General features: G+C 56.7%; 41 protein-coding genes and 2 rRNA genes (2 of these 43 running past the window's edge). 28 read left to right on the top strand and 15 right to left on the bottom strand.

The features are described 5' to 3' along the window. The 8 genes from ACR2R1_RS10090 to ACR2R1_RS10055 form a co-directional block, all read left to right on the top strand. A 23S ribosomal RNA gene (locus tag ACR2R1_RS10090) occupies window positions 1-1,301 on the top strand; it begins 1,590 nt to the left of the window's first position. Window positions 1,302-1,395: 94 nt separating this feature from the next. Next, window positions 1,396-1,508, top strand: a 5S ribosomal RNA gene (gene rrf / locus ACR2R1_RS10085). Window positions 1,509-1,675: 167 nt separating this feature from the next. Continuing rightward, complete coding sequence (locus ACR2R1_RS10080; RefSeq protein ID WP_434113977.1) at window positions 1,676-2,314, top strand: ABC transporter ATP-binding protein; 639 nt, start codon at window positions 1,676-1,678, stop codon at window positions 2,312-2,314. Next, complete coding sequence (locus ACR2R1_RS10075; protein WP_434113974.1) at window positions 2,275-2,901, top strand: hypothetical protein; 627 nt, start codon at window positions 2,275-2,277, stop codon at window positions 2,899-2,901. The genes ACR2R1_RS10080 and ACR2R1_RS10075 overlap by 40 nt, the downstream gene beginning before the upstream one ends. Before the next feature lie 79 nt (window positions 2,902-2,980). Beyond that, the gene (gene hrpA, locus ACR2R1_RS10070; RefSeq protein ID WP_434113971.1) at window positions 2,981-6,883 is read left to right on the top strand and encodes an ATP-dependent RNA helicase HrpA; all 3,903 of its coding nucleotides are present in this window, start codon (window positions 2,981-2,983) and stop codon (window positions 6,881-6,883) included. Window positions 6,884-7,055: 172 nt separating this feature from the next. Further along, window positions 7,056-8,252: a formate-dependent phosphoribosylglycinamide formyltransferase gene (gene purT / locus ACR2R1_RS10065; protein ID WP_434113969.1), complete on the top strand. Its 1,197-nt coding sequence runs from the start codon at window positions 7,056-7,058 to the stop codon at window positions 8,250-8,252. 145 nt (window positions 8,253-8,397) lie between these two features. Then, complete coding sequence (locus ACR2R1_RS10060) at window positions 8,398-9,012, top strand: transglycosylase SLT domain-containing protein (RefSeq protein ID WP_434113966.1); 615 nt, start codon at window positions 8,398-8,400, stop codon at window positions 9,010-9,012. Next, window positions 9,012-9,881 carry an HDOD domain-containing protein gene (locus ACR2R1_RS10055; protein ID WP_434113964.1) on the top strand — a complete coding sequence of 290 codons (870 nt, stop codon included), beginning with the start codon at window positions 9,012-9,014 and terminating at the stop codon, window positions 9,879-9,881. Before ACR2R1_RS10060 ends, ACR2R1_RS10055 begins: the two co-directional genes overlap by 1 nt. Before the next feature lies 1 nt (window position 9,882). Here the strand turns inward: ACR2R1_RS10055 and ACR2R1_RS10050 are convergent, their stop codons facing one another. Then, the gene (locus ACR2R1_RS10050) at window positions 9,883-10,461 is read right to left on the bottom strand and encodes a Maf family protein (RefSeq protein ID WP_434113961.1); all 579 of its coding nucleotides are present in this window, start codon (window positions 10,459-10,461) and stop codon (window positions 9,883-9,885) included. Between the two features lie 54 nt (window positions 10,462-10,515). Between ACR2R1_RS10050 and ACR2R1_RS10045 the strand changes: the two genes are divergently transcribed. The 13 genes from ACR2R1_RS10045 (at window position 10,516) to ACR2R1_RS09985 (ending at window position 20,697) form a co-directional block, all read left to right on the top strand. Continuing rightward, window positions 10,516-11,052, top strand: a complete 537-nt coding sequence (locus ACR2R1_RS10045; RefSeq protein ID WP_434113959.1) for a YceD family protein — start codon at window positions 10,516-10,518, stop codon at window positions 11,050-11,052. Window positions 11,053-11,065: 13 nt separating this feature from the next. Then, window positions 11,066-11,257, top strand: a complete 192-nt coding sequence (gene rpmF, locus ACR2R1_RS10040) for a 50S ribosomal protein L32 (RefSeq protein ID WP_434113956.1) — start codon at window positions 11,066-11,068, stop codon at window positions 11,255-11,257. A 95-nt stretch (window positions 11,258-11,352) separates the two neighbouring features. Next, window positions 11,353-12,381: a phosphate acyltransferase PlsX gene (plsX, locus tag ACR2R1_RS10035; RefSeq protein WP_077729279.1), complete on the top strand. Its 1,029-nt coding sequence runs from the start codon at window positions 11,353-11,355 to the stop codon at window positions 12,379-12,381. Further along, entirely contained in the window at window positions 12,378-13,343 is a 966-nt protein-coding gene (locus tag ACR2R1_RS10030; protein WP_434113953.1) for a beta-ketoacyl-ACP synthase III, read from the top strand. The genes plsX and ACR2R1_RS10030 overlap by 4 nt, the downstream gene beginning before the upstream one ends. A gap of 8 nt (window positions 13,344-13,351) precedes the next feature. Next, on the top strand, window positions 13,352-14,308 hold the full coding sequence (gene fabD, locus ACR2R1_RS10025) for an ACP S-malonyltransferase (protein WP_434113950.1): 957 nt from the start codon (window positions 13,352-13,354) through the stop codon (window positions 14,306-14,308). Further along, window positions 14,305-15,042: a 3-oxoacyl-ACP reductase FabG gene (gene fabG, locus ACR2R1_RS10020; protein WP_434113947.1), complete on the top strand. Its 738-nt coding sequence runs from the start codon at window positions 14,305-14,307 to the stop codon at window positions 15,040-15,042. The genes fabD and fabG overlap by 4 nt, the downstream gene beginning before the upstream one ends. Before the next feature lie 147 nt (window positions 15,043-15,189). After that, on the top strand, window positions 15,190-15,420 hold the full coding sequence (gene acpP, locus ACR2R1_RS10015; protein ID WP_026609307.1) for an acyl carrier protein: 231 nt from the start codon (window positions 15,190-15,192) through the stop codon (window positions 15,418-15,420). Window positions 15,421-15,503: 83 nt separating this feature from the next. Next, window positions 15,504-16,745 carry a beta-ketoacyl-ACP synthase II gene (fabF, locus tag ACR2R1_RS10010; RefSeq protein ID WP_434113944.1) on the top strand — a complete coding sequence of 414 codons (1,242 nt, stop codon included), beginning with the start codon at window positions 15,504-15,506 and terminating at the stop codon, window positions 16,743-16,745. A 144-nt stretch (window positions 16,746-16,889) separates the two neighbouring features. Further along, window positions 16,890-17,765, top strand: a complete 876-nt coding sequence (pabC, locus tag ACR2R1_RS10005) for an aminodeoxychorismate lyase (RefSeq protein WP_077729284.1) — start codon at window positions 16,890-16,892, stop codon at window positions 17,763-17,765. Further along, window positions 17,681-18,718 carry an endolytic transglycosylase MltG gene (gene mltG / locus ACR2R1_RS10000; RefSeq protein ID WP_143735100.1) on the top strand — a complete coding sequence of 346 codons (1,038 nt, stop codon included), beginning with the start codon at window positions 17,681-17,683 and terminating at the stop codon, window positions 18,716-18,718. Before pabC ends, mltG begins: the two co-directional genes overlap by 85 nt. Further along, window positions 18,711-19,331, top strand: coding sequence for a dTMP kinase (gene tmk / locus ACR2R1_RS09995; RefSeq protein WP_347257791.1), 621 nt, complete (start codon window positions 18,711-18,713; stop codon window positions 19,329-19,331). The genes mltG and tmk overlap by 8 nt, the downstream gene beginning before the upstream one ends. Beyond that, window positions 19,331-20,344: a DNA polymerase III subunit delta' gene (locus tag ACR2R1_RS09990; protein ID WP_434113939.1), complete on the top strand. Its 1,014-nt coding sequence runs from the start codon at window positions 19,331-19,333 to the stop codon at window positions 20,342-20,344. The genes tmk and ACR2R1_RS09990 overlap by 1 nt, the downstream gene beginning before the upstream one ends. Further along, window positions 20,341-20,697: a PilZ domain-containing protein gene (locus ACR2R1_RS09985; RefSeq protein WP_077729288.1), complete on the top strand. Its 357-nt coding sequence runs from the start codon at window positions 20,341-20,343 to the stop codon at window positions 20,695-20,697. Before ACR2R1_RS09990 ends, ACR2R1_RS09985 begins: the two co-directional genes overlap by 4 nt. A 62-nt stretch (window positions 20,698-20,759) precedes the next feature. Here the strand turns inward: ACR2R1_RS09985 and ACR2R1_RS09980 are convergent, their stop codons facing one another. From ACR2R1_RS09980 to ACR2R1_RS09970, 3 genes are all read right to left on the bottom strand, one after another. After that, a complete protein-coding gene (locus ACR2R1_RS09980; protein WP_086133098.1) occupies window positions 20,760-21,524 on the bottom strand; it encodes an OmpA family protein in 765 nt (254 codons plus the stop codon). 13 nt (window positions 21,525-21,537) lie between these two features. Next, window positions 21,538-22,056 (bottom strand): DUF4398 domain-containing protein, encoded by a 519-nt coding sequence (locus ACR2R1_RS09975; protein ID WP_139840988.1) that lies wholly within the window; start codon window positions 22,054-22,056, stop codon window positions 21,538-21,540. 102 nt (window positions 22,057-22,158) lie between these two features. Continuing rightward, entirely contained in the window at window positions 22,159-22,425 is a 267-nt protein-coding gene (locus ACR2R1_RS09970; RefSeq protein ID WP_077729291.1) for a PGPGW domain-containing protein, read from the bottom strand. Window positions 22,426-23,707: 1,282 nt separating this feature from the next. On the opposite strand from ACR2R1_RS09970, the gene ACR2R1_RS09965 reads away from it, so the two are divergent. Then, window positions 23,708-25,057: an ATP-binding protein gene (locus ACR2R1_RS09965; protein ID WP_434113935.1), complete on the top strand. Its 1,350-nt coding sequence runs from the start codon at window positions 23,708-23,710 to the stop codon at window positions 25,055-25,057. A gap of 31 nt (window positions 25,058-25,088) precedes the next feature. Here ACR2R1_RS09965 and ACR2R1_RS09960 read toward each other — a convergent pair whose 3' ends face one another. The 3 genes from ACR2R1_RS09960 to ACR2R1_RS09950 all read right to left on the bottom strand — a co-directional run bounded on the left by ACR2R1_RS09960 (window position 25,089) and on the right by ACR2R1_RS09950 (window position 26,782). Beyond that, on the bottom strand, window positions 25,089-25,766 hold the full coding sequence (locus tag ACR2R1_RS09960) for a DUF1294 domain-containing protein (RefSeq protein ID WP_347257456.1): 678 nt from the start codon (window positions 25,764-25,766) through the stop codon (window positions 25,089-25,091). A 163-nt stretch (window positions 25,767-25,929) separates the two neighbouring features. Continuing rightward, window positions 25,930-26,322 carry an Hsp20/alpha crystallin family protein gene (locus tag ACR2R1_RS09955; RefSeq protein ID WP_077729294.1) on the bottom strand — a complete coding sequence of 131 codons (393 nt, stop codon included), beginning with the start codon at window positions 26,320-26,322 and terminating at the stop codon, window positions 25,930-25,932. Between the two features lie 16 nt (window positions 26,323-26,338). Beyond that, window positions 26,339-26,782, bottom strand: coding sequence for an Hsp20/alpha crystallin family protein (locus ACR2R1_RS09950; RefSeq protein WP_347257457.1), 444 nt, complete (start codon window positions 26,780-26,782; stop codon window positions 26,339-26,341). Between the two features lie 218 nt (window positions 26,783-27,000). On the opposite strand from ACR2R1_RS09950, the gene ACR2R1_RS09945 reads away from it, so the two are divergent. Further along, a complete protein-coding gene (locus tag ACR2R1_RS09945; RefSeq protein WP_434113930.1) occupies window positions 27,001-28,101 on the top strand; it encodes a DUF1207 domain-containing protein in 1,101 nt (366 codons plus the stop codon). A gap of 20 nt (window positions 28,102-28,121) precedes the next feature. Here ACR2R1_RS09945 and ACR2R1_RS09940 read toward each other — a convergent pair whose 3' ends face one another. The 6 genes from ACR2R1_RS09940 to ACR2R1_RS09915 form a co-directional block, all read right to left on the bottom strand. Next, window positions 28,122-28,811 carry an alpha/beta hydrolase gene (locus ACR2R1_RS09940; protein ID WP_086133103.1) on the bottom strand — a complete coding sequence of 230 codons (690 nt, stop codon included), beginning with the start codon at window positions 28,809-28,811 and terminating at the stop codon, window positions 28,122-28,124. A gap of 271 nt (window positions 28,812-29,082) precedes the next feature. Then, entirely contained in the window at window positions 29,083-29,988 is a 906-nt protein-coding gene (locus tag ACR2R1_RS09935) for a VOC family protein (RefSeq protein WP_077729298.1), read from the bottom strand. An 85-nt stretch (window positions 29,989-30,073) separates the two neighbouring features. Then, entirely contained in the window at window positions 30,074-35,233 is a 5,160-nt protein-coding gene (gene treY, locus ACR2R1_RS09930) for a malto-oligosyltrehalose synthase (RefSeq protein ID WP_347257459.1), read from the bottom strand. 115 nt (window positions 35,234-35,348) lie between these two features. Beyond that, the gene (gene treZ, locus ACR2R1_RS09925; RefSeq protein ID WP_434113925.1) at window positions 35,349-37,445 is read right to left on the bottom strand and encodes a malto-oligosyltrehalose trehalohydrolase; all 2,097 of its coding nucleotides are present in this window, start codon (window positions 37,443-37,445) and stop codon (window positions 35,349-35,351) included. An 828-nt stretch (window positions 37,446-38,273) separates the two neighbouring features. Further along, on the bottom strand, window positions 38,274-39,539 hold the full coding sequence (locus ACR2R1_RS09920; protein WP_434113923.1) for a glycosyltransferase: 1,266 nt from the start codon (window positions 39,537-39,539) through the stop codon (window positions 38,274-38,276). After that, on the bottom strand, window positions 39,532-40,233 hold the full coding sequence (locus tag ACR2R1_RS09915; protein ID WP_240502441.1) for a DUF5752 family protein: 702 nt from the start codon (window positions 40,231-40,233) through the stop codon (window positions 39,532-39,534). Before ACR2R1_RS09915 ends, ACR2R1_RS09920 begins: the two co-directional genes overlap by 8 nt. Before the next feature lie 245 nt (window positions 40,234-40,478). Between ACR2R1_RS09915 and ACR2R1_RS09910 the strand changes: the two genes are divergently transcribed. Beyond that, a complete protein-coding gene (locus ACR2R1_RS09910) occupies window positions 40,479-42,305 on the top strand; it encodes a hybrid sensor histidine kinase/response regulator (protein ID WP_347257462.1) in 1,827 nt (608 codons plus the stop codon). A 471-nt stretch (window positions 42,306-42,776) separates the two neighbouring features. Here the strand turns inward: ACR2R1_RS09910 and ACR2R1_RS09905 are convergent, their stop codons facing one another. Next, complete coding sequence (locus ACR2R1_RS09905) at window positions 42,777-43,502, bottom strand: ABC transporter ATP-binding protein (RefSeq protein ID WP_077729303.1); 726 nt, start codon at window positions 43,500-43,502, stop codon at window positions 42,777-42,779. Between ACR2R1_RS09905 and ACR2R1_RS09900 the strand changes: the two genes are divergently transcribed. The 3 genes from ACR2R1_RS09900 to ACR2R1_RS09890 all read left to right on the top strand — a co-directional run bounded on the left by ACR2R1_RS09900 (window position 43,450) and on the right by ACR2R1_RS09890 (window position 45,336). Then, the gene (locus ACR2R1_RS09900; protein WP_434113918.1) at window positions 43,450-44,103 is read left to right on the top strand and encodes an arylesterase; all 654 of its coding nucleotides are present in this window, start codon (window positions 43,450-43,452) and stop codon (window positions 44,101-44,103) included. The two genes, ACR2R1_RS09905 and ACR2R1_RS09900, sit on opposite strands and share 53 nt — an antisense overlap. An 84-nt stretch (window positions 44,104-44,187) precedes the next feature. After that, window positions 44,188-44,562, top strand: coding sequence for a HopJ type III effector protein (locus ACR2R1_RS09895; RefSeq protein WP_077729305.1), 375 nt, complete (start codon window positions 44,188-44,190; stop codon window positions 44,560-44,562). A 522-nt stretch (window positions 44,563-45,084) separates the two neighbouring features. Continuing rightward, complete coding sequence (locus ACR2R1_RS09890) at window positions 45,085-45,336, top strand: hypothetical protein (protein ID WP_077729306.1); 252 nt, start codon at window positions 45,085-45,087, stop codon at window positions 45,334-45,336. 326 nt (window positions 45,337-45,662) lie between these two features. On the opposite strand, the gene ppsR is transcribed toward ACR2R1_RS09890, so the two are convergent. Continuing rightward, on the bottom strand, window positions 45,663-46,481 hold the full coding sequence (gene ppsR, locus ACR2R1_RS09885) for a posphoenolpyruvate synthetase regulatory kinase/phosphorylase PpsR (RefSeq protein WP_077729308.1): 819 nt from the start codon (window positions 46,479-46,481) through the stop codon (window positions 45,663-45,665). A gap of 113 nt (window positions 46,482-46,594) precedes the next feature. Between ppsR and ppsA the strand changes: the two genes are divergently transcribed. After that, a protein-coding gene (ppsA, locus tag ACR2R1_RS09880; protein WP_086133109.1) for a phosphoenolpyruvate synthase crosses the window boundary here: on the top strand, window positions 46,595-47,638 show its 5' end (the start). The gene runs 1,317 nt beyond the window's last position; 1,044 of the gene's 2,361 nt are visible here — the first part of the coding sequence; the start codon lies at window positions 46,595-46,597; the stop codon falls past the right edge of the window.

Raw genomic sequence — 47,638 nt, 5'->3', positions numbered from 1 at the left:
TACCAAAACCGACACAGGTGGGCAGGATGAAAATTCTAAGGCGCTTGAGAGAACTCGGGTGAAGGAACTAGGCAAAATGGTACCGTAACTTCGGGAGAAGGTACGCCCCTGGTACGTGAAGTGACTTGCTCATGGAGCGGAAGGGGGTTGCAGTGAAACGGTGGCTGCGACTGTTTAATAAAAACACAGCACTCTGCAAACTCGAAAGAGGACGTATAGGGTGTGACGCCTGCCCGGTGCCGGAAGGTTAATTGATGGGGTCAGCGCAAGCGAAGCTCTTGATCGAAGCCCCGGTAAACGGCGGCCGTAACTATAACGGTCCTAAGGTAGCGAAATTCCTTGTCGGGTAAGTTCCGACCTGCACGAATGGCGTAACGATGGCCACACTGTCTCCACCCGAGACTCAGTGAAATTGAACTTGCTGTGAAGATGCAGTGTACCCGCGGCTAGACGGAAAGACCCCGTGAACCTTTACTACAGCTTTACACTGGACTTTGAATTCGCTTGTGTAGGATAGGTGGGAGGCTATGAAGCCGGGACGCCAGTTCCGGTGGAGCCAACCTTGAAATACCACCCTGGTGAATTTGGAGTTCTAACCCAGGTCCGTGATCCGGATCGGGGACCGTGTATGGTGGGTAGTTTGACTGGGGCGGTCTCCTCCCAAAGCGTAACGGAGGAGCACGAAGGTGCGCTCAGCACGGTCGGAAATCGTGCACAGAGTGTAAGGGCAAAAGCGCGCTTGACTGCGAGACAAACACGTCGAGCAGGTACGAAAGTAGGTCCTAGTGATCCGGTGGTTCTGTATGGAAGGGCCATCGCTCAACGGATAAAAGGTACTCCGGGGATAACAGGCTGATACCGCCCAAGAGTTCATATCGACGGCGGTGTTTGGCACCTCGATGTCGGCTCATCACATCCTGGGGCTGTAGCCGGTCCCAAGGGTATGGCTGTTCGCCATTTAAAGTGGTACGCGAGCTGGGTTTAGAACGTCGTGAGACAGTTCGGTCCCTATCTGCCGTGGGCGTTGGAGATTTGAGGGAAGTTGCTCCTAGTACGAGAGGACCGGAGTGAACGAACCTCTGGTGTTCCGGTTGTCACGCCAGTGGCACAGCCGGGTAGCTATGTTCGGACAGGATAACCGCTGAAAGCATCTAAGCGGGAAGCCCCTCCCAAGATGAGATCTCCCTGGGACTGCGAGTCCCCTGAAGGGCCCTGGAAGACCACCAGGTTGATAGGTGGGGTGTGGACGGTCAGTAATGGCTGAAGCTAACCCATACTAATGGCCCGTGAGGCTTGACCATATAACACCCAAACCGTTTGGGTGATGACACAAACGCCGTGTACGTTGTCCGAGTGAAGAGCTAAAAAATAAAAGCTCGACTCAAACCAGTTTTGCCTGGTGGCCAGAGCGAGCGGGAACCACCCGACCCCATCCCGACCTCGGAAGTGAAACCGCTCAGCGCCGATGATAGTGCAGATCCCTGTGCGAAAGTAGGTCACCGCCAGGCACCTCCTACCCAAAGCCCCGTCGCCTAAATGGCAACGGGGCTTTATTTTGTCCCGACCTGCCAATAGCAACCTCGAGCGCGATCCAAGTGTTTAGTCCGGTATAATTCGGCAATTACTGCCTCCCGGTCTTGTCCAGCTCAGAAATACTTTCCGGATAATTGGCTGCATGACCGTGATGCATATGTCCGATGCCGTTATTTTCGCCAGTCAGCTGACAAAGTCCTATGGAGGGATGAGTGTAGTCGACTATGTTTCCTTTTTGATCCCTCGCGGAGAGCTCTGTGGAATTCTAGGGCCTAACGGCGCCGGAAAAACGACGACTCCCAATATGCTAGTGGGTAATGTTCCTCCGACCGCCGGACGGCTGCGGGTCTTGGGGTTTTCAATTCCAGCTCGTGCCCGGCAAATGCGGCTCAGGATTGGTGTTGTGCCGCAAGAGGATAACCTCGATCCGGATTTTACAGTGATCGAGAACTTGAAGGTGTACGGTCAACATTTCGGTCTGAAGCGTGCCGAAATTAATGCGCGGATACCGTTTCTCCTGTCCTTGGCTGCACTTGAAGACAAGACACATTACCGAATCAACCAACTTTCGGGCGGGATAAGGCGGCGCCTATCCATTGCTCGGGTACTGATCAACCGGCCGGAACTTCTAATTCTTGATGAGCCCACCACCGGACTTGATCCTCAGATCCGCCAGAATATCTGGCAAATGTTGAGACGGCTTCAGAAAGACGGGCTGACGACGTACTCACGACACATTATATGGACGAGGCGGAGCGTCTCTGTAGCCGCATTATCTTGATGGATCACGGTCGGATTCTGACCGACCAAACGCCGGATCGCCTCATTCAGGAATGCATCGAACCAAGGATGTTGGAAGTTTATGGAGACGATGTTTTCTCGTGGCATCGCAGCCAGCCGTTGCAGGAGGGCATCCGTTTCGAGCAAGTCGGGGAGACTTTTTTCTGCTACGGCGAAAATCTGGAGCGTTTGGTTCGCTCTTTGGACGAAAGAGTAGGCATACGCTATTCCTATCGCCTATCAAATTTGGAAGATGTGTTTCTGAAGCTGACAGGGGGGAGTTACGAGATGATTGATGCGTTATGCCTCTGGGTTGCAGTATGGCGGCGCAACGCTCTGGTATGGCGCAAGCCGATACGTACCTCTTGGGATGATTCGCCGAACCAATATTTTATCTATTTGCGCTGGGATATGGTCTCGGGGCCTTTATCGGGGAAATTGAAGGATTATCGTGCCTGGCGTCCCCTTCAACACGTTGTTGAGATTATACGAACACTGCTATCCGGGCGAATTTCTCCAGACATTTTGAAACACTTGCTTATTCTGGCTGCTTATGCCGGGCTGGCAATAAACTATGCGATTTGGTGATTGCGGCGGCGCTTGCCGCTTTGATTAAAACAGTCGCCTCTTAACCACCGTGGAATCAAGCGTATTCATCAATCTCTCGATGCAGGAAATCTTCAAACAACTCGAACGGAACCTCGAACTTTGCCTTCGCAAGGATCGCTACCGCCTCGGAAAGAGGCTTTCACGTTTGCAGGCTGATATACGCCAAGACCAAGCCGCTACGGATCAGTTACAGGCACTTCAGGACTCGATTAACCAGTCCGTAGCACAAAGGCGGCTTCGAGCAGACGCCATTCCGGTACTTGATTATCCGCACGAACTTCCGGTTGTCGAACGAAAAGCCGAAATTCTCGAAAGCGTTCGTAATCATCAGGTCGTCGTCGTTTGCGGAGAAACGGGGTCGGGCAAAACGACCCAATTGCCGAAAATCTGTCTTGAGGCCGGCCGAGGCGTCTCCGGTTACATCGGTCACACCCAGCCTCGCCGCATCGCGGCCCGTACCGTTGCCGCTCGGATTGCCGAGGAGCTCAAACAGCCCTTGGGGCAGGCAGTCGGCTATAAGGTTCGATTCCAAGATCACACCCGGCCGGAAAGCTTGATCAAGCTGATGACCGACGGCATCCTGCTGGCCGAGACTCAGCACGATCGCTTTCTCGACCAGTACGACACCTTGATCGTCGACGAGGCTCACGAGCGGAGCCTCAATATCGATTTTCTGCTGGGCTATCTCAAGTGGCTGCTGCCCAAACGTCCGGACCTGAAGCTCATCATCACTTCCGCCACCATCGATCCAGAACGCTTCTCACAGCATTTTGGTCATGCGCCCATCATCAACGTCTCTGGTCGAACTTATCCGGTAGACATCCGTTATCGGCCGGTAGAAGTCGAGGAGGGCGACGAGACCGACCGAGCCGAGCAGACGGCTATACTCAACGCCGTGGACGAGCTGTGGCGGGAGCAGCCCGGGGATATTCTCATCTTCCTGAGCGGCGAGCGCGAAATTCGCGAAACCGCCGAGTCGCTGCGCAAACATCACCCGTCAAAATGTGAAATCCTGCCGCTGTACTCGCGTCTGTCCCAGTCCGAGCAGGAACGGGTGTTCAAGCCTTCGGGTACGCGTCGCATCGTGCTGGCGACGAATGTGGCGGAAACTTCGCTCACCGTGCCCGGCATCCGCTCGGTTATCGATACGGGCTACGCGCGCATTAGTCGGTACAGTCACCGCAGCAAGCTGCAGCGACTGCCGATCGAGAAAGTCTCTCGTGCTTCGGCCAACCAGCGATCCGGCCGTTGCGGACGGGTCGGTCCGGGGATAGCGATTCGGTTGTATTCCGAACAGGATTTTCTCAACCGGCCCGAATACACCGATCCGGAAATCCTCCGTACCAACTTGGCGGCGGTCATTCTGCAAATGCATGCCCTCAAGCTGGGAGATATATCCAAGTTCCCGTTTGTAGAACCGCCCGATTCGCGGTTGATCCGCGACGGCCTTCGAACTTTGCAAGAGGTCAACGCGCTGGACGAGCGCGGGCAGATCACGGATATCGGCCGCAAGCTCGCGAAGCTGCCCGTGGATCCCAAACTTGGGCGGATGCTGTTGGCCGGGGCGGACGAGCATTGCCTGAGCGAGATCGCAATCATCGTCGCTGCCCTGAGCGTGCCGGATCCCCGCGAGCGCCCCGCCGACCAGGCTTCGAATGCCGATCAGAAGCACGCCAAGTTCCGGGATGATGCGTCGGATTTCCTGTCCTTCCTGAAGTTATGGAACGAGTTCGAGGAACAGAAAAAGCATTTGTCGAAATCCAAGCTACGCCAATGGTGTCGGGACAACTTTCTGTCCTACGTGCGAATGACAGAATGGCACGATATCCACGCGCAAATCATGGAGGTGGTGAAGGGCGAGCTGGACTTGAAATTGAACCAGGCGCCGGGTGAATACGGCGAAATTCATAGGGCGCTGCTTTCGGGCCTGCTGTCCAACGTCTGTCTCAAGCAGGAGCAGAACGAATATGTCGCGACGAGGGGTACCAAGCTGTTCATCCACCCCGGCTCTTTTCTGTTCAAGGCCAAACCCAAATGGATCATATCGGCCGAGCAGGTGGAGACCACCAAAGTGTACGCCCGCACCGTGGCCAAGATCGAGCCGGAGTGGATCGAGAAGGTCGGCGCCCATCTCGTCAAGCAACAACACTACGATCCGCACTGGGAACGCAAGGCGGCACGCGCGGCGGTGCATGAGCGTACCACGCTGTTCGGACTCGTCATTCAGGCAGGACGCAAGATTCCGTACGAGAGGATCAATCCACAGGCGGCCCGTGAGATGTTCATCCGCCACGCCCTGGTGCATATGGATTACGACAGCAAGGCCCCGTTTTTCCTGCACAATCTGAAGCTTTTGGAAGAGGCTGATTATCTCCAGCACAAAGGCCGGCGAGCGGATTTGCTGGTGGACGAGGATTGGCTGTTCCGCTGGTTTGACGAGCGGATTCCGCAGGGCGTGGTTAACGGCGTCACCTTCGAGAGCTGGCGCAAAGCGGCGGAAGCTCGCAATTCCGACATTCTCAAACTCAGCCGGGCCGACATCACAGCCAAGGAAGACACTTCGCTGGATGCCCGGAATTTCCCCGATCACTTCCAGGTCGGCTCGTTGCGGTTTCAGTTGCAGTACCGATTCGAGCCGGGACACGAGGATGACGGTGTCACTGCAATCGTGCCGCTGCATCTTCTCAACCAACTCGATCCCGAGGCGTTCCGCTGGCTGGTACCGGGGCTTCTCCGGAAGAAGACCATTGCTCTCATCAAGTCCCTGCCCAAGACTTTGCGTATCCATTTCGTGCCCGCGCCGGACCACGCCGACTGGGTTTTGCCGATGCTGGACTACGGTCATGGTTCGTTCTACGCCCAGCTTTCGTCGGCATTGAAAAAGACCGGCGGTATCGCCGTATCGCCCGATTCTTTCCGAGAAGACGTGCTGCCGGCGCACCTTCGCATGAATTTCGCCGTGGTGGATGAATTCAATGCCGTCGTCGATCGTTCCCGCGACCTCAAGGAACTCAAGATCCGCCATTCCGCCGACGCCGGCAAGAACTTTCAGCAACTGGCTCGGCAGGCCTACCTACATACCGGCTGCAAAAGTTGGAGTTTCGGCGAGCTGCCTCAATGTTTCGCCGGACGGCACGACGGCCAAACGATCTATGGCTTTCCAGCGGTGGTCGACGAAGGGGAAGTAGTAGGTGTGTGGGTATTTGACACTCCGGAAGAAGCGGCCCGACAGCAGGAATTGGGACTCGCGCGCCTATTCCGCTTCGCTTTGGCCAAGGAGCTCAAATATTTAAAAAAGAATCTTGCAGTCAATGCCCAGGCGGAGTTTTTATACCGGCAGCTGCCCGTCCATCCGTTCCTCTATTCCGAATTGAAAACCGGGCGCGAGCTGCGCGAGGATCTTTTGGACCGGCTTATGGGGGCGTTGTTCTTGGAAGGGCAGCCAGATATCCGTAGCGCCGATCAATTCGAGAAGCGGCTTAGAGGTCAGAAAACTGAGCTGGTCCTAAAGGCGGACGAAATGGCGCGCATAGCTCAGACCGTGCTTCAACTATATGGCGAGGTGCAGGCCAAACTGAAGACTAGGCCGGCCAGTGCAGCCACGCAGGATATGCAGGAACAAGTGGGATTGCTTGTTTACGCGGGATTCTGGGTTACGACTCCATATGCGCAGATCAAGGAAATGCCTCGTTACCTCAAGGCGATATTGCATCGTCTGGAGAAATCCGCGCAAGACTCCGTTCGCGACCAGAAGCAGTACAATGAGCTTGCGCCCCTTTGGGCGCGCTATTGGAACGTCATCAAGGCAGCCAAAGGGCGTTTGCTTCCTGAGCGCGACGCCTATCGCTGGAGCTTGGAAGAGTTCCGCGTTTCGCTCTTCGCTCAGATGTTAAAGACGCCGTATCCCGTGTCCGCGAAGCGATTGGACGAGGCATGGAAACAGCTCGGGCCTCGGACGTGAGACCTTAGACCCGAAGTCGTTCGCGTTGGACTGGAATATCAGTCTCTTCGCGGGACATGCTGCATATCAGGCAAGGTGGATACGGTGCAGGTAAGAGGCTGTGATCTGAATGCCGGAGAATGGTCTTAATGAGTAAACGCATATGCAGCCTTTCCATCGAAAGGAGCCAATCATGAAAATAGGTACCGCACTGACACGTAGCGCCACGCGCGTCATGCTTCTGGGTAGCGGCGAACTCGGCAAGGAAGTCGCGATCGCTCTGCAACGCTACGGCGTCGAAGTCGTGGCCGTGGATCGTTATCCCAATGCGCCCGCCCAGCACGTGGCGCATTGTGCCCACATGATAGACATGACTGATGGAGAAGCTATAAAGCGACTAGTGGAAATGGAAAGACCGGACATCATCGTGCCGGAAATCGAGGCGATCGCCACGGACGCCTTGGCCGAGATTGAGCAGGCCGGTGCGGCGGTCGTGATTCCTACGGCACGCGCGGTCTGCTTGACTATGAATCGTGAGGGAATTCGCCGCCTTGCTGCGGAAGAGCTCGGTTTGCCCACCTCGCCCTATGCTTTTGCCGATTCTTTAGATTCGCTGAGGACAGCCGTTCAAACGATCGGCTATCCCTGCTTTGTCAAGCCCGTGATGTCTTCTTCGGGTAAAGGGCAATCGCTGCTGCGCAGCGAGGTCGATGTGGAAAAGGCTTGGGAATACGCGCAATCAGGAGGGCGAGTCAAGGATGCCAGAGTCATCGTAGAAGGCAAAATTGAATTCGATTACGAAATTACCTTGCTTACGGTGCGAGCCAGCGATGGCCACGGTGGAGAGGAGACTTATTTCTGCGAGCCTATCGGTCACCGGCAGGAACTTGGCGACTACGTAGAGAGTTGGCAGCCACAGCCCATGAGCGCAGTCGCTTTGACGGAGGCTAAACGCATCGCCACGGCGGTGACGGGGCGTCTCGGTGGGCGTGGTCTTTTCGGTGTGGAATTGTTCGTCAAAGGCGATCGGGTTTGGTTCAGCGAAGTCAGTCCGAGGCCTCATGACACGGGCATGGTTACCATGATCACCCAGGCGCAGAGCGAATTCGAGCTGCATGCCCGAGCCATACTGGGATTTCCCGTTTCGACCGGTCTCCGCAATCCGGGGGCCAGCGCTGTGATTTACGGCCAGATCGAAGGCGAGGGCATCGCATTCGAGGGAGTCGGCGATGCGCTTTCCGTTCCCGAAACCGAAATCCGGCTGTTCGGCAAGCCGATTTCATATCCGCGCCGCCGAGTCGGCGTGGCTTTAGCCGCAGGTAACTCCATCGAAGAAGCCCGAGAACGAGCAAAAAAAGCGGCAGGATTGATCAAGCCCTTGCCGGGTTGATGTCTTGCGGAGCGAAGCGGCTCGCAGGTTTACCGCCCTGACGTTTTGACGCGGTAGGGGCAATGGCCTTGCCGAGTTGCAAAAAAACAGATTCGTGCAAAACTTTCGTCTGTCGATAGGGTGACGATCAACAGGCGGAAGAACGATGATTAGACCATCAAAAATAAGACGCTCGTTGGCACTTTTTTTCTTTCTTTGTTCGGGTTCGGCCGCTGCGGATGTTTACAAATATGTGGATAGCGCCGGACATGTTTTTTATACGGACAATCCGAAACACTCGGGCTATCAGTTGATCATCAAGTCGCCTGCCGCATTTTCGCTCTCTCGGACCTCGAAAAAATGGCCGACCAGCTCCAGATTCTCCGATAAAAATCGTAGACAATTTGCGTCATTGATCGATGCGGCAGCCAGCAAGTACAGCCTTGATCCGGCATTGCTGCATGCCGTTATCCGTGCCGAGTCTTCCTATAACCCTGGAGCAATATCCAGCAAAGGCGCTGTCGGTCTGATGCAGCTCATGCCCGAAACGGCCGCTCGCTACGGTGTTCGTGATCGCTATGATCCGAGCGAAAACATAGAAGGAGGTGCAAGGTACCTAAGCGAGCTGATCGACATGTTTCAATCCGACGTTAGACTCGCCGTTGCGGCTTACAATGCCGGGGAAAACAACGTCATCAAATATGGAAATAAGGTGCCTCCCTTTCAAGAAACTCAGGCGTATGTGACCCGAGTCCTCAATTATTACAACCGATTGAATTGATGTTTGCAGCCGAAACGCCGGAAGCCCTCGTCATGGGGGCACCTCAATTGGTATCCCCGCCAGTCGCGGTGGCGCGGATTTCGACCGTTCTCGAACGTGAAGACTTCACGATCGGAGAGGTCGCCGAAGCGATTGGTCAGGATCCCGCACTTGCGGCGCGGTTGCTGAAAATCGTCAATAGCTCTTACTACGGATTGTCGGGGCGTATCGAGACCATTACTCGTGCGGTTGGAATGGTCGGTGCCGACGCACTGTATGGTTTGGCGCTGACAACCTCTGTCATTCATGGATTTCGCAACATCCCCGCTTGTCTGGTCAACATGAACGATTTTTGGTTGAACAGCCTCTATTGTGGCGTGATTGCGCGTCTGTTGGCCAAGGAAGCTTCCGTTTTGCACAGCGAACGCTTGTTTGTTGCCGGGCTGTTGCATCGTATCGGTGCGCTGATTATCTACATGCGCTTGCCGGATAAGGCGAGGGAAATTCTTTTGGTTGCGGCAGGTGACGATCGGTTGATTCCGGGGTTGGAAAAGGAGCTGCTCGGGTTTACCTACGCCGAGATCGGTGCGGCATTAGCCAAGGCGTGGAAAATGCCATCGGCCTTGCGGGAAGGGATTCGTTGGCATTTGGAGCCCGAACGGGCCGAGGACTATCGTTTGGAGGCCAGCCTGTTATACCTCGCCAATCAACTGAAAACTGTGTCATTACTCGGCTTTCCGATCCAAGATGTGCTTAGAGCGATTCCCGATGAAGTCGCCTCTGCTATACGTTTGGACGAGACCCAAATAATAAATGTGATGTCCAAGGCAACCGAGAAACTCAGCGATACCGCTGCCGTGTTCATGCCTGATGTTTACGTGCGCCATTGATTCAGATTACCTGAACCCCGAAGCTTTCCAGTAGGCGGGCTAGCCTGATCAGTGGAAGCCCAACCAGTGCGTTGGGGTCTTCGCCTTCGAACCTTTCAAACAGCACGATGCCCAAGCCTTCGGACTTGAATCCTCCAGCACAATCGAAAGGCTGTTCTCGATCTACATAACGTTCGATTTCCTTGTCACTCAGTTCTCGAAAGTGAACCAAGCAGCGGTCGATTTCGGCTTTCATATCTCCCGTGGCGGTGTTTAGGACGCATACAGCGGTGTAAAACACAACGCATCGGCCGGAAGCCGCACGAAGTTGCCGGATAGCGTTATCGCGGGTCATCGGTTTGACCAACTGTTTTCCGCATAGAACGGCTACTTGATCGGAGCCGATTATCAGGGCGTTGGGAAAACTAGGCGCCGCGGCAGCGGCTTTTTCCTGCGCTAGCCGCAGTGCTTGGCAATCCGGCTTTTCGTCGACTTTGGGCGTTTCGCTAATCCCAGGAGAGATCGAATCAAACTCAAGTCCCAGCTTTTTCAATAGCTCTTGGCGATAGGTCGAGCTGGATGCCAGAACAATTTTTGTCATGCGGTTGGATTTGAGTGAAGATTTGATGGGTCAAAAAGAGTTAAAGAAGCGATTTTGACAGCTTTTGACATTTCTCGATATCATTGCACGATTATGCTTGACCGTTTGCCGGATTTGATAGATCCATTAGAGTTCGCGGAAAAGAAGCGACGGATCGTCGGATCGATGCCTTTGAACACCATTTCTCGTATACAGGATATGGTGCTGAATGGTGAAGCTGAGGCGAAAGTCGATCTTGAATTTAAGAAAGAAGGCCGGCGTGTAATCGTTTCTGGTTGGGTGGAGGCCGATCTTAAGCTGGAGTGCCAATGTTGCTTGGGGCCTCTGGACTGGCCGGTGCACAGCGAAGTACACCTCGGCGTCGTCAGCTCCATTGATGAGGGAAATCTACTGCCCGAAACGCTTGAGCCTTTGCTTCTTGACGAAACGGGTGTGATTGATCTGGCGGATATAGTGGCGGATGAATTGCTGCTGGCAATTCCGTCAATTCCCCAGCATTCCCATTGTGCTTCGCCTAAGACAGAAACTACTAATGTGGATTCCCGCGAGAATCCTTTCGCCGTTTTGGCGCAACTGAAAACTATTCGATAATAGGAGCTTTTAAATGGCCGTACAGCAAAATCGTAAGACACGTTCCAAGCGGGGTATGCGTCGTTCGCACGATGCTTTGACAGCAAATGCGCTTTCCATTGAGCCTACCACGGGTGAAACCCATCTTCGGCATCACGTCAGCCCGGACGGGTATTATCGCGGGCGTAAGGTGATTGCGAGCAAAGAAGAATCTAGCGAAGAGTAGCTTTGATATTTGGATTGACTTCGGGAGCCGAAATCGATGCGGCTCCTTATCGTTGTTTCTGCTGAGTTTGCCGCTCGATTGACTAAACAAGAACTATGATTAAGAAGCCGACCATCGCTTTGGATGCCATGGGCGGCGATCACGGTCCCGCCGTGATCGTTCCGGCGGCTCTGGACAGTGCCGAAAGCAATCCTCACTTAAATTTGATTCTTGTAGGTGATGAAGCCGTATTGCGCCATCATCTGGGATCAGCGTTAGCACGCCTCGGTGACCGAATTCGCATTCATCACGCGTCTGAAACGGTGGAAATGCATGAGTCCCCGGCGAAGGCTCTCCGCGGCAAGAAGGATTCATCCATGCGAGTTGCCGTTGACTTGGTCAAGGAAGGCGTTGCCGATGCCTGTGTCAGTGCCGGAAATACCGGTGCGTTGATGGCGATCGCGAAATTCGTTCTCAAGACGATACCTGGGATCGATCGTCCGGCCATCATCTCTGCTGTTCCCTCCATGGGAGGACATACCCATGTGCTGGATCTCGGGGCAAATGTGGATTGTTCGGCCGAGCACCTCTATCAATTCGCCGTAATGGGCTACGAGCTCGTGCGCGCGGTCGAGGATAAAGATCATCCGCGGGTGGGATTGCTGAATATCGGCGAAGAAGAAATCAAGGGCAACGAGCAGGTTAAGGAGGCCGCAAAACTATTGGCTGGTGCCCACATCAATTTTATCGGCTACGTCGAAGGGAACGATCTCTACTCGGGTAACGTGGATATCGTCGTCACCGACGGCTTTGTCGGCAACGTGGCGCTCAAAACCAGCGAGGGTCTCGCCAAAATGATCAATCATTCAATCAAACAGGCATTCGGCAGGAATTTTTTTACCAAATTGGCCGGATTAGCGGCTATGCCGGTACTCCATTCCTTTAAGAAGCAATTCGATCATCGGCGCTACAATGGAGCCTCCCTCTTGGGGTTGCGCGGCATCGTAATCAAGAGTCATGGTAATGCCGACCGTTTGGCTTTCGCGAATGCCATCGGCATTGCGGTGAAGGAGATTGAAAAGGCTGTTCCGACTCGCATCGGCGAGCGCATAGCGGAGATTTTCGCCGAGAGGAAGACCGCGTGAGACGGTACGCTCGGATTCTCGGAACCGGTGGCTATCTCCCCGAAACCATTCTCACCAACGAACAGATCGCTCAAACCGTCGATACATCGGATGCATGGATCATCGAACGGACCGGTATTCGCGAGCGCCGCATCGCAGGAAAACATGAAACAGCCTCCAGCATGGCGGAGCGCGCTGCTCTTCAGGCTTTGGAATCGGCAGAAATCGAACCGGGAACGATCGATCTCATCATCGTCGCAACTTGTACGCCAGATCGAGTTTTTCCCAGTACCGCTTGCCTGTTGCAACAGAGGTTAAATATCCGGGATTGCGCTGCATTCGACGTTCAGGCAGCATGCTCCGGCTTTATCTACGCGCTCAGTATCGCTGACCAGTATGTCAGGGCAGGCGCCGCCCGTCGGGTTCTCGTCGTAGGCAGCGAGGTAACCTCGCGGATCGTCGACTGGTCGGATCGTGCAACCTGCATTCTTTTCGGCGACGGTGCCGGGGCTGTCGTGCTGGAAGTGGCGGATGAGCCTGGAATCCTGAGCACACATATTCATTCCGATGGGCAATATCAGGATTTGCTGTACGTCCCCAACCCTAACGGTGCGGGGAGCGGTGAAGGCGACGAGCGATTCTTGAAGATGCAGGGTAACGAGGTATTCAAGATTGCCGTCAATACTCTGGGACGCATCGTGGACGAGACCTTGGCCGCTAACAATCTGCAGAAATCGGATATCCACTGGTTAGTCCCCCATCAAGCCAATATACGCATCATCGCCGCTACGGCAAAAAAACTGCATATGCCCATGGACCGCGTGGTGATGACCATCGAAAAACAAGGAAATACATCCGCAGCTTCCGTGCCGCTCGCTTTGAACGAAGCAATTCGCGACGGTCGAATTCAGCGAGGCCATATGGTTTTGATGGAAGCTTTCGGTGGTGGTTTCGCTTGGGGCTCGGCCCTAATCCGGTACTAGGGGAGTTTATGTCTACGAATCTCGTCGACGAAGGTTTGGCGTTTCTTTTCCCGGGGCAAGGCTCCCAGTCCGTTGGGATGTTGTCGAAGCTAGCCGAGGTCCATACCGAAGTTGCGTCGACCTTTCAGGCCGCTTCAGAAGTGCTTGGCTACGATCTCTGGGATTTAGTGCGGAACGGTCCCGAAGAAAGACTTAATCTGACGCAGTGTACCCAGCCGGCTATGCTGGCTGCTGACGTTGCTGCCTGGCGAGTTTGGTCCAAACGGACTTCGGTAAGACCGGGCTGGATGGCCGGCCATAGCTTGGGCGAATATGCGGCATTGGTGTGTTCCGGCGCTTTGGTTTTCGAGGATGCAGTTCGGCTTGTGGCCGAGCGCGGACGATTGATGCAGGAAGCGGTGCCTCCCGAAACCGGGGCGATGGCAGCTATTTTGGGATTGAACGACACCCAGGTCGTTGAGGTTTGCAGCAGAGCATCGACCGAAACTGAGATTGTCAAACCGGCCAATTTCAACGCTCCTGGGCAAATCGTGATTGCCGGTCACAGGGTTGCCGTGGAGCGGGCAGTTGAACTAGGCAAAGCGGAGGGCGCCAAGCGGGCCGTTCTGTTGCCGGTCAGCGTGCCGTCCCATTGTCCGTTAATGAGAAGCGCCGCTGAGAAATTTCGGGAAATGCTGTCCGACATAGCGGTAAAAATCCCTCCGATTGGAGTGCTGCATAACGTCGATGTTGCCTCCCATTCGGCTCCCGATGTGATTCGGGCCGTCTTGGAAAAGCAACTGTACAGCCCGGTTCGTTGGACCGATTCCATTCTGTTCATGTCTCAGCAGGGCGTCAGCCGGTTTGTCGAATGTGGTCCCGGTCGAGTTCTGACCGGTTTGAACAAGCGAATCGTCCCGGCGTGCAGAACCGAAGCGGTTTTTGATCCGGATTCCTTAATTAGAGCGTTGGAGCTTGTTCAATGATGTCTAAAGTCGCTGTTGTAACCGGGGCCAGTCGCGGGATCGGGCGTGCTATAGCTCTGCGTCTGGCGAAGGATGATCATACCGTCATAGGTACGGCGACCACCGAGTCGGGGGCCAACGCCATCTCGGCGGCTTTGGCCGAAGGCGGATTTCGCGGCAAGGGCATGGTACTGGACGTGGCCGAGGCCGATTCGGTTGAGCGATTCTTCAAATCTGTGAACGAAGAGTTCGGCGCCCCGCTCATTTTGGTCAATAACGCCGGAATAACGCGAGACAACCTGCTGATGCGGATGAAAGACGAGGAATGGGATGACATCATCCGGACCAATCTGTCATCCGTTTACTGTATGTGTAAAGCCGGTTTGCGTGGAATGATGAAAGCCCGAGAGGGACGCATGATCAACATTACCTCCGTCGTCGGAGCGATGGGAAATGCAGGACAAACCAATTATGCGGCCGCCAAGGCCGGTATCATCGGTTTTACCAAATCGCTCGCGAGAGAAGTTGGGTCACGGAATATCACCGTCAACGCCGTGGCGCCGGGATTCATCGATACCGACATGACGCGCGCGCTGCCTGAGGAAAGCCGTAAAGCGTTGCTGGATAACATCCCCTTGGCGCGATTAGGATCTGCGGATGAGGTGGCAGGCGTGGTGGCCTTTCTATGTTCGGATGACGCTGCTTACATCACCGGCGAAACCATACATGTCAACGGCGGCATGCACATGGCATGATCTCATGCATTTCCGGGACGCGTGCTTTCGCTAATGAATTGAGCGACCGACGTTTTCTTTTTAGAGAAAAGTCTTGTATTCACCCGGTTTCAAATTAAAATTTCCCGACTCACTAAAACCAGAGAAAACAGCTGAGGATATAAAACGATGAGTGATGTAGCAGAGCGTGTTAAGAAGATCGTGGCTGAGCAATTGGGCGTGAAAGAAGAAGTCTCCAATGAAGCTTCTTTCGTCGACGACCTCGGCGCCGATTCCTTGGACACGGTCGAACTGGTGATGGCCCTGGAAGAAGAATTTGAGTGTGAGATTCCCGACGAAGACGCGGAGAAGATCACCACTGTCCAGCAAGCGATAGACTACATCGAAAGCCACATCTGATTTGATCCTGCCGCCCCGCAAGGTTTTCGGCTTGGCGGGGCAGGATTGTCTTTGTCAATTTACACCCCGCTAAGGAATAAAGATTGAGTAGAAGGCGCGTGGTCGTTACCGGATTGGGCGCAGTATCGCCGGTCGGGTTAACGGTGACTGATTCCTGGGGAAACGTGCTTGACGGCAAAAGCGGCATCGCGCCCATCGAGCATTTCGACGTTTCCGATTTCTCGACCCGTTTTGGCGGGAGTATCAGGGGATTCGATATCGCCCGATATATTCCCGAAAAAGAAGCCAAAAAAATGGATGTTTTCATCCATTACGGGCTTGCGGCAGGCTGCGATGCGTTCGAAGACTCTGGGCTGGACGTAACCGAAGAAAATTCCGAACGGATCGGCGTGGCCATCGGTTCCGGCATCGGCGGTATCACGGGAATCGAGAGCGGACATAGCGCCTTTTTGAGAGGCGGACCGCGGAAAATTTCACCGTTCTTCGTGCCCAGCAACATCATCAACATGATATCGGGCAATGTATCCATCAAGTACGGATTGAAAGGCCCCAACTTCGCTATCGTTACCGCATGTACGACAGGCACTCATAATATCGGTGAGGCCGCCCGCGTGATTCAATACGGCGATGCTGATGTCATGATTGCCGGCGGTGCCGAAATGGCGACTTCGCCGACTTCCTTGGGAGGATTTGCGTCAGCACGGGCCTTGTCCCGCCGCAATGACGATCCGGTGCACGCCAGTCGTCCTTGGGACAAAGACCGGGATGGCTTCGTATTGAGCGACGGTGCGGGGATCTTGGTGTTGGAGGAATTGGAACACGCCAAGCGGCGTGGTGCCAGGATTTATGCCGAACTGATCGGTTACGGCATGAGCGCCGATGCCTATCACATGACTCAGCCGCCGGAAGGTGGCGAGGGGGCGGCACGTTGCATGCGAAACGCGCTGAGGGACGCAGGCATCAACGCCGATCAAGTCGATTACATCAATGCTCATGGAACATCGACTCCAGCCGGGGATATCGCGGAAACCAGGGCGATCAAGACCGTGCTTGGAAATCATGCCTACAGTACTCCGATCAGCTCGACGAAATCCATGACCGGCCATATGCTGGGTGCTGCCGGTGGCATCGAGGCGATATTCTCGGTACTGGCGCTCAGAGATCAAGTCATTCCTCCAACCATCAATCTAGACAATCCGGACCCGGAATGCGATCTCGATTATGTTCCCCACACCGCGCGTGAGGCAAGGTTGGACATCGTCATGTCCAACTCTTTCGGCTTCGGTGGAACGAACGGCACTTTGATTTTCAAGAAGTACAACTAATTTCCGTTTGATAGCTCCAACTCTTCGTCAATAAAGGCTTAGAGTTGGACGTTCATATAGGCACGCATCAGCGTGCTTTTTGTTATCTTAAGACCAGGTTTTTTTGGGTTGGCCGATTAAGATGATGATGTGGGTTCGGCGTGTATGACGGCTCTAGTGAACGGCCAACCGACACGTTGTGTGGATTTGGCAGACCGTGGCTTCCAATACGGAGACGGGACATTCACCACGATTGCCGTCCGTCAAGGAGTCCCTTTGTTTTGGGCTTTGCACCTGGCTCGTCTGGAGCGCGACTGCCAAAGACTTCTCATTTCTTTTCCCGGGAGCGAATGTTTAGAGCCCGATGTACGGACACTCTGCATGACGCAGCTGGAAGGGGTGTTGAAGATACAAATCAGCCGAGGTATCGGAGGCCGCGGTTACCGACTGCCGCAACCGCAGCGGGTGACTCGGGTCCTGAGCATGCACCCCCTGCCCGAATATCCGCCCGAATTATGGAAAGTCGGTGTCGAGATACGGGTTTGCGGGAGCCGGTTGGGTATCAACCCCCGGCTGGCCGGCATCAAACACATGAATCGTCTGGAACAAATCCTTGCTCGTGCGGAGTGGGCTGCCGACGAGATTCGGGAAGGCATCATGCTGGATGCCGAGGGCTATGTCACCGAAGGCACGATGAGCAATGTTTTTCTGGTTAAGGACGGCACTCTGCACACGCCGAAAATCGACCGCTGCGGCGTCGCCGGGGTCATGCGTGGCATAACGATCGCGACGGCTCAGGAGAACGGGGTCGACTTCGTAGAGTCACGGGTTACGCTTGAGGAACTTTACGCTGCCGACGAGGTATTTTTAACAAACTGCGTAATTGGACTATGGCCCGTTCGCCGATGCGAGCATCGAACATATGGTATTGGGCCGATTACAGAAGAGATTGATCGATGGCTAAGGACGAAGGCGGAAAGCGAGTTGGCCGCAGCGTGCAACGGGCGATCGGGATTATCGTCATCGCTGCCAGTTTCCTGATCGGATGGTTGTGGATGGACTATCGAGCAGCGCTGGATAGGCCGCTAGGACTCGAGAGTCCAGCTTATTTCGAGATTGCTAAGGGCGACAGCCTGGCCCGCATAACAGCCAGACTTAAAGAGCAGGGAATTGTATCTAGCCCGGTATGGTTCAGATTTCGGGCCTATCTGGACGGTTCGGCCAGACATTTGAAGTATGGCGAGTACGAAATCCCGCCGGGGACGACGCTTCGGGAGCTACTGGCGCTGTTCGTCTCGGGCAAGGTCCGCCAGTACCCGATTACGCTTGTGGAAGGCTGGACATTCCGGCAAATTTTGAGCGCATTGGATCAAAGTCCCCCCCTAAAGAAACGTGCAACGGGTAAATCTCCCCAAGAGATCATGCAAATCATCGGGGCGCCCGATGAGCATCCGGAGGGACGTTTCTATCCGGACACTTATTTCGTGACCAAGGGCACCTCGGATATCGAGGTTCTCAAGCGGGCTTATCGAAAAATGCAGGGAGTACTGAACGAAGAATGGGCCAATCGTGCCGAAGGGACTACCTATGGTACGCCCTACGAATCATTGATCGTGGCTTCGATTGTGGAGAAGGAAACGGCCCGTTCGGATGAGCGTCCTCTTATTGCCGGCGTATTCACTCGACGTCTGGCCAAAGGTATGTTGCTGCAAACGGATCCGACGATCATTTATGGTCTGGGTGACAGCTTCACTGGAAATATCCGGAAGGAAGACTTGCTGAAAGATACGCCTTACAACACCTATGTTCGTTCGGGATTGCCGCCGACCCCCATCGCCAATCCGGGGCGCGATTCGATCCGCGCGGCCTTGCATCCCGCTGCGGGGGAGAGTTTGTATTTCGTCGCCCGCGGAGACGGCACTCACGTTTTTTCCGATAGTCTGGAAGAACATCGGCGCGCGGTCGAACAATTCCAAATGCGGCGACATGACTAGAGGAAAATTCATCACCCTCGAAGGCGGGGAGGGCGTAGGCAAAACCACCAATCTGGAGTTCATCCGAGATTATCTGCAAAGGCGTGGAATTAGATTTCTCGTGACCCGCGAACCTGGCGGCACCCCTATAGGTGAAGCCATCCGCCGGCTGGTGATCGATTCTCAAGGGATGTCGGCTCGGACTGAACTCTTGCTGATGTTCGCCGCCCGCGCCCAGCACATCGAAGAAATCATCGAGCCCGCTTTGGCCAAAGGCATCTGGATCGTTTGCGATCGGTTCACCGATGCTAGTTATGCGTACCAGGGCGGTGGGCGCGGCATCGATAACGCGGTCATTCGATTTCTTCAAGAATGGTTGCAGAAAGGGCTGGAACCCGATCTCACCCTTTTGTTCGACGCTCCCGTGGAAGTCGGCCTCCAACGGGCTAAAGGCAGAGGCCAACTGGACCGTTTCGAAACCGAACTGCCGGCTTTCTTTTCCCGGGTCAGGGAAACGTATTGCGATTTGGCCAGACAATGGCCTCACCGCATCAAGCTACTCGACGCGACTCAGCCGCTCGAGGACGTGCAGGCGGAAATCGCAAGGCATTTGGATTCTTTGCGTCAGACCTGATGGGAACGGCGTCCAGCGGCATTCTCTATCCGTGGCTCGATGAGCCATGGCAAAAGCTGAACGCTTATCTGGCTTCTCAGAGGCTGCCACAGGCTCTCTTGATTCACGGTGTTGACGGGATCGGGAAAACGTATCTGGCCGAGACTTTCGCCCAAAAGCTGCTTTGCAAGCACCCGGAAATCTTTGCCTGCGGCGATTGTGCCGGGTGCCGGTTGTTTCTAGCCGGAACCCACCCGGACTTCCTGAGGATAGAGCCTGCAGAGCGGGGAAAGCCTATCGCTGTGGACACGGTTCGGCACTTGATCGCGAACCTTTCGCTCAAGCCGCAGTACGGCGGCTACCGCATAGTCGTGTTTTGCGCGGCGCATCAATTGAACATCAGTGCAGCCAATGCCCTCCTGAAAACCTTGGAGGAACCGGGTGAAAATACGGTAATGCTATTGCTGACCGATATGCCTTCCGCCCTGCCGGCGACTATTTTCAGTCGTTGTCAGCGTTTGCCGATCGCGCTTCCGGACGATGCGGTCGCCGCTCGATGGCTGGAGGAGCAAGGAACCGGCGAAGCTACAGCCGTGTTGCTGGCCACTGCGAGGCATGCTCCATTAAAGGCGTTGGCGTTGGCCGAGTCAGACGTCGTGGAGCGCCGGAGGACGGCGTTTTCGGAGTACGTTGATGTGGCTTTGCGACGTCAAGAGCCAATAACTCTCGCGGAACGGTGGTCGACCTTGGCTTATGAGGATTTGGTCGACTGGATGGTTTCATGGACTATCGACTTAATCCGTCTCCGCAGCGTGCCGGACTCTCCGCGTTTGGATAACCCGGATTTGCGTCAGGGCTTGCAGGCCTTGGTCCGTCGACTACACTTGAAGAGCTTGTTCGGATTCCTCGACTTATTGCTGCAAGCAAAACGCGCGCTGAACGGTCAAGTCAACCGCCAGTTGCTTTTGGAGGAGCTTTTGATTCATTGGGCGCAACTCGGACAGTCGCCGCAAGCGGACTGGGACCTATCATGAGTGCAAGCGAAAACAAGGTACGCCAAGGCATTCTGTCTCTAACGATTCGGGATAAAAATGTTCTGTACTCCGCCTATATGCCGTTCGTCAAGAACGGTGGGCTGTTCATTCCGACGAACCGCAGCTACAGTCTGGGCGAAGAAGTATTCATGTTGCTGAATCTTATGGATGAACCCGAACGGATTCCGGTAGCCGGAAAGATTATCTGGATTACCCCTAACGGTGCGGAGGGTTCTCGCGCCGCGGGTATCGGCGTGCAATTCAGCGACGAGGACGGCGGGGCTACCCGTGCCCGAATCGAAAACTACCTGGCCGGCAGCCTCGAGTCGCAGCGGCCGACACATACGATGTAACTGCTGACGAACGACGGTTATATGACGCCTGGCTTCACTTTGAGTTCCGACTTCGGTTGATATCATCTACCTCGTTCGGCGACTGGTTTGCCCGGTTCCGACAAATATATTTCTACGCGACGGTTCTGTAACCGTCCGGCGTTCGTATCGTTCGAAGCCACTGGATAAGCCTCGCCGTATCCGCGGGTCACGATACGGTCCGGGCTGACGCCGTTTCTAAGCAAGAAATCCTGCACGGCTTGTGCGCGGCGCAGAGACAGCTCCTCATTATAGGACTCCGATCCGCGGCTGTCGGTATGCCCTTCGATGAGGACGTTGCGATCCGGGTGCTGTTTAAGCGTATTCACTAACTGATAAAGCTCTTGCTGAGCGCCCGGTTTGAGGTTGGCTTTATCGTATTCGAATAGCACACTGCCCAAGGTAACCATAAGACCACGCTCGGTCTGCTGGGCCTTAAGCGCAGAAAGCTCCTGTTGTAGAAGCAGCCTCTCGCGTTCGTCGAGGATTTGCTGGGTCTCGGACTCGGCTTTTCGGGTTTCGGCTATGGCCCGTGCGATCTCGACTTTCCTCTGGGCGATGTAGGCGAGATGGGTGGTTTCGTCTTCATCGTCAGCGTTTTCGGCCTGCCGCAGGGTTTCACCCGCCTCCGCGAGCGCGACTGGAGCATTTTGTGCGATCTCGACGTCTTGCTGGGCTTGCGAATACGACAGGCGAGCCTTTTCCAAGGATTCGTTCTGCGTGGCGCAGCCTGCGCATAGGGTGATTATGCCTAGCGAAAAGCAGCGAATCGCGAGTGAATAACGGAGATTATTGTCCGTCCTTGACATAGCGTTGCCTCCTTTAGAGATTCACGTCGTCAGTGCGCCGACCTCTGGTTTCCGCCTCGCGGCGCAGCTCTTCGATGGTTTGCTGGGCTTGCTGCGCCATTTGGCGGGCATTTTCCGACTGGGCTTTAGCCTCGGCCAACTGGGCGTCGATCTGGGCCTGCTCGGCCAGACGGCGCGCATCCTCGTATTTCTCGTCAGCCAAAGCCTTCTTGGCGCGTCCCAATTTATCCATGGCACGTTGTATTTCCGCCGGGGCATATTCCGACGCTTTTACCATCATGGCTTGGTTGAGAGCCGTATCCGCTGTCGAAATCGTATTGATGGGCGGAGTTTCGGATGCACAACCGAATAATCCCATAGCACTCAAACAGACGATAGAAATACCTGGCCGAGGTTTTGAAAATGCCTTGTAGATTCTCATGAGAAAACCTCCTGTAACATGAGAGTTGCGACTTTCAGAACTACTCTTATTCCCTGTCGATAAGCCAAGCGTTAAGTGCTCGCCGATACGATAGTCGGGTGCATCGGCCATAGGCTCGATCAAATGCGAGAAAAAATCGCTTCGCAGCCGGCAAGTTATCGGAAGTGTGTCATCGGGTAACTGGCTCTTTATTTTGCTCACAGTATTATCGGTTCATTTCCCGATCAGATTGCTAGCTTTCCGTTTGATATCGTCGGCACTTTGCTTGAGATCTTTGGCTCGTCGTTTGACGACACGTAACCAGTGTCGCGCCCAGGCGAATTCGATGCCCAGAATTGCCAGGCCTAAAGGGATGAGTAGAAAAGCTGGACCCGGCAATACGATTAAAGCGATCCCGATCAACACTACGGTAGATCCGACCACTCCGATGACCACGCGCCGCGCCACCTTATACGTTTTGACGAGGCTCGTGCGTGACATAAGTCCTCTTTTTCATTGATGAGCCGAGGTTTCGCTGAAACTTTTCAAGGCTTTGACCCGTCGGCGGTGGTTCAGTTTCTGAAGGCGATACGTATGACGGAACGATCTTGTCGTTCGCTTCGCAAGGCAGTAGGCATTTGGGATTATCGGATTGCCCTCAAAGAGCCGTTTTTTAGATCGTTAAAAAGCATCTCGATCACATAGATAAATCGTGACGAAAAGCAGCACAAAGACGGATGGTCAAGTGACGTCGCTAGAATTATCTCTGATCTCCAGAAAATAATATTCTTGATTGAACATTACGTTTAATCATTACGGAAAGGCCTCTTAGTGTGAAAGGCAAATCATGATTGAATAGGCATTCAATTCGGTTTTAAGATCGGCTGACCAATATATATCAATACTCATTAAGCCGACCTAAAAATAAGTCCCAGTTTTACTGAGCATGGATTCGGTACCTGTCCATCCGCGGGAAAGGGCTTGCCGGAGTCGAACCGGCCTTCCGGGGATATGAGCCCCGGCGCGCACCGGCGCCTTTGTTGGCTCCGCGGTCTACGTGGGGCATGCAAAAAAGAAGCCTTACCTATTAGATGGCGAGCTTGCTAATCTATCGCAAAAAAATGTAAAACTCCGTGAATATACTTATCTCTTAACTGTGACAAATGCCGCGAAAGTGGAATCGCCTATCGGCAGCATATCTCTTGGGAGGTACGATATGTTTCATAAAGTGACCGGCTCATTGGTTGTGCCGTATGTTTTTGTGAAGCACATCGGTTACGCTCGGCAACCCCTTATAGAGTCGTGTTTCTACTGCCTTTGCTTATGGCGATCGGTAGGCTTTCGAGTAGATTCTGGAGGGATATATAAAATGAAGCCTGCTGAAACCGGACAACCGCTATCAATCCACCTGTTATTATTTTGCATCCTTGATTTTGTTGAATGCCCGGCGCTGGTTGCCGATCTTGGTTTCCCCGTTTAAACCATGCCGGTCACGAAAGAGGGCGGTCTTCCGCGGCGGATCGGGAGATAAAGCAAGATAGCGCGGGAACTTAGACGCCATTTGAGCATCTATAGACGCTCGGTGATTGCCTCCTTTTCGGCGCCCATCTACAAGGGGAGGGGGCTTAGCCGGCGCTCTGTAGCAATGTAGCAATCCGATTGATTGGTCGATTGGAGGTGTGCAACCGATCGACTCGATTTAAGCTTCCCCACTTAAGGCCTATCCCCGTTGGCTATCAGTCCCGATCATTGCCGGATTTCTGATCGCCTGCGGAATCGAGGTATGAGTAGATTCATAGAGATACAAACCATGTGGGATAGTCTTCAAACATTAATTTCAGCTGACGGGCTCATGCCTCACGGATATTGCCTGCTATGGCGTCCTTCCTTGCTTTATCTGCATGTTTTTTCGGACGTCATGACGGCGCTGGCCTACTATTCCATTCCAGGCGCTTTGATCTACTTCGTCCTGCGCCGCCGCAATCTTCGCTTTCGCAATATTTTCTTGCTCTTCGGCGCCTTCATTCTCGCCTGCGGTACGACTCATTTGTTGGAAGCCTGGACGGTCTGGCAGCCGATCTACGAGGTGGAAGGTATTGTCAAGCTGTTCACTGCCCTGATTTCGGTCGTCGCTGCCGTTGTGCTATGGCCGTTGATCCCCCAGGCTCTCGCCATGCCCAGCCCGGAGGAACTGGAACAGACTAACCGGCGATTGATCAAGGAAATACAGGAACGCAAGGCGGCCGAGGAGAAGATTCGGCAACTGAACGCTAATCTGGAAGAGAGGGTTACGCAACGCACGCAAGAGTTAATGCAGCTTAACCGCCAGCTTAAATTGGAGATTCAGGAACGCAAGCGGGTCGAAGACAGTCTTCGCGATGCCGATAGCCGCAAGGACGAGTTCCTGGCCATGTTGGGTCATGAGCTCAGAAATCCTTTGGCTCCGATTCGAAACGCCGTGCAGGTCATGCGCAAGATCGGTGTGGCCGATCCCAAATTGGCTTGGGCGCGCGATGTCGTTGATCGTCAAGCCGGCCATCTGACCCGGTTGGTGGACGACCTGCTGGACGTTTCACGCATCATCAGGGGCAAGATTACTTTGCACAAGCGCGCCATAACGGTTGCCACGGTTATCGAACAGGCTCTCGAAACCAGCAAGCCGTTAATCGATGCTCGTCATCACGAACTCGCGGTTTCGTTACCGGAAGAACCGGTGCAGATTTATGGGGATCCGGTGCGTTTGGCGCAGGTTGTCTCGAACATACTCAATAATGCGGCCAAGTACACGCCTTCTGGCGGCAAAATCAGGCTGACGGTGGCGCGTGAATCCGCCCAGGCGGTCATTCGTGTACGTGATACGGGTGAGGGCATACCGGACCATCTCTTGCCGAGGCTTTTTGATCTGTTCACTCAAGCCGAGCGTACCATCGACCGCTCGCAAGGCGGTCTCGGTATCGGTCTGACGATCGTCCAAAAACTCGTGGAGTTACACGGGGGCCGGGTCGAAGCCAGCAGCGAGGGTCCCGGAAGAGGCAGCGAGTTCGTCATCAGGTTGCCGGTTTCCGAAGAACTTGTGGAAGTCGGCGCTAGCGGAGAATCCCCGTCCGCTACGTTGAAAAGCGTTCATTCATGATCGGCCGGTTTCCGCCCGAACTTGATCAGGGTTAGGGCCCAAGAAAATCGACCGCGAGAAACGCGGCCCACGCCAGTCCGTGGCAGATAATAATGCCCCATAGGATTATCCTGTAGCGGGTCTTCCGTATCTTATGGCGGAAATCGTGCTGCGCAAGGAGCGCCCCCGGCCAGCCTCCCATCAACTCTATCATGTGCATGTAAAATTCCGGTATGCGCCATTGGCCGGTTATCGCGTGTTTCTTATCCAGTCCATAAAGCATAATGGCCAGGACGCTCAGGAAAACGTAAGAAAAGAACGGAATCGGATTGTATGTCCGCCAGATCAGATAGCACGACAAGAGGATGGGCAACCCGATCAAGGTCCAGAGAAATGGCGAACGCGGGGTGGCTAGGATACCCTCGGTCGGCTTTTTCGCCGTGATATCGACGCCTTTGATCGCGGCGTAGGAAAGGCGCCTCTTGCCGGGAACGTCGCTTGCCACGTTGTAGAAAATGATGTCTCCGACCTGTGGGCGCCGGCTCGTACCCTCCTCGAGTACGCTGATATGGACGAAATAGTCGTCGCCGCCCATGGATGGACGCACGAATCCGAAGCCTTTGTCATCGTTCCAAAGGACAAGGACGCCTTCCTGCAAGCGGGAATCGTCGGCGACGATCCGCCGCTTGCGGCCGGTCGTCTTTCGTTTATTGAAAGGGGCGGAGGTCAATTCAATTTGCCTTATAGAACTTTGGCATACGCCTTATTGTTACCTGTGTCATTTGTAATCGATTTTACATCTGCCGGCTCAAATCCGATTCGCGGATATGGCAAGGCCCGGCGCTTCCGAACACCGGGCCTCGACATCGCAGAATCCAAAAGGCTGGCTCCGGCTAATCCACGCGCACCTCAATCTTGCGCGGACGCAATTCGGCCCGCTTGGGAATTTTCAGAGTGAGCACGCCGTCCTTGAGTGTGGCGTCGATGTTGTTCGGTTCCAGTTCCGGACTGAGCGAGAAACTCCGGCGGTATCGCGTCGAACGGATGTCCGCATATAGCGCCTGGATGCCCTCCGGCATGTCGAAATGTGCATCACCCTCGATAAGCAGACTGTTCTTATCGACTTCTATGTTGAGTCGATCTCTCGATACTCCCGGCATGTCGGCTACCAGCGTGATGCCCTCCGCATCTTCGCAGATATCGACCGGCGGGTTCAACACCACCTGACGCTCGGGCTTTTGGACGTCGGCGGACTGCCTTGTTGCAACATCTTGTGTCTCAGCCATGATGTTCTCCTTTTGCTCATTTCACTTCGATCTGCCGAGGCTTGGCCGCCTCGCGCCGCTGTACCTTGATGTGCAGAATGCCGTTCTCGCAACGGGCTTGGACTCGATCGGCATCCACATCTTCCGGTAGCGTGATCGCGCGCCGGAACTCGCCGTCGAAACGCTCCTGGCGATAGTAGTTGGCATCCTCTTTTTTCGGCAATTTCCGCTCGCCGGAGACGGACAGCACGTTCTGCTGGATGGAGATGTCCAGTGTCTTGGGATCGACACCCGGGGTAAACAAGTAAACGTCCACCTCGTCGGATGTGGCGCCCACATTCACCGGGGGGAAACTGCCGCGAGTGGCGGATCTGATTCCAATCGGCCAAGACCAACGGCCGAATAGATCGTCCATCTCCCGCTCCAGGCGTTGGAACTCGTCGAATAAGCTGCTCTCGAATGGCGTGGGTCTGTTGAACATAGGTCATACCTCCTTTTAAGCGGTTCAAACTCTTGCCGGCTGAAAGAACAATGGGGTCTCGGCCGCGATTTTCAAGAGATTCGGAGCGAGCGGCATACGCCAAGCCTTTCTTCGTTTGGCCTGATCGGCGCAAGGGCTCGCGGGTTTCCGGCATTGCCTGGAACTTGCCTACGGACTAAGATCACGCTGCACCCCGAATGGATTTCAGGAGTTATTCCATGCGCTCGCACTATGGATGGGTACTTTCCCTCGTTTTTTTCATTCCTTCTGCGGCTCAGCCGGCCGGTCCGAGAGACGATCGTTTCCTCGAAGGCTACGCTTCGGCCGTGCTCGACATGCGTTTCGGGCTGAGCGATGCGAAACCCAGCGTGAAAAACGGTCGGCTGGTGCTCGATCCGGATCAACTCAAAGGACGAAACCCGCAAACGGTCGCTGACGCTCTGCGTGGCATAGAGGGGTTGCAGGTCGAAGTGGGAAGACCCGGCAGCGCGTCGATTGCGGTTAGCGAGCCGATCCCCGAAACCCAGCCGGCGTCATCTTCCGAAAAACTGACGCGCTATACGGGCTGGCTTCCGCCGGCCAAGGCTTTCGAGTCGCTGATCGCCGATCCGAAATGGCCGCGTTTCTCCGCATCCGTCCAGTTTTACCAGAGCGATGAAGAACTGAACACGGTCGGTTCCGCAAACTTCGGTGCGACGCTTCCGTTTTACGGATGGGAAGGATTGGGCGCCAGTTGGCAAGTCGGACTCCAGGCCGGCGTATTTTCGATTTTCAATCTGAACGCGAGTTCTACCGATCTGGTGAACTCCGATTTCTTCGTGGCGCTGCCGGTGAGCGTCAGAACCGGCCCGTTCTCGGCCCAGGCGCGCGTTTTCCACCAAAGTTCGCATTTGGGCGACGAGTACCTGCTGCGCAATCGGGTCGATCGCATCAATCTTTCCTTCGAGGGCGCCGATCTCTTGCTCTCCTGGAATTTCGGCGATTTCTTGCGCCTCTATGGCGGTGGAGGAGGGCTGTTCCGAACCGATCCGGGCGATCTCGAACCCTGGTTTGTTCAAGGCGGATTCGAGTTGACGAGCCCCTATCCAGTATTTACCGAACTCTTGTATCCGGTCGCGGCACTGGACATTCAGGCTGCCGAAGGAGGCGATTGGGACGCCAGCTATTCGGCGCGTGCCGGCATCGAGTTTCGCAGCGCCTGGCTGGAGGGTCGGCGCTTGCAGTGGCTGTTCGAATATTTCAACGGGCGCTCGCCGAACGGCCAGTTTTTCGAAAGGCACATCGAGTATTTCGGGACCGGTCTCCATTTCTATTTCTGAACAGGAGAGACCCGCTGGGATCAATGCAGCCCCGTTTTTCCGGCAAACCAACGGGCAGCCTCCTGCGCGATATCCGAGGGAACGCTATGGCCGCCCTCGAATTCCCGGTAGACAACCTCATAGCCGGCCCGCTTCAGCTGCGGCACGATGCGGCGGCTGCATTTGTCGATAGGCAACACGGTATCGTCCGTGCCATGGGAAATGAAAACCTGCGGATTTCCGCGCTGTACGGTGGATATCATGAAGCCCGGCGAAAACGCGAGGATATGGCTGAACAAGTCACCGTTCATGACGCCCAGCGAGAGCGCATAAGACGCGCCGTCCGAAAAGCCGCCGATCGCGATTCGCGACGGATCGACCGCATAGTGGGTAAACACATGGCTCAAGACCCGATCGACTTGGGTGAGGTCTACCCCATACTCTTCGATGATCACATCCCAGGTGAATTCGTGCGATGCGGGCGCCGCCAGGATCAATCCGCAAGGATCGGCCAACTTCAAGAGAGGGGCCAAACCGTGCTGGGAATTGCCCCCGGCTCCGTGAAACAACAACACCAGCGGAAGAGCGCGGCCTCCCCGATAGCTCTCTGGAATATAGAGATGCCCGCTACGCTTGGATTCTTCGAGTCTGAGCGGTAGCAGGCCGGTTGGGGCGGACTTCTTGATCTTTATCCGCTCCGGACGCGCCGAAAGATGTCCTATTTTGCTCATTGCGATACTTTTCCTTGAATGAAGATTCCAAGGTTCGAGTGACGCTCGGGTCCTTTTGTGAGCTCCAGCCGGTCGGATTCATCTCAGCGGAAATCCGATGCTCACGCCGGTACGCATATGAACCGGACCGTATCGGACACCTGGCCCGGAAATGCCGATACCCGCGTACGGCCTCACGCTGCTACAAGCGCTAAGTAATGGCGCAACGAGGATCAGCCCTATGATCAGGATGATCGGCCTTTTGGCTGCTTTCATGATCGGACCTCTTGCTTCATCGTGAAGGCGGTATTTGCTGAATGCCGAACATCGCTCCCGACGGATCGGTCATCACGGCGACCGTTCCCGAGCGGATGTCGGGGTGCGGAGCGATGAGCACCTTACCTCCGAGACTTTCCGCGCCGGCAACAGTTCCGGCGAGATCCGAGACTCGAATGTACGGCAGCCAGGCCGCTTGTCCCCCGGCCAGGGGCTGTCTTGCGAGTCCGGCCCTCGGAGTCCCTTCGCGCTTGAAGATGAGATACGGTTGCTTGCCGCTCTCGCGCGGCCACGAGTCGACTTGATATCCCGCAAGCTCATGGTAGAACCGTGTCGCCTTGTCGAGGTCCTCGGCCCACAATTCGTCCCAAAACCAGTCGTTTTCCTCGGGTTCGATGGGCTCGGGATCGCCCCATCGGGTACGGATTACCGTCAGCGGAGCACCGTCCGGATCGCGGATAACGGCGAAACGTCCCCGTTCCGGCGCGTTCACCGGCGTCAGCGGCACGGTTCCGCCGGATCGCTCGGCCAGCTGCACCGCGCGATCGACATTCTCGACCGAAAGCAAGCTAAGCCACTGATTCGCGGGGTGCGGCGGTTCGGTATCCTTAGCCACGAGACCGGAAATCGGACGTCCGTGGTTCCAGGCAATCGAATAGTCGAAATCACCTTGAGTGGAGTCGGTAAACCGCCAGCCGAACAGGCTTCCGTAAAAACGCTTGGCGGCGGGTAGATCGTCGGTCACGAGATCGTGCCAGACAAAACGGCCGGGTTGGTGGAGCCGCGTCTCGGTGGGCGAGATTGCGGGCAACTCGACCACACGGTCGGCACAGGCCGAAAAAAGTCCGAGCGAGACGATCAGCAGGACCGGGATAATGCTTCTACAAGTGTGTTTGAAAGGTTTGTATCTGATACGACGCATCACAAACTCCTGCCAAACGACCTATGGTGCTTTCGGATTCAAGGTGCTGCCTACGGCGGCTTCTTCTATCGGATGTGAAAACCCACTAATCCACCTTGACCAACAACGCCAGCGGAAAGCCCGAAAACAATTCCGTTGCCATCAGCGGGGCCGCGCCGCCAAGCGTTACCTGTTCCCGCGTGAGGCAGTGCGCATAAGTGCCGGCGACGGCAGGCGGCAGCGTCAGGCGGGTATCGTCCCAAACCGTCCCATCGCCCAGCGGCGATAAGGCGCCGTTGCCGAGGCGCAATATCCAGCGGGGCACCGCCACCAGCACCGTGCGCGAGCCGAAGCGGCGGAGAAACGCGCACAGGTGTTCGGCTTTTTTCCCCTCGGCTTCCAGCGGATGATAGCCGCCGCGGCGGAACAAATCCGGATCCTGTTGCCGCACTCGCAGCGTTTCCCGTGTGACATACAGCTTGATTCGCCCGTCGCTCATATCGCTTTGCATCTCACCGAGTTTCGGTGCGAGCTCCGGCGCAGTCAGTCCATCCCATGCCTTGATCTCGTTCAATAAAAGCTGTCGCCGCTCATAATCCACCGGCCGACGGTTGTCCGGGTCGACCAGGCTGAAATCCCACAGCTCGTTTCCCTGATAAACGTCCGGCACGCCGGGAACGGTGAGCTTAAGCAGGACTTGAGCCAGGCTGTTGTGCAAACCTGCGCGGGTGATGCCCGACAGAAAATCGCGAAAGTCGCGGAGAAATTCGTCCTGCTCTCCGGGAGTTACGAGTTTCCGCAGAAAATCCGAGACTGCCCGTTCGTAGGGTAAATTCGGATTCAGCCAACTGCTGAACAGCTTGGCTTCTCTCATCGCCTTGACCATGTAGGCTTCCAATCTCTGCACGTAGTTCCCCGCGCTTTCCGGGTTCAGCTCTCCCAGCGGCCAGGTTCCGACCAAAGTCTGATAAATCAGGTATTCATCGTTTCTCGACGGGGCCGGATCGCCGTCGACCATGCTTTTCTTCTTCCGATTGAGCTCGCTCCAGTTACGGACGCGCGCTATCCATTCATCGGGAAGCTCCGACAACACGTCGATGCGGGCCCTCACATCCTCGGAACGCTTGGTATCGTGGGTCGAGGTGCTCAATAGGGAATGGGGCCAGAATTGGCTGCGTTCTTCGTTACGGCGATGAAAATCGGCGAGCGAAACGCCGAAATATCTGGGATCGCCACCGACTTCGTTCAAAGACACGAAACGGTTGTAGCGGTAGAAAGCCGTGTCTTCCATGCCTTTCGCCATGGCCGGGCCGGTCAGCTGCTGAAATTTCATCGCGAACGAGACGACCTGTTCCCGATACCGGTCGCTCTTGCCCTCCGCCAGAATCGTCAGCAGTTCGTCCCGGACGAAATCGAAGATCGTAAGGTCTCCCACCAGGCTTCGTTTTTTCGCGTGCTCGACCGCGAGCTCGATGTAGTTCCGATCGGTTTCGGATATCCCCCGGCCGGTTACGTAGGTTCGGTAGACCGGAAAACAAGCGATGATTTCCCGCAGTGCATCCCGCAGGCTGTTCAGGCTGTAATCGCGGGTGCGGCGGTCGCTTTCCGCGATCCGGCTCAGCCGGTTGGCGAGCACCGTGAGTTCGCTGGAAAGGGCGACCCTAAGAATCAAGCGCTTTGATTGGTAAAGCAATTCGTCGAAATCGACGGGAAAACTGCAGAAGGACCGGTAGAAGGCATCCAGCGCCTGCTCGGCCCCCGGCCAGATGAAGAGGCCGTTGACCAGGTTGGCGAAGTCGTAGCCGGTCGTGCCATGGACCGGCCATTGGCTGGGAAGGCTCTCGTCCAGAGCGAGGATCTTTTCGACCACGACGTAGAACGCCCGAGCTTCCGATGTGGCGGCGGCCTGGTCCTCGGATTCCGCGGTTTCCGTCCGGGTCAACGCCAGCACGCGATCTTGCAGCGCCCGGCAGTAGGCTCCCGGATTGTAAAGTCCGTCCGGATGGTCGATCCTGAGTCCCTGTATCTTTCCCAGGGCGATGAGGTCCAGGACGAACCGGTGGGTGGCCTCGAAGACATCCTCGTTTTCGATGGACAAGGCGGCCAGATCGTTGGTATCGAAGAATCGGCGATAGTTGATCTCGTCCGCCGCAACCCGCCAATAAGCCAGCCGGTAGGCTTGATATTCGAGAAGCTCGTGGAGCCGGTCGAAACTTGCCGGAACGCCGGGCATGCCGTTGAACTCGCTGACATTCTTGGCGATGAACTGCGAGATGTCCCGGCTGGCTGCGCACAGCCGCGCCAGATGCTGCTTGTGGATTTCTTTGTCCCGGTTGCGTTCGTTGCGCTTGTCCTTGCCGGTCTGCCAGCGGCCGGGCAGGTGGCTGAAAGCCGTTATCAGGCTCTGAAATTCCGCGAGGTGGGAATCATCCGGACTGAGCGCGGTTTTCAGCTGATCCAGCCGGTAAGCCAGAATGCGCGGATATTCCTTGGGATCGATCGGGAACCGGTGGGGCCCGTAGTAAACGGAGAAGGAACCCTCCTCGGCGTCGAAAGCGAGTTCCAGCTCTCCGCTTTCCAATGCGGTTCCGTACGGCGACCCCAAGGTGGGCAGCAGGACTTTGCCGCGCAGATAGTCTTTGACCGGCGACCAGTCGATATCGAAAAAATCGGCATGATCCGAAGCCGGTCCATTTTCGAGCACGTCCAGCCACCAGATGTTGTCGCTGCCCATGACGCCCATATGGTTGGGCACCATATCCAGAATCTGGCCCATGCCGCGCCGTGCGAGCTCGGACACGAATCGGTCGAAATCTTCCTGGCTGCCGATTTCGGGATTCAGTTCGCCATGATCGACGATATCGTAGCCATGGGTGCTGCCCGGCCGCGCTTTCAGATACGGAGACGCATAACAATGGCTGATGCCTAGGTCCTGAAGATAAGGCAGGATTTCCGTCGCCTGGCGAAAGGTGAAATCGCGGTTGAACTGCAACCGATAAGTGGCGCGCGGAATGGAAAAGCTGACGCCCCCGGCTATCGCCGTCTTGCTTTTGATCTGGGTTTTCGGAATTCCGCTGCGCCTTTCGGCCAAGGCGTGCAGCAAGGCGGTGACGGTATCTTCCTTGCGCCACTGTTCGAATTCCAGCGGCAGTTTTCGCCGCCAGTTCGGAAAATCGTCGGGCGCGCCGGGGATCACGAGCTGGTCGGCCTGCCCGAGGGCATCCTCCAGCCGCAGCAGCACGATGTCGGCCGCGGTTCGGGACAGCAGAAGATAAACCGCGCGCACCATGTCGGGCATCATATCGGGCACGGAAATCGGATGGATATTGATGTCGGCCGGCAGCAAGTCTTCCTGTTCCAGCGTGACGAGCAGGCGAGCGCGGGCGACTGCCCGGGCCACGACGGCGTCGTGGCGGGCATCTTCGGAGGCAAAGAGCTTCAATGCCGTGCGTTCGTCCAGATCGCGCCCGAGCCAGAATCCTCTGAGGGGTGGCTCGTCGATCCCGGACGTGACGATGGCCGATTCCGGCGCATATTCCCGTGTAGGCAGGAATTTTTCGGTCTTCCAGTGGGAGAACAGCGATTCGCAAGGCAGCACGCCCGCGTGTTTCAGCCGTTCCATGATGTCCGCCGGAACGGTTTCGCCGTCGGTCGCCAGCACCAGACAGCGATTGCGCTGGCTTTCCAGGGCAAGGATCCCCAGGAGGTCCTCGAAGGGAAAGGCGACATAGCTGCCGTCCTCGGAGCTCCCGCCGGCCGGAATCCAGTACTGCCGGGCCAAGTCGGTCACCTTGTGCACCAGCACGGCGCCGACATGCCGCATCGTCTGCCGCAGACTGGCGGTGAAAGGGCGGTAGGCCGCTTCTCTCAGACTCGGTGGTGTAAAGGGCGAAATGGTGGAGACGCCGCCGTCCGGGCAGGTTTCGGTCGGCGGCGAACCGAGCCGGATGCCGGGCGCATGGTAGGTTTGCTGCGACCAGACTTCCGCACCGCCCGCGGCGGCACTGAATACGAATTCCAGGCATAAGCCGATACTCAAGCCGAGCTCCGCGGCGCGGTCCCCGGCCGACTGGATTTGCTGTTCCGCCTGCCAGTAGAGATAGGCATAGTAGTCGAGCCCGGCGGCATTTTCGGCCGCAAAGCTTTGTACCTCGGGAGACGACGGATCCCTGAATTGCGCCGGCCAATCGGTCCACGCCGAATATCCGGCGCCCTCGCGGGCAAAGCGTTCGCACAGCGCGTCGAACAGCGACTGATGATAAAGAACGGGCCCGCGCGCGGACTGATAGGCGCGAAAGGCTTTTCCGCGTTTGGAAAGCTTCCGCAAATGCTTGTTGCGGAAATGAGCGAAGAGCGATTCCAGGATGCCGAGCTTTACCGCCGCCACTTCGGTATAGTCGATCAGCTCTTCGGCGCGCAGGGCGCGTAGCTGCGCCTGGAATTCCGGATCCGCGACGGCTTGCTGCACGGCCTCGGACTCGGCGAAGTCGGGAATGGCTTCGACGTCGAGGTACAGCACATTGTAAAAAAGCCGGTTGGACGGCTCGTAAGCATTGCCGATTTCCGGCTTCACCGGTTTCAGGGCTTGGAGCGGACTCACCCGGATCATCGCTGCTTCATGCTCGGCGGCGTAATCGACCAAGCCCTTGAGATCGGTAAAATCGCCGATGCCCCAGTTGCGTTGCGAGCGTACGGCGTGAAGAGCCAGCGATAATCCCCAGACCTTTTGTTTTTCTTGCAGAACCGGCGGGAGATAGCAGCGCTCAGGCGTCACGATAAGGCTCATGCTGCCTTTGAGATTTCGCTCCGCGTACTCGACCGTCAGTCGGTGATAGCCCAGAGGAGGCTGAACCGGCAGGGTGAAGGCGTAGCGCCGATAGCACTGGTCCTGAATCGCCAGCTCGCCGACCAGCGCCAACTCGGCCGGGCAGAAGTCTCCGTCCCATCGCTTTCCATCGTCGAGTTCCAGAATCCACGTCATGAGCACATGATCGAGCTGACGAGGCACGGTACAGACGATGACGCGGGAATCCTCGCCCTCGCGAACGACCTTGACCGGCGGCAGGATTCGAAGCCAATGCTCATATTCCAGCTCGGCCATGATCGCCGGCAGCCGTGCCTCGTCGCAGGCATCGATGCCCATGGCCGCCAAGAGTTCGCGCTTGGTGTCGGCGGAAACGCGGACCGTTTCGCCCCGTGAGTCGACGAACTCCGTCTCGATGCCGCAAAGGCCACACAGCTGGTCGATCGCTTTAACGACGGGCATCAGCCTTACCTAATAATCTGTGCGGCCAAGAGCCGCGCCTTATTTCCTTCTCCCTTCGGGCAGAGGTATCTACACAAGTCTCCAAAGCCGTCATTCCGGCAGGGAAGGGTTGCGACTAAAGCAACCGTTTGCGATTGGATGCCGGAATCCAGAACACACGGATGTGAGAGGCCGTTGCCGTCCTTGGCTTCTGGACCCCGGCACTCCAATCGCAAACGGTGTCTTCGGGAAGGGCGTGGCCGGCGCTCCCGGCCAGGCCGTTTGCGATTCGAGCACCGAAGCCACCCTTCCCTGCCGGGGTGACGAGTTGCGTCGATACCTTTACTCCTTGGGAGAGGGGGGGGGAGGGGCTTGGAGAAAGTGGCCCGAAGGGCTGGATGAGGGAGAGCGCGCTCTCCGGTCGCATGAGAAACCAGGCCGTTGACCAGGCGGGTATCCGGCCCGAAGGTAAGCTGTCGGTAATGTCCGGGTCGCTGACGGCTAATGCCGGATCCGAGGAAAGATCCAAGTTCGACAGCGGTTCTTCCCCAAGATTGGATAAGAGGATCAAGCTGCCGCCGTCATCCAGTTGCCAGACGACCGAAAGTCCTCGTGCGCCGAAGAGCTTGAAGTGTGGGCGGCCGGCGCTTATTTGTTTCAAAAGCGGGACGATTTGCTCGCGGCGGACCGCCAGTAGGGATTGGTAGAACGACTGCCATTCCCGATGTTTCGGAATCTCCAGTGCGGCCCAGTCCAATTTCGAGTTGAAGAAGGTCGAGGGGGCGGAAGGATCGGGAATCCGTTGTCGGAGCTCCGGGGCGGCGAATCGTCCGAAGCGGGCGAATTCGTTGCGTCGGCCTTCCGTCACCGCCTGGGCCAATTCCGGTCCGAAGTCGCAGAAATATTGGAACGGCGTCGGACAGGCGAATTCCTCGCCCATGAACAGCAAAGGCGGGGAAGGCGCCAACAGCAACAGCGTCACCGCCGCTCGGAGTGGGCGGGTTTCCACCAGATCGGAGAGACGCTCGCCGAATGCGCGGTTGCCGACCTGATCGTGATTTTGCAGAAAGGGGACGAACGCGGTGGGCGGAAGATCGCGGCTGATTTCGCCGCGCCGGCGGTTGTCGCGATACGGCGAGGCTTCCCCTTGATAGGCGAAGCCTTCGGTCAGGGCGCGTCCCAAGTGTTTCAGGGGCGCGTCGGCATAATCGGCGTAATAGCCGTCGGTTTCGCCCGTCAACAAGAGGTGCAACGCATGATGCAGGTCGTCGTTCCACTGCGCGTCGTACTGCCGGGGCGAACCGTCGGCCTCGCGCGCGAGATAATGCGCGGCGTTGTCGTCGTTTTCCAGTACCAGATGGACGTGCCGGCAGCTTCCGGGGCCGGCGCGAACCCGCTCCGCCAACTCGTCCAGAATATCCGGACGCGAATCGTCGATGATGGCGTGAACCGCATCCAGCCGCAGTCCGTCCAGGTGATATTCCTCCAGCCAGTACAAGGCGTTGTGAATGAAAAAATCGCGCACGGTGCGACAGTTCTCGCCGTCGTAGTTGATCGCGCTGCCCCAGGGCGTATGGTGCCGGTCGCTGAAGAACGGTTTTCCGTAGACATACAAGTAATTGCCTTCCGGCCCGAAGTGGTTGTAGACCACGTCGAGGAATACCATGAGGCCCTTGTGATGAGCGGCCTGGACGAACTCCTTCAGATCGTCCGGCGTTCCGTAGCTGGCATCCGGCGCGAACGGCAGGACGCCGTCATAGCCCCAGTTCCAGCGGCCGGGAAAAGCCGCGATCGGCATCAGCTCGATCGCCGTGATGCCTAGCGAAGCCAGGTAGTCCAGTTTGTCTTGCAGTGCCCGAAAGCTTCCTTCCGGGGTGAAGGTGCCGACGTGCAGTTCGTAGATCACGGCTTCTTCCCAAGGCCGTCCGGTCCACTCCTCATCGGTCCAGCGGAAGCCGGCCGGATCGATCACCTGGCTGGCGCCGTGCACGTCCGAAGGATTGAAACGCGAGGCGGGATCCGGAACGGCGAGGCCATCGTCCAGCCGAAACCGGTAACGGCTGCCGGCCGCCGCTTCAGTTGTCATGACCTCGAACCAGCCGTCGGCTCGCTGCTGCATAGTCAAACGTCGCTCCCTCTCGTCCGTTCCGAGGATCAAGTCCACGCTCTTCGTTTGCGGCGCCCAGAATCTGAAGCGCACGCCGTCTTCCGTGATTTCCGTGCCGAATGGCATTGAGTGTTTTCGAATCATCGTTCCGATTTGGGTGTTTCCCTTCGAGTTATCCGGTAATAGGCTGGGATAGGCGGCAGCGTTCCCGGCAAACGGCTGAGTTGTTGTCTTGGCCAACCGAGTCGATAAGGAGTCGCTGACGCGACGGTTGTTTTGAATGTGGGTTTCCGAACCCACGGTCGGGATACTTTCTTTTGCTTGGCCAAAAGAAAGTATCCAAAGAAAAGGCCACCCGATTGCCGCTTGTCTCCTCCGCTTCTCGCTTTCGTCGGGAGGCGATCAAAGGGACTCCTGTCCCTTGATCGCCGCGATTCATCCATGAATCGCCCCTCCGGGTTATTCCCGCCGAAAGCTGCGGTGCTCGGCGCGGCAAACGGGAGTTAGAGTAATTTAAAAATTGACTGTGGGCGTTTTTTGCCCCGTATGGTGCGCCCGAGCATCGACGCCTTGAGCCGGAACCGCCCGAAGGGGCGCGGCACGATGCCGCGCGGCAACAAAGGCACATGGAAGTGCCTTTTGTTGCCCCCGGCTCAAGGCGTCGACGCGCAGGATCAGCGCGCCATCCGGGTGTCCTTTCTTTTGGGTCCTTTTCTTTGGACAAGCAACGAAAAGGACCTCGGCTGTGGGTCCGACAAACCGGCAGGACAGCCGGTTTGCACGGCTTCGCCGCCCGATAGGGCGAGGCCTAAGGATAGGCCGAGTGAAACCCACATTCAAAACAACCGTCGCGTCAGCGACTCCTTACCATCGAATTGGTTGCTACAGCGAACTCAGCCGCCGGAAACGCTGTGTCCTTCAACCGGGCTCTGCGTTCCCGGCCAACACCACCGATTACTGCCCTCTAACCCGAATCGCCCCCGCCAGCTCGATGCGTTCTCCCGCGGCGTGCAGCACGCTCACCATCAGAGTGAGGTACTCCCGAAGGTGGCGGGTGATCAGGAAGTTTTCGCGTACGAACTCCCGCGCTTTATTGCCCATTTCCTCGATTTTGTGCCGGTCGTGGAGCAGGTAGCGGATGCGCAGGGCCGCGCCTTCCGGGGTATTGACCAAAAAGCCGGTGTGATGGTCGATCACCTGGAGCCGAATACCGCCGGTATCTCCGCCGATGACCGGTTTGCCCTTCCATAAGGCTTCGGTGACCGTCAGGCCGAAGCCCTCGCGAAGCGATTTCTGCACCACCAGATCGGCAGCCCGCTGCAATGCATTGATGGTGCGGTGGGCGTCGGGCGGAAGGAGCAGGACATGTACATCGGAGTCGCCGTTCGCCGCCTGCCGCGCTTCGGCCAAAACGGCGTCTCCTTCGGGATCGTCGGTAGCGGAACCTCCGGCCAGAACCAGCTGAATGTCCCGCAGGAAATGCTTGGCGATTCGGTATGCTTCAATTACGCCTACCGGGTCCTTGAACTGGTCGAAGCGAGAGACCTGAACGATGATGGGGCGCGTCCGGTCGATACCGAAGCGCTCGCAGACGCTGTCGATCTCGCCTTCCGGCAGATCGACATTCTTGTCGCTCAAGGGATCGATGCTGGGCGGAATCAGGTATTGCGAGTGGGGCAGGGGCTGCACGAACGCGGCGAGCGAGAAAACGCTGGCGTCAAACCCGGCGACGAAGCCGCGGAGATAACGCCAGATTACGCGGTTCGGCCGATTGATATCGATATGGCAGCGCCAGATCCATTTGCCCTTGCGCTCGGGAATATATCTCAGCAGCGGAGCGGGCTGCGGATCGTGAATGAAAACGATGTCGGCATCGCTTAGAATCGGGCGCAGCTGTTCGGCGTTAAAGGCGTTGGTCTCTTCGAAGTTCCGCAGCCAGTCGTTGGGCATGTTCACCATTTTGCCCTGGAGACCATTGTGAAAACTCTTGGTGCATTGATAAAACACCGCATTGCCGGTGATCACTTCCCAGTGGGTTTCGATTCCGAGCTCCCGCATCAGCGGCACGTGTTTTTCCAGAATCTCCGCGACGCCGCCGCCGAGCCGGGTCGAGTTGACGTGGACCACGCGTTTGTCCCGCAGCGTTCCCGCGAGCTGATGCAGCTGATCGATGACATCCTGACCGACGACCTCGGCGTACGACTCCAACAGATTAGCCACGGCCCACCTCGCACAGGCAACCGGAGAACACGCGCGCCAATTCTTCGCGGAGACTGGTCAGCGAGGTAAAGTAGGGATCGATCTTGGCCAGACATTGACAGAGGCTTTCATAGCGTCCGTCGAAAGACTCCAGCCAGTTCCGAAAGTCATCCAGCCGGTTCTCGTTGCGCCGCTTGGCGTCGATGAAGTGATAGAAAATGCTGCTTACCGACATTTGTCCGATCCGGGCGGCAAGCTTCTCCGGGGTGAAAAACTGGAGATCGGTGCGAAAAACGACGGTGAGCGCGCGAATAAACTCGAACTGCTGATCCGGTTGCGCCCATGCCAGAACCTCGCGTTCATCCAGCCGCTGCTCGATGATCTCGATCAGCTCCTGGCGCAATTCGTCGAGCGTGTCATAACTGTTGGGATCGACGACGCTCAGGCGCTCGGCGAGCACCTTGTCGTGCAAAGCATGCCTGGACCAGGCGGCGAAGTCGTTGCTGTATTCGGGCTCGTCGAAGCGGGGATGGAGCAGATTGCCCCAGAAGTGAAAATAAATGCTCCCGGGATGAATAGCCAATAGCTGATCGCGCAGTTCCTTAAGGTTCTGTGCCCGTTTACCGGTCGCGATAGCCAATAGGGCGCAATCATTGACTATGAAAGGCATCGATCCGCTGGCGACGTTCTCCATGGCGATCTCTGGCTTGCCCATCGTTTGCGTACAATTCTCGAGCACCATAGCCAGCTTGGCGGTATTTGTAAATCCGTGAAAGTCGGGGTATGTCTTTTCAGCATCGGCAGGCCGGGAATAACACCTTTTCCCGCTGCGCGACGGGATAACGCAGTGGATTTGACACGCCCGTTCGTTGTCCCTGTGTTACAGTTTTAATCCTACGTACCGGTTCGTTGACAAGGCCTGGTTCGGGGAGTTTAAGCGCATGCTGGGGAGACGACACGATGTCGAACAATACGGACAAGACCACGCTGAGAGAGAATGCCGAAGCCGAGCTCGACAATAAGCTTGAACCGGCCGCACCTACGGACGTCGATGAGCAAACTCCGCAGCAGGAGCGTCAATCGCTACACGAGTTTCAAGTCCGCGCGCTGGAATTGGAAGCCGAAAACCGGAAGCTGAAGGAGGCGCTGGAGGCGCTGGAGGAGTCCCGCGACCACTACGCAAACCTTTTCGATTTCGCTCCGGCGGGTTATTTGACCTTGGATGAACACGGCGTGATCAAGGAGATCAATCTGACCGCCGCCGGCATGCTGGCACGGGAGCGCCCGGCCCTAATCGGGCTTCCGTTCGTTCGCTTTATCGCCAAGGCAGATCAAAAAAAGTTTTCGAATCATCTTTCGCAAAGTCGATGCGAGCGGCGGAGCCTCACCACGGAGCTCCGTCTAGTCGGAAAGGGCGGTTGGCATCTTCCGGTGGAAATGCATACCTCATCGATGCGGGATAGCCGGCACTATGTGTTTTACCGCACGGTGCTGACCGACATCAGCGAACGCTTGCTGGTGCGAACGGCCTTGGATCAGTCGCGCCGGCAGCTCGAACAGAATGTTTCGGAACGGACGGCCGCTCTGCAAGAGAATCGGCAACTGGAGGCCGAGGTCGCCGAACGGAAGCGGCTGGAAGCCGAGTTGCGGCAACGCATGCAAGAACTGGCCGATGCGGACCGGCACAAGGACGAGTTCATGGCCATGCTGGCGCACGAACTGCGCAATCCCCTGGCGGCCATCGTCAATGCGACCGAGTTGATGCGACGCAAGCCTTCGGGCCATCAGCACCTGTATGACTGGGCCTGCCGGGTGATCAAAGATCAGACCGCGCATCTCGCCCACCTTCTGGACGACCTGCTGGACGTGGCGAGGGTCACGCAGGGAAAGATCGTATTGGACCAGGCGACGATCGATCTGAGGACCGTCGTGTCCCAAGCGGTCGAAGCCAATCGGGCCCTGCTCGAGGATCGCCGGCATCGCCTGAACGTGCGTGTTCCGCCCGAGCCGGTTTGGGTGCAGGGCGATAGCACGCGTTGCGTCCAGATCGTCGGCAATCTGATTCACAACGCCGCCAAATTCACCGAGGTGGAAGGCGAGATCGAGGTCGTCCTCGACACCGAAGCCGACGATGCCGTGGTGCGGGTTCGCGACAACGGCACCGGCATTTCCACCGAACTCTTGCCCCGGATTTTCGAGCCGTTCACCCAGGAAGACCGCTCGCTGGCCCGTTCACGCGGCGGCTTGGGAATCGGTCTGTCGCTGGTCAAGAAACTGGTGGAGCTCCATCACGGCCGGGTGGAGGTGGCCAGCCAAGGCCCCGGTCAGGGCAGCGAATTCACGGTCCGCTTGCCGTGGATGAAAACGCATTTGTCCAGCCGGAAACACAGCGAGAAGGTCCAAGATTCAGGTTTGTCCGCGGCCGATCAATATGTCCTGGTGGTCGACGACAATGTGTCTTCGGCCGATTCCTTGTCGACCTTGCTCGGGGCGTATGGGTATCAGGTTCAGGTCGCCTACGACGGCAAAGAGGCGCTCGACCGGGGCAGGGAGCGAGCGCCCGATGTCGTGCTGCTGGATATCGGTATGCCGCAGATGGACGGGTATGAAGTGGCTCGGCGCATGCGGGAAGATCCACGGCTCACGGGAACGCGCTTGATCGCGATCTCCGGCTATGGCCAGGAAGAGGACCGGCAGCGCTCGCGCGAAGCCGGCTTCGACCACCATCTGGTCAAGCCGGTGGACATCGATGTCTTGCTGGATTTGCTCGGCAGCAGGCAGCCGTAGGTCAACAATCCTTTGTCGACAGATTTCGTAGGGCGGATTAGGCGCACTCCGGCATAGGCTGGATGTTGAACACCGCGTTCTGCGTGCGCCGTAACCCGCCAAAACAACGCCCCGTGTCCTTGCCGTTCGCTTCGGTGGGTTACGGTGCGCGCCTGAATCGGTGAGTTACAGTGAGTAAAGAAAACAATGCCAGTATTACCCGTCATTCCGGCAGGGAGTGCCGGAATCCAGAGGCCAAGGATGGCCTGCCCTCTACGTCCTTGTAACCTGGACCCCGGCAGTCCCAATCGTAAACGGGCCTTTAGTCGGCCCCTTCCATGCCGGGGTGACGATGTGGTTTGACTTTCGTTACGAACAGTAAGTACAGGTTGTCGGGGCGCACCTAACCCACCCTACCATGGGCTGATAGAGTACTCCCGTATCGCGCCGCATGGTCGGCGGCACAAATACGCCGGAATACGCTGCGGTAGGTCAACTCTCCGCCGAATATCCCACGATGCGGCCGCTATCCAGGCGGATCAAGCGTTCGCAGCGGGAAGCCAGGGTTTCGTCGTGGGTGACCAGAACCAGCGTGGTGCCTTTCTCGCGGTTCAGCTCGAACAGCAATTCGATAACGGTCCGGCCGGTATTGCTGTCCAGATTGCCGGTAGGCTCGTCTGCGAACAGAATTTTCGGTTCGGTGACGAAAGCCCGCGCCAGCGCGACGCGCTGCTGTTCGCCCCCCGAGAGCTGCCGCGGATAATGCTTGAACCGGTGGCTCAGGCCGACCCGTTCGAGCATGGCAAGACTGCGGAGCCGGGCCTCGTCGCCGGCACCGGCCAGTTCCATGGGGAGCATGACGTTCTCCAGTGCGGTCAGATTGGGAAGAAGCTGGAACGACTGGAATACGAAACCGACATACTCGCTGCGGAGCCGCGCCCGGCCGTCTTCGTCCATATCGGTGAGGCAGGATCCCGCGAGCCAGATGCGGCCCGAAGAAGGTAGATCGAGGCCGGCCAGAAGGCCGAGCAAGGTCGATTTGCCCGATCCCGAAGCGCCGACGATGGCCAAGGTTTCTCTCGGTTTGATCGAGAGGTCGACTGCTGTCAATATATCTAGCCGACCGTCCGCCGTCGTGACGTGTTTGCCGAGATTCTCCGTTCGAATGACGAATTCCGCGTCGATATCCTCCAACGCACCGATCTGCTCCTGTGTCATGCGAAAACTGTTGTTATCCTTCATTTTCCTCGTGTTGCCGGGATTGTGTCAGGCAAAAACCGTTCTTGTTCTCGGCGATAGTATCAGTGCCGGGTATGGTTTGGAAAAGATAGACCACGGCTGGGTGGCTATGTTGCAGGAGGCGGCGCGGCCGCTTGGCGCCGAGGTCGTGAACGCCAGTATTTCCGGCGAGACGAGCGCCGGCGGCCTTGCCCGGATCGACGAGCTTCTTCGTCGGCACCGGCCGACCGTGGTGATACTCGAACTCGGCGCCAACGACGGTTTGCGCGGGCTTTCGCCCAAGCAGCTGGAAGCCAACCTGAGCGAAATGACCGTCCGCTCCAAGGCCGCCGGTGCCGAGGTATTGCTGCTCGGCATGAAGATACCGCCGAACTATGGCAAGCGTTACGCCGACCTTTTTCGGAATGTCTTCCACCGGGTCACCGAGACCCACGATACGGCGTTCGTGCCGTTTCTTCTGGAAGGCGTCGGCGGTCAAGACCATTTGATGCAGGCGGACGGCCTGCATCCCAATCGCGAGGCTCAGGCGATCCTGTTTCGCCAGGTTTGGGACAAGCTGGAGCCGATGCTCGCCCGTTAAGCTCTGAATTTGCGACCGTCTGCGGTCTCTACGTGACGGTCCTCCATACGTGATCCAATAAGGTTCGTTTTCTTTATCACCGACATGATTACATCGTTAGAAGCATTCATCGCCAAAATCAAGCAATGCCAGCCGGTCGCCTTCAAAGAAAGCATCGACGTCATCGGGCAATATTACGATTATCGGCCAACCCGCTTTACCAACGGTCTGGCTGATAACCGGGTGGTCAACGAACCGGGGAGCAACGAAGGTTCCTGCAAGATTTTCTATTTCGGCCGGCTGCACGGGTTATCCGAGAAAGAGACTCTGGCGCTGTTCGGCGAGCATTACGTCGAAGTGCTGTCGAACCCGAACGGCGAAAGCCACAAGAACATCAGAACCTTCATGCAGTGCGGATGGCCTGGAATCACCTTCGACGGCGAAGCTTTGGTTCGAAGATCGCCGGATCGCAGTGCGTGATGAGAGGGGACGAAAGCGGGGTCCCCGCCGGCGCGCTTTTCACCACGGCGTAGTGGTATGGATCGGGAAGCCGCCTCGTACGCCCGAAATGTAGAACTTATAGGATGGGCTGAGTGTGCGAAGTCCATCGTTCGCGATCGATGCCTGTCCTGAGCCCCGTCGAAGGGCGCTTCGTTCCACAGCGCATTCATTTTATGAACTTTCCGCCACGGTACGGCAGAGCGGGCTGGAAAGCCGTTCCCGGCCGAGGAAAATGTAGGCCGGAATAAGTCGTAGGTCGACAATCATTTGCCGACGACCGTGCGCAACGCCATTGATGGATCTGGGAGGGAGGCGGCCGCCCGATTTCGGCGCGCGCCTCGGCGGCGGTCGTTGTCCTGCGCCGTATCCCGTCGTCTAGTTTCATCGAATGAATTGTTGTTTAATCCGAACGCTTTGCCCGCATATGCTGTCAAAAGCCCGTTTTCCCTAGATTTTTTCCGGAAATTCCGGTGCCATACCGAAACATCGTTGGAGAGTTTTATGCTGATTTTTTTCAAGAGCCTAGTGGCCCTCTCGATATTGATTTTTATCGTCGGGCTGATTAAACCGAAATGGATTCTATTCTGGATGAAGCAACCGGATCGTCTGATAGCCACCTCGGTGGGCTTGCTGCTGTTCATGGCGTCGTGGACCGGGATCGCCAAGCTGACCTTGAAGCCGAAGGCTCCTCAGGCGGTACAGCATTCGGAGCGGTCTGTCGACGAGCAGAATACTTTGCAGTTGGGGCGTTGAGGGTTCGGCAGCTGTTATCGTGCCGTGCCGTTATCGTTTCTCGCCCTCCTTTGCAGCCAAATAGCTTACTGCGGCTTCCGCCACGGAATGGTTACTCGGTCTGATCAGTTTATTAATCAGGCCCGTAAATACCCTCCCGGTATTTACGGGCCGCCGCCCAGGCCGGTACACGCTTAGGCTTGGGCTCGCGCGGCTTGTCGCCGCGCTAAGGAAACCCTGCCCCGGATTACCCCGGCCTATGTTTATAGGCCGGGGTAATAATCAACGATACGGCCGCGCCGATCCGAGGCTATGGTGCCGGAGGTAAGTCCGCGACCTGGCCCCGTTTACCACCGCATTCGTTGCAGACCAGCACGGTGAAGTATGTTGGCGGCGATTTCTTCCACCGACATGGTCGAAGTATCTAAGTAAGGAATTCCCGCTGCTTGGAACAGCCCGTCCGCAGCGCGGATTTCATTTCGACATTGTTCGAGAGAGGCGTAGCGGCTTCCGGGTCTTCGTTCTTCTCTGAGCTGATGTAGGCGTTCCGGATTCATGGTCAGACCGAACAGCCGCTCGCGGTGCTTCCGTAGATTGGATGGCAGCCCGGAAAGATTCAGGTCCTCCTCGGTCAAGGGATAGTTGGCGGCCTTGATGCCGTAGTGCAGGGCGAGAAACAGGCTGGCCGGGGTTTTTCCCGAGCGTGAAACCCCGACGAGAATGATGTCGGCTTTGTCGTAAGCGTCGACGCCGATGCCATCGTCGCAATCGATGGCAAATCTCAGAGCTTCCACGCGCCCCCGGCCCAGAGCCGCATTGCCCAAGCCGTGGGCCCGTCCGATCGCTTGGGCGGACGGCTGTCCGAGCGCCGTTTCCATGCGATCGAGAAAGGCTTCGAAAAGATCGAATACCACGGCTTCGCTGCGTTCCAATATTTGACGAAGATGATCGTCGGTCAGCGTACTGAACACCAGCGGCGCTTGTCCGTCCCGGGCAAATGCGTCGGCGATGCGCCGGCACGTGTCTATCGCCTTGGCTTCGCAATCGACGAAAGGCTGGGTGACGCGTTCGAACGTGACGGTCTCGAACTGGCTCAAGAGACTCCGTCCGAAGGTCTCGGCGGTGATGGCCGTGTGATCGGATACGAAGAAGACGGTGCGTTTCATGCTTTTCTTACCATGCCGGGTGGATTCCCATAGAATACTGAATTCGAACGCAGGAAGCTTGTGAAAGGGCCGCGGCGCATCGCAAGCTCTCGGCAACTATTACGGGGTGTCCGATGAACGAATACGTGGTTTGGTTCGATGCTTTGGGAATGGACGATGTGGGGCGCGTAGGCGGCAAGAATGCCTCGCTCGGCGAAATGATCAGCCGGCTTTCCGAGGCGGGCGTCACGGTACCCGACGGTTTCGCCACCACGGCCGAAGCGTATCGGGATTTTCTCGCTCAGAACGGCCTCGACCGACGCATCTGGGCGGAACTGGACCGGCTCGACGTTGATAACGTCACGGCGCTGGCGCGCGCGGGCGACACCATCCGCCAGTGGATCATGAACACACCTTTTACCCCCGAACTGGAAAAAGCCATCACGGAAGCTTACCGCCAACTGGCCGGCGAGTCCCCGAAGGAGTTTTCCGTGGCCGTGCGCTCCTCTGCCACGGCGGAAGATCTTCCGACGGCGTCGTTCGCCGGGCAGCAGGAAACCTACCTCAACGTGCAAGGCCTGGACGGCGTGCTCCGGGCGGTCAAGCAGGTTTTTGCCTCGCTTTTCAACGACCGGGCCATCGCCTATCGCGTGCACCAAGGCTTCGAGCACCGCAAGGTATTATTGTCCGCCGGCGTGCAGCGGATGGTGCGCAGCGATCTCGCCGCGAGCGGCGTGATTTTCACCCTGGATACCGAATCGGGTTTCCGCGATGCCGTTTTCGTGACTTCGAGCTATGGCCTCGGCGAAATGGTGGTGCAGGGCGCGGTCGATCCTGACGAGTTCTACGTCTACAAGCCGTCTCTCGCGGCCGGAAAATCGGCAGTGCTGCGCCGCAGCCTCGGCAAGAAAGCCGTCAAGATGATTTACGACCCCGCCAAATCCGTGGTCACCGTCGACACGCGCGAAGAGGACCGGCAGCGGTTTTCCGTCACCGATCAGGAAGCGGAAGAGTTGGCGCGGCTCTCGGTGCGCATCGAACAGCATTACAAGAGGCCCATGGACATCGAATGGGCCAAGGACGGACTCGACGGCCGCCTCTATATTCTCCAGGCCCGGCCGGAGACGGTGCAAAGCCGCGTCACGCGCGAGATGGAGCGCTATCGGCTCAAGCAGAAG

The organism is Methylocaldum sp. GT1TLB, from assembly GCF_051027445.1.
Taxonomy (GTDB): Bacteria; Pseudomonadota; Gammaproteobacteria; order Methylococcales; family Methylococcaceae; genus Methylocaldum.
Note: the sequence above shows the minus strand (reverse complement) of the source record. Positions and strands in the feature narration are given on the sequence as shown.

What these genes read in the sequence shown, in the direction of transcription:
- ACR2R1_RS10080 (WP_434113977.1), top strand. Translation starts at nt 1,676, where the DNA reads ATGACCGTGATGCATATGTCCGATGCCGTTATTTTCGCCAGTCAGCTG.
- ACR2R1_RS10075 (WP_434113974.1), top strand. Translation starts at nt 2,275, where the DNA reads ATGGACGAGGCGGAGCGTCTCTGTAGCCGCATTATCTTGATGGATCAC.
- hrpA (WP_434113971.1), top strand. Translation starts at nt 2,981, where the DNA reads ATGCAGGAAATCTTCAAACAACTCGAACGGAACCTCGAACTTTGCCTT.
- purT (WP_434113969.1), top strand. Translation starts at nt 7,056, where the DNA reads ATGAAAATAGGTACCGCACTGACACGTAGCGCCACGCGCGTCATGCTT.
- ACR2R1_RS10060 (WP_434113966.1), top strand. Translation starts at nt 8,398, where the DNA reads ATGATTAGACCATCAAAAATAAGACGCTCGTTGGCACTTTTTTTCTTT.
- ACR2R1_RS10055 (WP_434113964.1), top strand. Translation starts at nt 9,012, where the DNA reads ATGTTTGCAGCCGAAACGCCGGAAGCCCTCGTCATGGGGGCACCTCAA.
- ACR2R1_RS10050 (WP_434113961.1), bottom strand. Translation starts at nt 10,461, where the DNA reads ATGACAAAAATTGTTCTGGCATCCAGCTCGACCTATCGCCAAGAGCTA.
- rpmF (WP_434113956.1), top strand. Translation starts at nt 11,066, where the DNA reads ATGGCCGTACAGCAAAATCGTAAGACACGTTCCAAGCGGGGTATGCGT.
- plsX (WP_077729279.1), top strand. Translation starts at nt 11,353, where the DNA reads ATGATTAAGAAGCCGACCATCGCTTTGGATGCCATGGGCGGCGATCAC.
- fabD (WP_434113950.1), top strand. Translation starts at nt 13,352, where the DNA reads ATGTCTACGAATCTCGTCGACGAAGGTTTGGCGTTTCTTTTCCCGGGG.
- fabG (WP_434113947.1), top strand. Translation starts at nt 14,305, where the DNA reads ATGATGTCTAAAGTCGCTGTTGTAACCGGGGCCAGTCGCGGGATCGGG.
- acpP (WP_026609307.1), top strand. Translation starts at nt 15,190, where the DNA reads ATGAGTGATGTAGCAGAGCGTGTTAAGAAGATCGTGGCTGAGCAATTG.
- pabC (WP_077729284.1), top strand. Translation starts at nt 16,890, where the DNA reads ATGACGGCTCTAGTGAACGGCCAACCGACACGTTGTGTGGATTTGGCA.
- mltG (WP_143735100.1), top strand. Translation starts at nt 17,681, where the DNA reads ATGGCTAAGGACGAAGGCGGAAAGCGAGTTGGCCGCAGCGTGCAACGG.
- tmk (WP_347257791.1), top strand. Translation starts at nt 18,711, where the DNA reads ATGACTAGAGGAAAATTCATCACCCTCGAAGGCGGGGAGGGCGTAGGC.
- ACR2R1_RS09990 (WP_434113939.1), top strand. Translation starts at nt 19,331, where the DNA reads ATGGGAACGGCGTCCAGCGGCATTCTCTATCCGTGGCTCGATGAGCCA.
- ACR2R1_RS09985 (WP_077729288.1), top strand. Translation starts at nt 20,341, where the DNA reads ATGAGTGCAAGCGAAAACAAGGTACGCCAAGGCATTCTGTCTCTAACG.
- ACR2R1_RS09980 (WP_086133098.1), bottom strand. Translation starts at nt 21,524, where the DNA reads ATGTCAAGGACGGACAATAATCTCCGTTATTCACTCGCGATTCGCTGC.
- ACR2R1_RS09975 (WP_139840988.1), bottom strand. Translation starts at nt 22,056, where the DNA reads ATGGCCGATGCACCCGACTATCGTATCGGCGAGCACTTAACGCTTGGC.
- ACR2R1_RS09970 (WP_077729291.1), bottom strand. Translation starts at nt 22,425, where the DNA reads ATGTCACGCACGAGCCTCGTCAAAACGTATAAGGTGGCGCGGCGCGTG.
- ACR2R1_RS09965 (WP_434113935.1), top strand. Translation starts at nt 23,708, where the DNA reads ATGAGTAGATTCATAGAGATACAAACCATGTGGGATAGTCTTCAAACA.
- ACR2R1_RS09955 (WP_077729294.1), bottom strand. Translation starts at nt 26,322, where the DNA reads ATGGCTGAGACACAAGATGTTGCAACAAGGCAGTCCGCCGACGTCCAA.
- ACR2R1_RS09950 (WP_347257457.1), bottom strand. Translation starts at nt 26,782, where the DNA reads ATGTTCAACAGACCCACGCCATTCGAGAGCAGCTTATTCGACGAGTTC.
- ACR2R1_RS09945 (WP_434113930.1), top strand. Translation starts at nt 27,001, where the DNA reads ATGCGCTCGCACTATGGATGGGTACTTTCCCTCGTTTTTTTCATTCCT.
- ACR2R1_RS09940 (WP_086133103.1), bottom strand. Translation starts at nt 28,811, where the DNA reads ATGAGCAAAATAGGACATCTTTCGGCGCGTCCGGAGCGGATAAAGATC.
- ACR2R1_RS09935 (WP_077729298.1), bottom strand. Translation starts at nt 29,988, where the DNA reads ATGCGTCGTATCAGATACAAACCTTTCAAACACACTTGTAGAAGCATT.
- treY (WP_347257459.1), bottom strand. Translation starts at nt 35,233, where the DNA reads ATGCCCGTCGTTAAAGCGATCGACCAGCTGTGTGGCCTTTGCGGCATC.
- treZ (WP_434113925.1), bottom strand. Translation starts at nt 37,445, where the DNA reads ATGCCATTCGGCACGGAAATCACGGAAGACGGCGTGCGCTTCAGATTC.
- ACR2R1_RS09915 (WP_240502441.1), bottom strand. Translation starts at nt 40,233, where the DNA reads ATGGGCAAGCCAGAGATCGCCATGGAGAACGTCGCCAGCGGATCGATG.
- ACR2R1_RS09910 (WP_347257462.1), top strand. Translation starts at nt 40,479, where the DNA reads ATGTCGAACAATACGGACAAGACCACGCTGAGAGAGAATGCCGAAGCC.
- ACR2R1_RS09900 (WP_434113918.1), top strand. Translation starts at nt 43,450, where the DNA reads ATGACGAATTCCGCGTCGATATCCTCCAACGCACCGATCTGCTCCTGT.
- ACR2R1_RS09905 (WP_077729303.1), bottom strand. Translation starts at nt 43,502, where the DNA reads ATGACACAGGAGCAGATCGGTGCGTTGGAGGATATCGACGCGGAATTC.
- ACR2R1_RS09895 (WP_077729305.1), top strand. Translation starts at nt 44,188, where the DNA reads ATGATTACATCGTTAGAAGCATTCATCGCCAAAATCAAGCAATGCCAG.
- ACR2R1_RS09890 (WP_077729306.1), top strand. Translation starts at nt 45,085, where the DNA reads ATGCTGATTTTTTTCAAGAGCCTAGTGGCCCTCTCGATATTGATTTTT.
- ppsR (WP_077729308.1), bottom strand. Translation starts at nt 46,481, where the DNA reads ATGAAACGCACCGTCTTCTTCGTATCCGATCACACGGCCATCACCGCC.